The 57,671-nt window shown below is 65.3% G+C and carries 42 protein-coding genes (2 of these 42 cut by a window edge); 21 read left to right on the top strand and 21 right to left on the bottom strand.

What is annotated here, in order from left to right; genetic code table 11:
- Both QZ634_RS16605 and mgtE read left to right on the top strand, forming a co-directional pair.
- On the top strand, nt 1-39 hold the 3' portion of the coding sequence (locus QZ634_RS16605) for a hypothetical protein (protein WP_291990316.1). It extends 351 nt beyond the left edge of the window; the window shows 39 of its 390 coding nt (coding positions 352-390); the start codon falls outside the window, past its left edge; it ends in the stop codon at nt 37-39.
- 364 nt (nt 40-403) lie between these two features.
- A complete protein-coding gene (gene mgtE / locus QZ634_RS16600) occupies nt 404-1,792 on the top strand; it encodes a magnesium transporter (protein WP_291990313.1) in 1,389 nt (462 codons plus the stop codon).
- Between the two features lie 64 nt (nt 1,793-1,856).
- On the opposite strand, the gene recJ is transcribed toward mgtE, so the two are convergent.
- Together recJ and QZ634_RS16590 are read right to left on the bottom strand one after the other, a co-directional pair.
- Nucleotides 1,857-3,602, bottom strand: coding sequence for a single-stranded-DNA-specific exonuclease RecJ (gene recJ, locus QZ634_RS16595; protein ID WP_291990312.1), 1,746 nt, complete (start codon nt 3,600-3,602; stop codon nt 1,857-1,859).
- Nucleotides 3,599-4,675: a hypothetical protein gene (locus tag QZ634_RS16590; RefSeq protein WP_291990310.1), complete on the bottom strand. Its 1,077-nt coding sequence runs from the start codon at nt 4,673-4,675 to the stop codon at nt 3,599-3,601. Before QZ634_RS16590 ends, recJ begins: the two co-directional genes overlap by 4 nt.
- 207 nt (nt 4,676-4,882) lie before the next feature.
- On the opposite strand from QZ634_RS16590, the gene QZ634_RS16585 reads away from it, so the two are divergent.
- The 6 genes from QZ634_RS16585 (at nt 4,883) to QZ634_RS16560 (ending at nt 15,038) form a co-directional block, all read left to right on the top strand.
- Nucleotides 4,883-6,130 (top strand): lipoprotein-releasing ABC transporter permease subunit, encoded by a 1,248-nt coding sequence (locus QZ634_RS16585; protein WP_291990308.1) that lies wholly within the window; start codon nt 4,883-4,885, stop codon nt 6,128-6,130.
- Nucleotides 6,123-6,809: a lipoprotein-releasing ABC transporter ATP-binding protein LolD gene (gene lolD, locus QZ634_RS16580; RefSeq protein ID WP_291990306.1), complete on the top strand. Its 687-nt coding sequence runs from the start codon at nt 6,123-6,125 to the stop codon at nt 6,807-6,809. The genes QZ634_RS16585 and lolD overlap by 8 nt, the downstream gene beginning before the upstream one ends.
- A 76-nt stretch (nt 6,810-6,885) precedes the next feature.
- Nucleotides 6,886-8,907: a methyl-accepting chemotaxis protein gene (locus QZ634_RS16575; RefSeq protein ID WP_291990304.1), complete on the top strand. Its 2,022-nt coding sequence runs from the start codon at nt 6,886-6,888 to the stop codon at nt 8,905-8,907.
- Between the two features lie 6 nt (nt 8,908-8,913).
- The gene (locus tag QZ634_RS16570) at nt 8,914-9,060 is read left to right on the top strand and encodes a hypothetical protein (protein WP_291990302.1); all 147 of its coding nucleotides are present in this window, start codon (nt 8,914-8,916) and stop codon (nt 9,058-9,060) included.
- Nucleotides 9,061-9,138: 78 nt separating this feature from the next.
- Entirely contained in the window at nt 9,139-11,490 is a 2,352-nt protein-coding gene (locus tag QZ634_RS16565; protein ID WP_291990300.1) for a DNA internalization-related competence protein ComEC/Rec2, read from the top strand.
- A gap of 224 nt (nt 11,491-11,714) precedes the next feature.
- Entirely contained in the window at nt 11,715-15,038 is a 3,324-nt protein-coding gene (locus QZ634_RS16560; RefSeq protein WP_291990678.1) for a ligand-binding sensor domain-containing diguanylate cyclase, read from the top strand.
- A gap of 133 nt (nt 15,039-15,171) precedes the next feature.
- Here the strand turns inward: QZ634_RS16560 and QZ634_RS16555 are convergent, their stop codons facing one another.
- Nucleotides 15,172-15,429, bottom strand: a complete 258-nt coding sequence (locus tag QZ634_RS16555; protein ID WP_291990298.1) for a hypothetical protein — start codon at nt 15,427-15,429, stop codon at nt 15,172-15,174.
- A 591-nt stretch (nt 15,430-16,020) separates the two neighbouring features.
- Here QZ634_RS16555 and QZ634_RS16550 point away from each other — a divergent pair.
- Nucleotides 16,021-16,920, top strand: a complete 900-nt coding sequence (locus tag QZ634_RS16550; protein ID WP_291990296.1) for an alpha/beta hydrolase — start codon at nt 16,021-16,023, stop codon at nt 16,918-16,920.
- A gap of 42 nt (nt 16,921-16,962) precedes the next feature.
- On the opposite strand, the gene sodC is transcribed toward QZ634_RS16550, so the two are convergent.
- On the bottom strand, nt 16,963-17,484 hold the full coding sequence (sodC, locus tag QZ634_RS16545; protein ID WP_291990294.1) for a superoxide dismutase [Cu-Zn] SodC: 522 nt from the start codon (nt 17,482-17,484) through the stop codon (nt 16,963-16,965).
- Between the two features lie 360 nt (nt 17,485-17,844).
- Here sodC and QZ634_RS16540 point away from each other — a divergent pair, with 360 nt between their 5' ends.
- Together QZ634_RS16540 and QZ634_RS16535 are read left to right on the top strand one after the other, a co-directional pair.
- Nucleotides 17,845-19,731: a sulfatase-like hydrolase/transferase gene (locus QZ634_RS16540; protein ID WP_291990292.1), complete on the top strand. Its 1,887-nt coding sequence runs from the start codon at nt 17,845-17,847 to the stop codon at nt 19,729-19,731.
- 77 nt (nt 19,732-19,808) lie between these two features.
- The gene (locus QZ634_RS16535) at nt 19,809-20,696 is read left to right on the top strand and encodes a 2-dehydropantoate 2-reductase (RefSeq protein ID WP_291990290.1); all 888 of its coding nucleotides are present in this window, start codon (nt 19,809-19,811) and stop codon (nt 20,694-20,696) included.
- A gap of 46 nt (nt 20,697-20,742) precedes the next feature.
- On the opposite strand, the gene QZ634_RS16530 is transcribed toward QZ634_RS16535, so the two are convergent.
- Both QZ634_RS16530 and QZ634_RS16525 read right to left on the bottom strand, forming a co-directional pair.
- On the bottom strand, nt 20,743-21,531 hold the full coding sequence (locus tag QZ634_RS16530) for a M90 family metallopeptidase (RefSeq protein ID WP_291990288.1): 789 nt from the start codon (nt 21,529-21,531) through the stop codon (nt 20,743-20,745).
- On the bottom strand, nt 21,528-22,433 hold the full coding sequence (locus QZ634_RS16525) for a DMT family transporter (protein ID WP_291990286.1): 906 nt from the start codon (nt 22,431-22,433) through the stop codon (nt 21,528-21,530). The genes QZ634_RS16530 and QZ634_RS16525 overlap by 4 nt, the downstream gene beginning before the upstream one ends.
- 73 nt (nt 22,434-22,506) lie before the next feature.
- On the opposite strand from QZ634_RS16525, the gene QZ634_RS16520 reads away from it, so the two are divergent.
- Nucleotides 22,507-24,732, top strand: coding sequence for a bifunctional (p)ppGpp synthetase/guanosine-3',5'-bis(diphosphate) 3'-pyrophosphohydrolase (locus tag QZ634_RS16520; RefSeq protein WP_291990284.1), 2,226 nt, complete (start codon nt 22,507-22,509; stop codon nt 24,730-24,732).
- A gap of 57 nt (nt 24,733-24,789) precedes the next feature.
- Here QZ634_RS16520 and ppk1 read toward each other — a convergent pair whose 3' ends face one another.
- Nucleotides 24,790-26,910, bottom strand: coding sequence for a polyphosphate kinase 1 (gene ppk1 / locus QZ634_RS16515; RefSeq protein WP_291990282.1), 2,121 nt, complete (start codon nt 26,908-26,910; stop codon nt 24,790-24,792).
- 213 nt (nt 26,911-27,123) lie between these two features.
- On the opposite strand from ppk1, the gene QZ634_RS16510 reads away from it, so the two are divergent.
- The 6 genes from QZ634_RS16510 to QZ634_RS16485 are packed head-to-tail and all read left to right on the top strand — an operon-like array spanning nt 27,124 to nt 32,979.
- Nucleotides 27,124-28,635: a Ppx/GppA phosphatase family protein gene (locus tag QZ634_RS16510; RefSeq protein ID WP_291990280.1), complete on the top strand. Its 1,512-nt coding sequence runs from the start codon at nt 27,124-27,126 to the stop codon at nt 28,633-28,635.
- A 7-nt stretch (nt 28,636-28,642) separates the two neighbouring features.
- Nucleotides 28,643-29,761 carry an ABC transporter permease gene (locus tag QZ634_RS16505; protein ID WP_291990278.1) on the top strand — a complete coding sequence of 373 codons (1,119 nt, stop codon included), beginning with the start codon at nt 28,643-28,645 and terminating at the stop codon, nt 29,759-29,761.
- A gap of 32 nt (nt 29,762-29,793) precedes the next feature.
- Nucleotides 29,794-30,558, top strand: coding sequence for an ATP-binding cassette domain-containing protein (locus QZ634_RS16500; protein WP_291990276.1), 765 nt, complete (start codon nt 29,794-29,796; stop codon nt 30,556-30,558).
- A gap of 2 nt (nt 30,559-30,560) precedes the next feature.
- Nucleotides 30,561-31,505 (top strand): MlaD family protein, encoded by a 945-nt coding sequence (locus tag QZ634_RS16495; RefSeq protein ID WP_291990274.1) that lies wholly within the window; start codon nt 30,561-30,563, stop codon nt 31,503-31,505.
- Nucleotides 31,502-32,119 (top strand): ABC-type transport auxiliary lipoprotein family protein, encoded by a 618-nt coding sequence (locus QZ634_RS16490; RefSeq protein ID WP_291990271.1) that lies wholly within the window; start codon nt 31,502-31,504, stop codon nt 32,117-32,119. The genes QZ634_RS16495 and QZ634_RS16490 overlap by 4 nt, the downstream gene beginning before the upstream one ends.
- Before the next feature lie 59 nt (nt 32,120-32,178).
- A complete protein-coding gene (locus QZ634_RS16485; protein ID WP_291990269.1) occupies nt 32,179-32,979 on the top strand; it encodes an enoyl-CoA hydratase in 801 nt (266 codons plus the stop codon).
- Nucleotides 32,980-33,098: 119 nt separating this feature from the next.
- Here the strand turns inward: QZ634_RS16485 and QZ634_RS16480 are convergent, their stop codons facing one another.
- The 3 genes from QZ634_RS16480 to QZ634_RS16470 form a co-directional block, all read right to left on the bottom strand.
- Nucleotides 33,099-34,562 carry a GGDEF domain-containing protein gene (locus QZ634_RS16480; RefSeq protein WP_291990267.1) on the bottom strand — a complete coding sequence of 488 codons (1,464 nt, stop codon included), beginning with the start codon at nt 34,560-34,562 and terminating at the stop codon, nt 33,099-33,101.
- 50 nt (nt 34,563-34,612) lie between these two features.
- Nucleotides 34,613-35,254: a hypothetical protein gene (locus QZ634_RS16475; protein WP_291990265.1), complete on the bottom strand. Its 642-nt coding sequence runs from the start codon at nt 35,252-35,254 to the stop codon at nt 34,613-34,615.
- A 73-nt stretch (nt 35,255-35,327) separates the two neighbouring features.
- Entirely contained in the window at nt 35,328-35,960 is a 633-nt protein-coding gene (locus tag QZ634_RS16470; protein WP_291990676.1) for a class I SAM-dependent methyltransferase, read from the bottom strand.
- A 443-nt stretch (nt 35,961-36,403) separates the two neighbouring features.
- On the opposite strand from QZ634_RS16470, the gene QZ634_RS16465 reads away from it, so the two are divergent.
- Nucleotides 36,404-37,888 carry a CYTH and CHAD domain-containing protein gene (locus QZ634_RS16465; RefSeq protein WP_291990263.1) on the top strand — a complete coding sequence of 495 codons (1,485 nt, stop codon included), beginning with the start codon at nt 36,404-36,406 and terminating at the stop codon, nt 37,886-37,888.
- A 45-nt stretch (nt 37,889-37,933) separates the two neighbouring features.
- Here the strand turns inward: QZ634_RS16465 and QZ634_RS16460 are convergent, their stop codons facing one another.
- The 11 genes from QZ634_RS16460 to QZ634_RS16410 all read right to left on the bottom strand — a co-directional run bounded on the left by QZ634_RS16460 (nt 37,934) and on the right by QZ634_RS16410 (nt 56,941).
- Complete coding sequence (locus QZ634_RS16460) at nt 37,934-38,290, bottom strand: hypothetical protein (RefSeq protein WP_291990261.1); 357 nt, start codon at nt 38,288-38,290, stop codon at nt 37,934-37,936.
- A 575-nt stretch (nt 38,291-38,865) separates the two neighbouring features.
- Entirely contained in the window at nt 38,866-40,377 is a 1,512-nt protein-coding gene (locus QZ634_RS16455) for a bifunctional aminoglycoside phosphotransferase/ATP-binding protein (protein WP_291990259.1), read from the bottom strand.
- Between the two features lie 3 nt (nt 40,378-40,380).
- Nucleotides 40,381-43,056 carry a cation-transporting P-type ATPase gene (locus QZ634_RS16450; RefSeq protein WP_291990257.1) on the bottom strand — a complete coding sequence of 892 codons (2,676 nt, stop codon included), beginning with the start codon at nt 43,054-43,056 and terminating at the stop codon, nt 40,381-40,383.
- Nucleotides 43,057-43,322: 266 nt separating this feature from the next.
- Nucleotides 43,323-44,246 (bottom strand): fructosamine kinase family protein, encoded by a 924-nt coding sequence (locus QZ634_RS16445; protein ID WP_291990255.1) that lies wholly within the window; start codon nt 44,244-44,246, stop codon nt 43,323-43,325.
- A gap of 52 nt (nt 44,247-44,298) precedes the next feature.
- On the bottom strand, nt 44,299-45,726 hold the full coding sequence (locus tag QZ634_RS16440; protein ID WP_291990253.1) for a diguanylate cyclase: 1,428 nt from the start codon (nt 45,724-45,726) through the stop codon (nt 44,299-44,301).
- A 194-nt stretch (nt 45,727-45,920) separates the two neighbouring features.
- Nucleotides 45,921-46,976: a GGDEF domain-containing protein gene (locus tag QZ634_RS16435; protein WP_291990251.1), complete on the bottom strand. Its 1,056-nt coding sequence runs from the start codon at nt 46,974-46,976 to the stop codon at nt 45,921-45,923.
- Between the two features lie 67 nt (nt 46,977-47,043).
- On the bottom strand, nt 47,044-49,155 hold the full coding sequence (locus QZ634_RS16430) for an EAL domain-containing protein (protein WP_291990223.1): 2,112 nt from the start codon (nt 49,153-49,155) through the stop codon (nt 47,044-47,046).
- The gene (locus QZ634_RS16425) at nt 49,142-51,889 is read right to left on the bottom strand and encodes a response regulator (RefSeq protein WP_291990221.1); all 2,748 of its coding nucleotides are present in this window, start codon (nt 51,887-51,889) and stop codon (nt 49,142-49,144) included. The genes QZ634_RS16430 and QZ634_RS16425 overlap by 14 nt, the downstream gene beginning before the upstream one ends.
- Before the next feature lie 91 nt (nt 51,890-51,980).
- On the bottom strand, nt 51,981-54,839 hold the full coding sequence (locus QZ634_RS16420; RefSeq protein WP_291990219.1) for a response regulator: 2,859 nt from the start codon (nt 54,837-54,839) through the stop codon (nt 51,981-51,983).
- Nucleotides 54,840-54,873: 34 nt separating this feature from the next.
- The gene (locus tag QZ634_RS16415; RefSeq protein WP_043563082.1) at nt 54,874-55,332 is read right to left on the bottom strand and encodes a rhodanese-like domain-containing protein; all 459 of its coding nucleotides are present in this window, start codon (nt 55,330-55,332) and stop codon (nt 54,874-54,876) included.
- A gap of 274 nt (nt 55,333-55,606) precedes the next feature.
- A complete protein-coding gene (locus QZ634_RS16410) occupies nt 55,607-56,941 on the bottom strand; it encodes an MATE family efflux transporter (RefSeq protein WP_291990217.1) in 1,335 nt (444 codons plus the stop codon).
- A 151-nt stretch (nt 56,942-57,092) separates the two neighbouring features.
- Between QZ634_RS16410 and QZ634_RS16405 the strand changes: the two genes are divergently transcribed.
- Together QZ634_RS16405 and QZ634_RS16400 are read left to right on the top strand one after the other, a co-directional pair.
- Nucleotides 57,093-57,626: a septation protein A gene (locus QZ634_RS16405; RefSeq protein WP_291990215.1), complete on the top strand. Its 534-nt coding sequence runs from the start codon at nt 57,093-57,095 to the stop codon at nt 57,624-57,626.
- Nucleotides 57,626-57,671: the 5' end (the start) of a YciI family protein gene (locus tag QZ634_RS16400; RefSeq protein ID WP_291990673.1), read on the top strand. It continues 257 nt past the right edge of the window; the window shows 46 of its 303 coding nt (coding positions 1-46); its start codon is at nt 57,626-57,628; the stop codon falls past the right edge of the window. The genes QZ634_RS16405 and QZ634_RS16400 overlap by 1 nt, the downstream gene beginning before the upstream one ends.

Raw genomic sequence — 57,671 nt, 5'->3', positions numbered from 1 at the left:
GTCGAGAGGGAGCGCAGAAGAACCGTGGAGTTTGCGTAGGCGCTGCCTGCTTCTGTCTGACCGGTCGGGTCGAGGGGGCCGGCACGGCAACCGGGCTCTGGCGCTGGCTTGCCGGCTGTCCCCTCAGTCCGGCCGATTCTCGAAATGCCCGCTCATCCATTGCGCTGTCTGGCCGCCGTCGGTTTTCGGCGCGCGCTTTTCCGGGCCTTGTGTAGCGCGGCACAGGCTTGCGCCGCGACCCGGACCTTGCAGCCCGCAGCCTGCCGCCCGCAGTCGCGTGCCCGGAGCAGAAAGTGGTCGGAAAAAGGTCTGCTTCGAGCCAAGAGGATGGACCGCCCCCTCGCCTGTGGCTACACTGGCGGGCTGCAGTTTCTCGAATGCCACGTCGACGGGGGAAATGGTTATGCAAATCAACATCGAGAGCAGACCCGCGGCTTCTGCTGCCTACGAGACGAAGAAGAAGCGGCTGGTCGAGACGATCGATCGACTGTACGTTCGCGATGCACGCGCGTCGTTGCAGAAGATGCTCTCCAAGGTCCATCCCGTGGATTTGGCCTCGGTTCTCGACGATCTACCCCCGGCGCATGTAGTTGGCGTGTTCTGCGCGATTGCCGATGCCGAGGAGGCAGCCGACGTCTTCAGCCAGTTGCCGCGGGACTTGCGTCGGCAGGTGTTGAGCGAGACAAAGGTCGAGAAGCTGGCCGGCGTCCTGGAGCATGTGCCACCGGACGACCTCGCAGACCTGATCGGCGACCTGCCGGAAGATCAGCGCGAGCAACTGATGGCCCTGCTCGGGCACGAAAGCAAGGACGAAGTCGAGAGCCTGCTGCAATACGACCCGGACACGGCCGGCGGCATCATGACCACCGACATCTTCTCGCTGTCGCATGCGCTGACGGTGGAAGAGGCGATCGAGAACATCCGCAGCCACGACGACGTCGAGATGGTCTTCTATCTCTACCTGACCGACGAATCGGGACACCTGTCCGGCGTCGTCTCGCTGCGCCAACTCCTGCTGACCGCCGTCGATACGCCACTGCACAGGATCATGAATCGCCGCGTCATGAAAGTGAGCACCGATGACGATCAGACGGCCGCCGCCATGCTGGTCGACAAATACCGTCTTCTCGCCGTCCCGGTGGTCGACGAAGAGAACATCCTGGTCGGCATGATCACCGTCGATGACGTCATCGATGTCATCGAAGAAGAGACGACCCGCGACATCCTGAAAATGGCCGGGACGAACGAGTCGGAGACGCTCACGCATTCGGCGTTCAAGATCGCCAGGATACGCCTGCCCTGGCTGCTGGCCGCGTTCGTTGGTGGTCTCGCGGCGACGGCCGTGATCGGGCAATACGAGGTGATTCTCGCCGAGGTGCTGGTGCTCGGCGCCTTCCTGCCGGTGGTAATGGGCATGGCCGGAAACGTCGGTGTCCAGTCGGCAACCGTCGCCGTGCGCGGCCTGGCGACCGGTGCGATCGACGTTCGCGACACGGTGCCGCTGGTGCTCAAGGAACTGCGCGTGGGTCTCCTGCTGGGCGCTTTCTACGGGGTGATCCTGGCCGTCTACGGTTACCTGATACACGAAAGTCTCGCGCTGGGCGAGGTCGTCGGGCTGACGATTCTGGTCAACATGACCGGCGCGGCCCTGCTCGCGGTGCTCCTGCCAATGATCTTCCAGCGCTTGAAGGTCGATCCAGCCGTCGCTACCGGGCCATTCGTGACCACCGCCATCGACATCTTCGGGGTCCTCAACTACTTCGTGATCGCCAGCTGGATCTACGATCTCTGAGCGGCTGGCGAGGCGCGGTCGCCGCTGCGGCCTTGCCGTCTGGCGACATTCGGCACTCGCTTTTTTACGCCGGGTGGCGCGCGTGGCTCGGGCGGTTCTCGAAATGCTCGATCATCAACTGCGGCGTCTGCACGCCGTTGAAGTCGTTGATCGCCAGCCGGTAGGCGGCGCGGATGGTGCTGCCCGGGGCCTGGGAAAAGTTGAACTGGATCGCGTCCAGCCTTTGCTCGCCTTTGCGCAGGCGCATCTTGAGGTGTTTGTCCTTGAGGATGCGCTGGCTTTCGACGACGAACTCGTCGGCGAACAGCGGCGCCGGAAAACCCTGGCCCCAGACTTCGGCTTCAAGCAGGCGCGCGGTGGCGATCGAGTAATAGCCTGATTCGAGGCCGCCGTCGGTTTCCAGCGTGCGCGTGCGGTCGGCGGGTGCCAGCAACTCCTCGGCAACCTGCGCGAACAGTTCGCGGAAACGCGGCAGGTCGCATTCCCGGATCGTCACCCCGGCGGCCATCGCGTGCCCGCCGAAGCGAAGCAGCAGGCCCGGCGCGCGTTTGCCGACCAGATCGAGCGCGTCGCGCAGGTGCAGGCCGGCGACTGAACGACCCGAGCCCTTGATTTCGCCGCCATCACCCTCGCCGCGGGCGAAGGCAAAAACCGGCCGGTGCAGTCTTTCCTTGATGCGCGCGGCAACGATGCCGACGACGCCCTGGTGCCAGTCGGCGTCAAACAGCGAGACGCCGATGGCCGCCGGGTCAGCGGCTGCGTCGGCGCCCGCTTTTTCGATCTGCAGCAGCGCCTGTTCCTGCATGCCGGCCTCGATCTCGCGTCGCTCGCGATTGAGCGCGTCGAGTTGCTGGGCAATGTTCATCGCCCGCCCGGGGTCGTCGGTGATCAGGCATTCGATGCCCAGCGACATGTCGGCAAGGCGGCCGGCGGCGTTCAGGCGCGGGCCGATCATGAAGCCGAGGTCGGTGCTCGACGCCTGGTCCGGGTTGCGGCCGGCGGCGCGAAAAATCGCCGCTATACCGGGCGTCAGGCGACCCTGGCGGATGCGCTGCAGGCCCTGGCTGACCAGCACCCGGTTGTTGTGGTCGAGTCTGACGACGTCGGCAACGGTGCCCAGGGCGACCAGATCCAGCAGCGCCGCCAGCTTGGGTTCGCTTCTGCCGCTGGCCTCGGAAAACCAGTCCCGTCGGCGTAACTCGGCGCGCAGCGCGAGCATCACGTAGAACATCACGCCGACGCCGGCCAGCGACTTGCTCGGGAAGTCGCAGCCGGGCTGGTTGGGATTGACGATGCATTCGGCGGCGGGCAGCTCGTCACCCGGCAGATGATGGTCGGTGATCAGCGTGGCGATGCCCAGTTCGCGGGCGCGGGCGACGCCGTCGACGCTGGCGATGCCGTTATCGACGGTGACGATCAGGTCGGGGCTGCTTTTTGCCGCCAGGTCGACGATGTCCGGCGACAGGCCGTAGCCGTAGGTGAAGCGGTTGGGGACCAGGTAGTCGACGCGCGCGCCGAAGGCGCGCAGCGCCCGGATGCCGACCGCGCACGCGGTCGCCCCGTCACAGTCGTAGTCGGCGACGATAAGAATCTTCGCCTGCCGGCCAATGGCGTCGGCGAGGAGGCCCGCAGCGGTGCCAGAGTGGGCCAGGCGGTCTGGCGCCAGCAGCGACTGGAACTCGTAGTCAAGCTCGCTGCGCATGACGATGCCGCGTGCCGCATAGATGCGCGCCAGCAGGGGGTGAAGGCCCTGTTGTTCGAGTTGCCACTGGACGCGCTGCGAGACGCGACGGCTGACGATTTGCGTCATCCATCACCCTCCCGCGCCAGCGCCTGCGCGGTCGCTGCCAGCGGTCGTGGGCGACGCCACAGTTGCCACTGCTCGCCGCGGCCGCTTTCCCAGGCCAGCGTTGCGTAGGCCGTCGAGGCTTGCAGACGCAGGTGCTTGATCCTGCCGCCGGCGAGCGCTTTTTGCAGCGGCGCGAACCAGCGCACCTCGAGTCTGGCCAGTGCGTTGCGGTAGGCGTCGGCGTCCTCGTATTGCACAGGGCGCTGCAGCGCATCGAGAACGAGCAGTTGCCGGCTGTCGGCGGCTGCCTGTGCGAGCAGGGCGCCGAGGTCGTCGGGCAGCGCCCGCGTCGGGACGCCGAAAGCTTTTCCGAGGCCGCAGGTCAGCACGTCCTCGCCCCAGACGCCGGCAAAATTGCCGGCGCCGGCGTTGGTGCTGGCTGCGGGCCGCACGCCGGCGCCCCACAACCACAGGCTGTTGATCGTCGAGCGGCCAGTCGCCTCGCGCCGTTCGTTGGCCGGCTGGCCGTAGAGAACCATTTGCACCTCGTTGAGCAGTTGCCGCAGGTGGCGCGCCTGTGGCGTGGCGGGCAATTGCCGGTCGAGCCGGCGACCGGCGACGACCGACAGCGGCGGGACGTCGAAGTGGCCGAGATCGGTTTCGCCGGCGAGCTGCAGATACCAGCGATCGGCGCTGGCGACATGGAAGGTACCGATGTCGGCGAACTGACGATTGAGTTCGGCGGTGATTTCCCGCGCCTCGTCGCTGCTGATGTCGAGACTGCCGGCGTCGGCAAGAATGAGTTTTTCCTGGTGCAGGCGCAGATGTACCGGGTCGGCACAGAGCCAGCAGGGGTCGGCTCCGCTGGGCGTTGGCGCCTGCTTCTCGCCGAGGACGCGAAAAGCGGCCCAGGGGACGTTGCCGGCAAGGCCAAAGGCGTCGCCAAGCGTTGCCTCGAAGGACTGCGGCGCTCGCCGCTGCAGCCGGCTGCGCGCGATCAGCGTGTTCAGTCCGGGGCAGGCGAGGGCGTCGAAGGTCTCGCGGTCGTCGGGTTCGGGCCAGACGAGTTCGGGGACGACAAGGGTGAGCTGCATGAGGGCTGGCCGGAGGAGACGAAAGGGTGGACGACGGGGCGATGTGGCGGTGAACGAAGTAATGGCTGCGCCGGGCGGATGGCCTGCAGACGGCCGGGCATCGCGCGGGGAGGGCTGAATGGGCAGTCGCTGGCGGAAAAGTGTAGCATAGCGGCTTTGCCGTTTCGGCGCTTCGAACCACCAACCTGAGATGAGTTCCTGCCGCTGATGGCCCTTCCCTACGAGCTGCTGATTGGCCTGCGCTACACGCGCGCCAAGAAGCACAATCACTTCATTTCTTTCATCTCGCTGATTTCCATGCTTGGCATCGCGCTCGGCGTCGCCGCGCTGATCGTCGTGCTGTCGGTGATGAACGGCTTTCAGACCGAGCTTCGCTCGCGCATTCTGGCCGTCGTCTCGCACGTTCAGATCACCGGCAGCAGCGGCGAAATGGTCGGCTGGCAGTTTGTTGCCGAGCAGGCGGCCGGACATCCGCAGGTCCTCGCTGCCGCGCCCTTCGTGCAGGCGCAGGCCATGCTCTCCTACGGGCAGGCGGTGCGTGGCGCGATGGTGCGCGGCATTCTTCCCGACCAGGAAGACCGGGTCGCCGATTTCCGCCCGCACATGAAGAGCGGCAAGCTCGACGACCTGCAGCCGGACAGTTTCAACATCATCCTCGGCAGCGAGCTGGCGCGCGCGCTCGACGTCCTCGTCGGCGACCGGGTGACGCTGATCGCTCCGCAGGGCGTGGTGACGCCCGCCGGGGTGATCCCGCGCCTGAAGACGTTCAACGTCGTCGGCCTGTTCGAAGTCGGCATGTACGAGTACGACAGCGGCCTGGCGCTGATTCACCTCGCCGACGCGCAGCGCCTGTACCGCATGGACGACCGTGTTTCCGGCGTGCGCCTGAAACTCGACGATCTGTTCAAGGCGCCACAGGTGGCGCGCACTCTGGCCACTTCCCTGCCGATCAACGCCTTCATCAGCGACTGGACGCGCAGCCACGCCAATTTCTTTCGCGCCGTACAAATCGAAAAGAACATGATGTTCATCATCCTCTCGCTGATCGTCGCCGTCGCTGCCTTCAACATCGTGTCCACGCTGGTCATGGCGGTGACCGACAAACAGGCGGACATCGCCATCCTGCGCACGCTCGGCGCCAGCCCGATGAGCATCATGATGGTGTTCATCGTGCAGGGCGCGCTGATCGGCTTCATCGGCCTCGGCCTGGGCGTCGCTGGCGGGGTGGCGCTGGCGCTCAACGTCGATGTCGTGGTGCCGTTCATCGAGCGCATGCTCGGCACGCAGTTCCTCGCCAAGGAGGTCTATTACATCTCGAACCTGCCTTCCGAACTGCAGTGGAGCGACGTGACGACGATCGTCAGCGTGGCTTTCGTGCTCGCGCTGGTGGCGACAATCTATCCCAGCTGGCGGGCGAGCCGGGTCAATCCGGCGGAAGCGCTGCGCTATGAGTGAGCCGGTTCTGGCCTGTCAGGGGCTGAGCAAGATCTATCGCCAGGGCGACAGCGAAGTCGAGGTCCTGCTCGGCGTCGATCTCGAAATCGAGGTCGGCGAACGCGTGGCCATCGTTGGCGCTTCGGGTTCCGGCAAGAGCACGCTGCTGCATCTGCTCGGCGGCCTGGACGCGCCGAGTGCCGGCAACGTGCAGTTGATGGGCAAGGACTTGCAGAGCATCAGCGACGCACAGCGCGGGACGCTGCGCAATCGCCACCTGGGTTTCGTGTATCAGTTTCATCACCTGCTGGCCGAGTTCACCGCGCTCGAGAACGTCGCCATGCCGCTGATCATCCGGCGCATGCCCAAGGCCGACGCCGAAGCGCGGGCGGCGACCGTGCTCGCCGAGGTCGGTCTCGGCCACCGCTTGCAGCACACCCCGTCGGAATTGTCGGGGGGCGAGCGTCAGCGGGCGGCGATTGCCCGCGCGCTGGTCACCAAGCCGGCGTGCGTCCTTGCCGACGAGCCGACCGGCAACCTCGATCGGCAAACCGCCGCCGGCGTCTTCGAGCTGATGCTGGCGCTCAACCGCTCGCGGCAGACCAGCTTCGTCGTCGTCACCCACGACCCGGCACTTGCCGGCCGTGCCGAGCGCATCCTGATCCTGCGCGACGGTCGCCTGCAGCCGTCCGAAGGCTGAAATCCTTCCCAACGCCTAAAGTTTCGGCGCGCGCTGCCGTTAAGGTTCCTGCGGCACACATTGGAGACGGATCACCATGCAGACCCTTTTCGCCCCGGCCATTGCTTTGCTCAACCGTCTTGGTTACACGAAAAAGTTCACGGTCATCGGGATGCTGGCGCTGATCGCGATCGGTATCGTCGGGACGAACCTCTACCTGATCAAGCAGCGGGTGATCGACCGTTCGCAGCAAGAGCTGGCCAGTCTCGAAATGATCAAGCCGATGGCCACTCTGGTGCAGCATTTGCAGGTCCATCGCGGGCTCTCGTCGGGCGTTCTCAATGGCGACGAGAGGATGGAATACAGGCGCGCCGCCAGGGAGAAGGAGGTTGGCGAAGCGCTGCAAGCGGTCGCAGCGAGCCTGTCGCCACGACTGGCAGTGGCGGATCCGTGGCAAAAAGTGCTGGCCACATGGGCGACGATCCAGCAACAAGGCCTCAAGCTGGCGGCGCGCGAGAATTTCCTGCGGCACAGCGCTCTGATCGAAGAACTCGCTCGTTTCCAGCGCGTGATCGGCGATCAGAATTCCCTGACCAACGACCCCGACATCGATTCGCGCTACCTCATCGATACGCTGATCGACGAACTGCCGTTGGCGCTGGAGAGCATGGGGCAGTTGCGGGCCATCGGCACCGGTGCGCTGACCCGGAAGGAACCGCTGGCCATGGCGCAGCAGGTTGAACTGGCGGCGGCGTTGGCCGGGCTCAATACGGCGGTCACCGGGCTGCGGCAAAACCTCGACAAGACCGCGCACTACAATCCTGGCCTGCGGCCGGCACTGGAAGCGGCGAGCAATGACATCGGCACGGCGGCTGCACAGTTCACCACCATGGTGAACGACGATATCCTCGCCGAGCGCTACCAGATGCTGCCGGCGGTCTACTTCGCGGTGACCACCCGGGTGATCGAGAAGGGCTACAAGGACATGTTCGAGATCCTCTTCCCGACCCTCGAACAGCTGCTGCGGCAGCGCGTCGAGCGGGCGCAGCGGGAGCTGGGCCTGAGTATTGCCGTCGTCGTTCTCATCCTGCTGATCTACGCTTACGTGTCGGTTGGTCTCTATTTTGCGACCATCGGCAGCATCAAGCGCCTGGCAGCCAACGCGCGGACGATTGCCACCGGCGACCTTGGCGTTACCGTTGATCTCGGCACCCGTGACGAACTCAAACTCGTCGGCGACAGCCTGAACGAAATGACGCAGGGTTTTCGCACGCTGATTCACAAGGTCCAGCGCAGCGCCGGGGAAGTGCTCGCGGCGACCAAGACACTTGCCGCATCGGCGGGGAGTATCACCAGCAGCAGCACGCAGCAGAGCGATGCCGCTTCGGCGATGGCGGCGGCGGTGGAGGAAATGACGGCAGGTATCGAAAGCCTCTCGCTCAGTGCCGACGACGCCAACCGGCTGGCCGGCCGCGCCGACGAACTGTCGTCCGATGGTGGCCGCGTTGTCGGCGAGGTGGTGCAGGAGATCGAGCGCATCGCCGAGGTGGTGAACCACGCCGCGTCGGTGATCGCCGAATTGGGTGGGCGCTCGGAGAAAATCTCGGCGATCGTCAATGTGATTAAGGAAATTGCCGATCAGACCAACCTGCTGGCGCTGAACGCAGCGATCGAGGCGGCGCGTGCGGGTGAGTCGGGTCGTGGCTTCGCAGTGGTCGCCGACGAGGTGCGCAAGCTCGCCGAACGTACGACGCGCTCGACGCAGGAGATCTCGAGCATGATTGCCGCCATTCAGGAGGGGTCGCGCGATGCCGTGAGCAGCATGCAGCTCGGCGTCAGCCGTGTCAGCGCGGGCGTTGCCCTGGCCACGCAGGCGGGCGAGTCGATCGGCGAAATTGGCGGCAACGCCAGGAAAGTGGTGGACAGCGTGGCGCATATATCGAGCGCGCTGCGCGAACAGAGCGTCGCCAGCGCCGAGATCGCCCGCAACGTCGAGCGTGTCGCCCACATGGCCGAGGAGAACTGTGCGGCGGTTGCCGGAAATGCCGGCACTGCGGCGCAGCTCGAAAGCCTTTCGGAAGGGCTGGACGCCGAGATTCGCCGCTTCAAGCTCGCCTGATTGCCCTTGGCGCGCCACGGCCGACACGCGGCACGCACGCACCCCGCACGCGCGCGCCAGGCGCATCGCGATATCGTCGTCTTGCACTGGACAGCGGTATTGACGGTGGCCGGCGTCGCGCTCATGGGCATGGATCACGAAACGACGGCGTAGTCCTGGAGCAAGCGGCGGCGCACTGCTCGTGCGCGGAAGAAATGCGCGTTGGCGCCCGGATTTCCGGTTTAATGCCGCATGCGCTTCAACATTCTTGCCTTCGCCATGGGGGTCGGGCTTCTCCAGACTCGGGGAAGCCTGCCGCCTTCTGCGCTGGTCGTGGCGACGCTTCTTGGCGCATCTGCCTGGCTGCTTTGGGCGGGCTCGCGTCGACAGCCGGCGCCGCTCGTCTGGCGTGCCCTTTCGCTGCTGGCCTGCGCTCTGCTGGGCGTGGCATGGGCGGCGCTGCTTGCCGGGCAGCGCTTGCAGGAGCGCTTGCCGACAGAATGGGAAAGCCGTGATCTGCAGCTGGTCGGGGTGGTCGCCGGCTTGCCGCAGGGCTTCGAGAACGGCGAGCGCTTTGCCTTCGCCGTCGAGTCGGTCGACCCGCCGCAGGCGTTGGTGCCGCGGCGAATCATGCTCTCCTGGTACAAAGGCCAGCGCGCCGAGGAGGGGCACGAAGCGGCGACCGCAGCGCCCGCCGTAGCGCCCAATGTTCGCCCGGGCGAGCGCTGGCGGTTGACCGTTCGCCTGAAACGGCCGCACGGCAATGCCAACCCGCACGGTTTCGACTACGAGGCCTGGCTTTTCGAGCGTGGACTGAGGGCGACCGGCTACGTGCGTCCGAAAGCCGTGGCGCAACGGCTCGACGACTTCGTTCTCCGGCCTGGTTACGCGATCGAGCGCTTGCGCGAGCACATTCGCGGTTCGTTCCGCACGGTTCTGCCCGACGCGCCGTATGCCGGGATTCTCGCCGCGCTGGCCATCGGCGACCAGCAGGCGATTTCGCCAGAGCAGTGGCGCGTCTTCCGGCAGACCGGCGTCACCCACCTGATGTCGATATCCGGCCTGCACGTGACCATGGTCGCCGCGCTTTTTGCCGCGCTGGTCGGCTGGCTCTGGCGGCGTAGCGAGCGCTTGATGTTGCTGCTGCCGGCGCCGAAGGCGGCGATCGCCGCCGGCTGGCTGGCCGCTTTCGGCTATGCCTTGCTCGCCGGTTTTGCCGTGCCGACGCAGCGCACGCTCTACATGTTGAGCGTCGTCGCGCTGGCGCTGTGGTCGGGGCGCAACCTCGGCGCCAGTCGCAGCCTCCTGCTGGCGCTGTTGCTGGTCCTGCTGCTCGATCCCTGGGCCGTTCTTTCGCCAGGTTTCTGGCTCTCGTTCGCCGCTGTCGGCGTGCTCTTCTTCGTTGGCACGGCACGGGTCGGCGAGCGGCGCGGCTGGCGCGCGACGCTTGCCCACTGGGGGACGACGCAGTGGGCGGTGACGATCGGGACGCTGCCCTTGCTCTTGCTCCTCTTCCAGCAGTTTTCGCTGGTCTCGCCGCTGGGCAACGCGCTGGCGATTCCGGTGGTCAGCTTTCTGATCACCCCGCTGGCCCTACTCTTCGCGCTGACTTCCTGGCCACCGCTGCTGCAGCTCGATCACTGGCTGTTGTCCTTTCTGATGGTGTTTCTCGAATGGCTCGCGCGCTGGCCCTTGTGGCAACAGCCGGCACCACCGCTGGCGGCGACGCTGCTGGCTTTGCTCGGGGTCTTGTGCCTGCTGCTGCCACGCGGTTTTCCGGCGCGCTGGCTCGGCTTCTGTCTGCTGCTGCCGGCGCTGTTCTGGCCGGCCCCACGACCGGCGCCTGGCGACGCCTGGGTCGACGTGCTCGACGTCGGGCAGGGGCTGGCGGTGGTCGTACGCACCGCCGGGCACACGCTGCTCTACGACACCGGGCCGCTGTACAGTGCCGAGTCGGACGCCGGGCAGCGCATCGTCGTCCCCTACCTGCGCGCCACCGGCGTCGACCGCCTCGACACGCTGATCGTCACCCATCGCGACAAGGATCATTCGGGTGGCCTGGTGGCGATCCGCGAAGCCTTGCCGATCGGCCGCCTGCTCAGCTCGCTGCCCGAACTGGAGGGTGAGCTCTGCGTGGCCGGCCAGGCCTGGGAGTGGGATGGCGTGCGCTTCACGATGCTCCACCCCGACGCCACCGACTACCCGCGCAAGGGCGGCAAGACCAACAACATGAGTTGCGTGCTGCGCGTGGAAAATGCGTCGGGCAGCGTTCTCCTGACCTCGGACATCGAGGCCCGCGACGAGCAGCAACTCCTCGCGCGGGCGCCGGAACTGCTGCGCAGCGACGTCCTGCTGGTACCGCATCACGGCAGTGGCACGTCGTCGACGCCGGCGTTCATTGCCGGCGTTGGCGCCCGCGAAGTGATCATTCCCGTCGGCTATCGCAACCGCTATCAGCATCCGCGCCCGGATGTCGTCGCCCGCTACGCCGGAAGTCGCGTCTGGCGTAGCGATGCCGATGGCGCGGTACGCGTCCAACTTGTCGGCAGGCTCGATCTTTCGTCTTACCGGAGCGACTATCGTCGTTATTGGCAAGGGCAGTGAGTGGCGGACAATCGCCAGTGGGCAGCACTGGCGCGAGTAGGGTCTTGCTGGCTACAATGTCCCATGTTTTCGACCTCGCGATTGCTTGCCGTCAGCGGTTTGCCTTCCGCGCGCCGTGACTCCGTCAGATGACGGACGCTGCGCCTCGACGGTCAGTGCTGCTCGTATCCATTTGGCGAAGCGCCAGGGTCGCTGGTGCGCAGACTGGCGGCGCGTTGGGCGCAGTGCTGTGCACGGTCATCGCAAGACTCCTGCGGCTGCCGGGGATCGCGCTGTTTGCGGCAACTGCGCTGCACGCCGAGTCCCCTCCGTCGGCCTATGTCGAGAACCCGCTCCTCGAGCCGCGTTTCGCTTCGGTCGGCGTCGGGGTCATTCCGCGCTACGTCGTGCCGACGGTGGCTCAGGACCGGGCCGGCTTCCTGTGGATCGCCACGGGCGACGGCCTGGTGCGGTACGACGGCTACAGGTTCCGCGTCCAGGAACGCGACAGCCCGGACCCTGCCGCGCGTACCCTGGGATGGATCCGCGCGCTGCTGGGAGGCAGCGATGGCCGCCTGTGGATAGGCACCGAGTGGGACGGGCTGGCGGTCTATGAACCGCTGAGCGAGAGGGTCACTCCCTGCCTTGGCAACAGCGACCGCGACGGCAGCGTGAAGCCGACGATTCGTGCGCTGGCCGAGGACGGTGCCGGCGGCATCTGGGTGGGTAGCGAGGGGGGAGGGCTGGAGCACGTTGGCTCCGACTGTGCAAGTTCGGCCAACTACCGCCATTCGCAACAAGCCGGTAGCCTGCCCGACGATCGCGTGAGCGCGCTGCTGATTGACCGGCGAGGGACACTATGGGTGGGCACCTGGTCCGGCTTGAGCCGCCGGCTCCCCGGCAGCGATCGCTTCGAGGCGGTATTTTCGAACCACGATCCCGGCGCTGGCGCCAATCTCGCCGGTCGCCTGGTTCAGGCCCTGTTCGAGGCGTCGGACGGGCGCCTCTGGGTAGGCACGCAGCAAGGCGAGTTGGCGATCATCGATCCCGTCACCGGTGAGGGCCTGCTGCTCGAACAGGCAGCGGAAACGGCCGGCAGCAGCGCTGTGTCGAGTTTCGTCGAGGTTCCGGGTGGTCCGCTGTGGGTTGGCCGCTCGTCGGGCATCGAAGTTCGCGACCCACGCGACGGCCGCTTCTTGCAGCGACTGCAACACGACCCGCGCCGCCCCGCCGGTCTGTCCGGCAACGAGGTGACCAGCTTACTGCTCGACCACTCCGGGGTGATCTGGGTGGCGGGCTTCGGCCTCGGTCTGCAGCGTCACGACAGCAACAATCGTAGCCTGTGGCTGCGCAGCGCCGATCTGCAAGCGGACAGCCCGTTTTCCTCGTCCGACGTGCGCAGCCTGCTGCAAATTGATAATGGCGAAATCTGGGTCGCCACACAGCAGGGCGGGGTGACCGTGATGGACGGCCAGTTGCGCGCCATCGACGCCTTGCAAGCAGGGAGCGCCGGGGAAGCCGTGACCGCTTCGCCGGCGGCGAAGCAGGCGCCGTCACCCCTTCGGGTGACGGCGATGGTCCAGGCGGGCGATGGCACCGTCTGGCTCGGTACTGATGCCGAGTTGTATCAGTTCAGCAGTGATGGCCATCGCCGACAGCTACGCCGCCTGCCGCACGCCGGTGGCCCGACGACGCGTTTGCTGGCCGGCAGCGACGGGAGCTTGTGGGTCGGTACGGTGGATGGGCTGTTTCGCCTGCGCCCCGGCGTAGAGCAGGTCGTTCGCGTTGCTCGTCAGGGTGGGCAGCCATTGCGTGCGGAAATCAGCGCCATCGCCGAAGGACCTGACGGCGACCTATGGGTCGGCAGCGGCAAGGGCTTCTTTCGTGTCGCTGCACGTGAGCGCGAGTTGCGACGGGTCGAGGCAGAAGCGGGTGCCGAGCTCGCCAATCCCAGCGTCATCGGGCTGCTCTTCGATCGGCAACAGACACTGTGGTTGGACACCGCGGTGACCGGGCTGCATCGCATGCGCAGCTGGGACGGCCAGCGCGCGCGTTTCGAGCGCATCAGTCAACGGCACGGCGTCGTCAGCCGCCCCTTCGGCGCCAATTTGATCAGCGATGCGCGCGGCCGTATCTGGACGCACATGTACGTCTATGATCCGGCGAGCGACCGCTTGCACGAACTGACCGCGGCGGATGGCGCAGACCTGGGCACCGGCTGGTTCTATTCGTACGCCAGGACGCACGATGGTCGCTTGCTGTTCGGCGGCAGCAGGGGAATCCTGGTCGTCCGGCCGGAGCGCTTTGACGCCTCGGTGTATGCGCCACCCTTGCTGGTCTCCGAGTTGAGCATCAACGGGCAGCGCGTGTCGGCCGGCGGAATCCTCACTGGCCTCACGCTGGCGCCCGAGCAGCGCAGCTTCAGCCTGACGTTTTCGGCGCTCGACTACAGTGATCCGGGCCGCCTTCGCTATGCCTACCAGTTGCAGGGATTCGATCCCGACTGGATCGACAGCTCTGCCGATTCGCGGCTTGCCAGTTACAGCAATCTCGATCCCGGCGATTATGTCCTGCGCGTGCGCGCCAGCAAGCGCAGCGGTGCCTGGAGTCCGCACGAGCTGGCGATCAAGGTGCGCGTCATGCCTGCCTGGTGGCAAAGCTGGTGGTTCCAGCTGCTGGTGCTCTCCGTGTTGGTGGCGATGGTCAATGCGCTGGTCCGCTTGCGTACCCGTAATTTGCGCTTGCGCCAGGGCGAGCTGAAACGAATGGTGCGCGAACGCACGGCCGAACTCGAGACGCTGACACTGGCGCTGCAGCGTGAATCGGCGGCACTGGAAGAGTCGAGCCTGACCGACCCCTTGACCGGCTTGCGCAACCGTCGCTTCCTGACCCAGCACATCGACGCCGACGTCGCCCTGGCGGTGCGAGAGCACGAGAGCCACTTCAAGTACGGAGCCAAGTTGCGCGAGGACGCAGGGTTGATATTCTTCCTCTTCGACATCGACGGCTTCAAGGAGGTCAACGACCGCTATGGTCACGCCGCGGGGGACGCGGTGATCAGGCAAGTGAGCGAGCGATTGCGCCGCGTCTTCCGCGACACCGACTATCTGGTTCGCTGGGGTGGCGAAGAATTCCTCGTCGTGGCGCGTTCGACGCCGCGCTCGCACGCGGCCGACCTTGCCGAGCGGGCGCGCGCCGCCGTGGCCGAACGCCCTTTCGATCTCGGCGATGGCCGCTTCCTGTCCAGAACCTGCTCGGCCGGTTTCTGCTGCTTTCCACTGTCAACGCAGCATGCCGCCGCTCTCGACTGGCCGGCGGCAGTCAACATTGCCGATGCGGCGCTCTACGCGGTGAAGGGCGCTGGCCGCAATGGCTGGCTGGGAGCGCTCAGCGCCGCTGGCGAATCGGCCGAAGCCCTGCTTGCCCGGTCGCGCAGGCCCCTGGCTGAATGGACGCGCTCGGGTGGTCTGAAACTGGTCGGCTCTGCGCCGCACGACGGCCTGGCCGCAGCCGGGTTCCCTAACGCGGTGGCCACCGAGCAAGTGAGCTCGGCATCTGCCGAGGCGTGAGCCCGGGATTTTCGCCAGCACCCTGTTGATCGCGTCGTCCCGTTGCGGGAGAGGCAGGCGGAAGTGCTTCAGGGGGTGGGCTGCCGAACGGGTGTGCGCCGCAATGCCTTGCCTGCGTCGCAGGGGAAGGTCGTCAGTAGCCGAGATTGGCGTGCATCTGGCGTCCGCCCGTGGCAGCCTGCATTTGCCATTGCTGACGGTACTGCCTGGCGTTGGCCTCGATCCACGCCAGCGCCCGGAACTCCCTCTCGTCGACCGGAAAGTGCTCTACATAGGCTTCGATCACGGCGTATTGCTGCTGGAGAAAGTCCGCCTCGGAAAAACGCGGCTGCGAGAAATTGCGGACAAGATCGCGAAAGTACTGCAGTGCGGTGTCATCTGAGATGTTCATCCTTGTCACTCCTTGAGGAGAGTCGTGCTGGCCGCGGTGGTCCGGCTGATATCTCTGCAACGGCCTTCTTGAGGCGTTCTTGAAGCCCTTCTGATTGATGACTTTTTCGAGGTGCCGCGTCCTTGATTTGACAAGCGACTTTAAGTGTCATGGCTAAGCTTTTGTAAGCTCGGTTTATTGTTCTCCACGCCAGGGGGGTGTTGTCAACAGGGATCAGACGCTTGCACGGTTTTGTCGCGGTTAGTGGTGCAAAACTGACACACTCGCACGCTCTCGCCGGCCAGCACGGGCGCAGACGGCGCCCGCGGGGCGGCGCCGTGGGAGTGGCCGAGAGTCATTCAAGTGACGCGGCTGCGGGCTGCTTGGACCCGGGTTCGGGGCCTGTGCTAGAGTCTCGGCCTTTCCGTCCCGCCGACGCTTCCGCGTGGTGCGCAGGAGGCCAGTGGACGAGGCGGGAACAGGGGTAAACGCAGGCGGGCGCAGCCGGGTCGTTGGTCAGGATCGCCTGCTTTGGTGGCCGGCGCAGGCGGTAGTTTGCCGACCGATCGGCCGAAGGTTAAGGAAAATGAAATCTGTAGGGAGATTTGCCAGATGAGCGTTCGCGCTGACCTCTCACCTTGGCTGGCCGGACCGCCGCCAGGACTCGTCGAACGCGAGGTGCGCTGCGCCTCGGTCGCCGGGCTGCATCGCATGGCCTATACCGAATGGGGCGAGCGCGACAATCCGAACGTGCTGATCTGCGCCCATGGCCTGACCCGCAACGGGCGCGATTTCGACGAGCTGGCGCGGGTCATGTCTGCCGACTATCGCGTCATCTGCCCCGACGTCGTCGGGCGCGGACGCAGCGACTGGCTGCGCGACTCATCGCACTACGTGTTTCCGCAGTACGTGGCCGACCTGATGGTGCTGATTGCCCGCCTCGACGTCGACCGCGTGCACTGGCTGGGCACCTCGATGGGTGGCTTGATCGGCATGTGGATTGCCAGCCAGGACGATTCGCCGATTTCCCGTCTGGTGCTCAACGATGTGGGTCCGCTGATCCCGGTGGCTTCCCTGCACCTGATTGGCGAATACGTCGGTCGGGCACCGAGGTTCGCGACCTACGACGACGCCGAAAAGTATGTCCGCCTGGTCAGCGAGCCCTTTGGCCACCTGACCGACGCGCAGTGGCGGCATCTCACCGAGTGTAGTCTGCAGCGGGCCGACGATGGGTGCTTCGAGATGCGCTACGACCCCGCCATCGGTGACCCTTTCCGGCGCCAGCTGAGTGCCGGAGACGTCGACCTGTGGCCGATTTACGACGCCATTCGCTGCCCGACGCTGGTCGTTCGCGGTGCCGACTCGGCTGTGCTGACGCGTGCCAGCTTGCGTGAAATGGCCAAGCGCGGGCCGCGCCCGCAGACGGTCGAGATTCCCGCCGTCGGACACGCGCCGATGTTTCTCGACGACGTGCAGATCGGCGTCGTGCGCGATTTCCTGCAGGTCGCCTGAGCCGCCTGAATCATGGCCTTGGTCGGCGTCGGCAGTGCCTGATCAGCCGCCGATTACGCCACACGCGACGCGCGCGCCACCGCCACCCAGTGGCGCCGGGTCGTCCGAGTGATTGTCGCCGCCGGCGTGCATCATCAATGAACGGTTCTTGACGTCGGCGAGCTTGAGTCTTGGCGCCAGTACCGGGTTGCTGGCCGTGCCATCGGCGGCAACGTAGAGCGCGGGCAGGTCGCCGAGGTGCCCGTCGGCCCAGGGTTCGGCGTGCCGATTCGTTCCCTGCGGATCGAGATGCCCACCCGCCGCCAGTGCGGCGATGGCCACGCCATCCTTGTCGGCGGGGGTGCACGCCGGCTTGTCGTGCACATGGAAGCCATGCAGACCCGGCGTCAAGCCCTTGAGCGCGGGATAGAAAGCCAGGCCGTACGGGGTTTCAACGATGCGCACCGTTCCCACCGCAGAGCCGACACCCTGGCTGCTGGCCAGATTCAGGGTGACGGTGGTCTCTGCGGCGAAGGCGAGGGCAGGGCACAGCAAACAGGCGACGATGCTAAGGGAAGTTTTCATGGGATTTTCCTTGGGTGGAAGAGCCGTTCACGCGGCTGGGCGAGTACCTGTCCGCCAGCCTTGTAGAGCGCGGTGCGCCGCCATCGGCGCGCAGGGATGCGAACAAGCCACGCCGAGAGAGGCAGGCGGGACTGGTCGTGCGGCCATGATAGCGACTTGCGGAAGCCGAGAGCAAGGCCGCGCCGGCGGAATGATGGCGGGTACGCTCGGCGCAGGCGCCCGATCGAGGCCAGGAAACGAGAGCGACAGGGGGCGGCCCCCCGCCTTGGCGGCAGAACTTGCGTGCGCAGCTGCACTTCAGCATCTCTTAAGCTTGCCCCCTCAGCATTGGCGGCCAGGCTTTCTTGTCGAGGTATTCCGGTGACACAAATTCAGCGCGCACTGCGGCGCTTCTACGTGCTCATGTTCGTCTTCCTGTGCCTGCTGCTGGTGCAGTACTGGCCGTACATCGAGGCCGCCGAGGCGAGTGTTTTTCTCTTCGCTGCGCTCTCGTCTCTGGCCGACGCGACGATCTTTCTGGCGCCGGTGATGGTCATTGGCCTGCTCCTGGAACGTGTCTTTCGCGCCCGCGTTGGCCCCTGTCCGCGCTGGAAAGCGATGCTGGTCTACGGGCCGGTCTGGTTGCTCAGCCTGCTCGTCGTCTTGCTGCTGTTCATCGACCTGCAACTGTTCAAGCTTTACGAGTACCACATCAACGCCTTCGTCTGGAATCTGGTGACTACGCCTGGCGGGCTTGCCGCGCTCGGAGCGAGCGAGCAGACGATCCACACCTTGGTTGCCCTGGTCGTTGTCGCTGCGGCTGTGCTGGCGGTTCTGCTCGCTGTGCTCCACCGCTTCGCCGCCCGATCGCCTGGTGAGCCGGGACGTTTTGCGCATCGTCGGGCAGCAAGCCTGACCGCCCTTCTGATGGTGACGCTGTTCGTCACCGAAGGGGTCTATGCGTTCAGCGCGTACACCGGCAAGGAGTCGTATCTGCAGGCGGCGTCGGTGCTGCCGTTTCATCTCAATACCAGTGCCACCGCCTTGTTACGCCGACTCGGCGTGGCGCCGGCGGAAAAATCCAATACACTGAAACTCGCCAAGGGAAAGGTCAGCTATCCGCTGCAGCCGATTACCACGACGGCGAAGGAGAGATACCCGAACATCATCTGGCTGACTGCTGAATCGTTTCGTTGGGATCTGTTCAACGCCGAGGTGACGCCGAATCTCTGGGCGTTCGCCAAGAAGTCGATGAGCTTCAAACATCATTACAGCGGCGGCAACCGAACGCGCATGGGCCTGTTCTCGATGTTCTACGGCTTGCACGCGCCCTATTGGTACAGCTTCCAGGAGCAGCGGGTGCGACCGGTGTTGATCGACCTGCTGATCGACAAGGGCTACCTTTTCTCATTGCGTACGAGCCAGAGCTTTACCTATCCGGAGCTGAACGATACCGTTTTTGCCGACATGCCCGCGGGCACGCTGATGCAGGCGCTGAGCGACGGCGAGCCCTGGCGGCGCGATCAGCAGAACGTCGACAACATGCTCACCGAACTGGCGGGCGCCGACGACGCCCGGCCGCGTTTCATGTTCATGTTCTTCGAGGCGACGCACGCTCCCTACACCTTCCCGGAGTCGGCGGTCATCCGGCCCGACTATCTGCACGAGGTGAATTACGCCAAGCTGGACTTGCTGACCAACGTCGATGCCATCCACCAGCGCTACATCAATGCGGCACATTTCGTCGATGCCCAGGTCGGGCGCCTCCTGGACTACCTGCAGGCCAACCATCAACTGGACAACACCGTCGTCCTGTTCACCGGTGACCACGGCGAAGAGTTCATGGAGAACGGCCATTGGGGTCACGGGCACGGCAACTATTTTCCCGAAGAGCAGATCAGGGTGCCGTTGGTGCTGCACCTTCCCGGTTACCCGGCGAAGATCTATGAACACGTCACCTCGCACCTGCAGATTCCGCTGACGCTGATGGACTACATGGGGGTCTCGACCCCGGCGCAGGCGTATACCCTGGCCGGCGACCTCTTCCACAGCGAAGATTTCCTGGTCCTTGGCAACTACAACTACATGGGGATAAAGAACGGCGATAGCAAGCTCGTCTTTCCCTTCACGGGCAGCGAGTTCTTCCGCTACGATGTCTATGATCGGCAGGACAAGAGGCTGCCCAGAGATCAGCGCCAGCCGGTAATCGACGCCAATGGCGCCGTGCTCAAGCGAGTCATTGCCGAGAGTCGTCGCTTTGTGCAGTAAGTAAGCCATCGACAGGGGTGGGCGCCCATTGGCCGGAAAAACCAGGCCGCGGCGAGGCGTTTGCTGCGAGGAGAAAAATGAAGGTTGCAGTGATGGGGGCCGGCGCCGTAGGCTGCTACTACGGCGGCATGCTGGCCCGGGCGGGACATGCGGTGGTCCTGATCGGCAGACCGCAGCACGTGGCAGCGGTCTGCCGCGATGGTCTGTTCATGCACACGCAGTCCTTCCAGGCGCAGGTGCCGATGCAGGCCAGCACCGACGCAGGCGCCGTACGCGACGCGCAGCTGGTGCTCTGCTGCGTCAAATCGCCCGATACCGAGAGCGCCGCCATGGCCATGGCCCCGCATCTCGATCCCGCCGCTTGCCTGCTGAGCCTGCAGAACGGCGTAGACAACGCCGAGCGCTGGCAAGCCGTGCTGCGCCGGGAAGTCGCCCCGGCGGTGGTCTACGTGGCCACCGAAATGGCCGGGCCTGGCTTTGTCAAGCACCATGGGCGAGGAGAGCTGGTCATCGGACCGTCGCCATTCAGCGACGAGCTGCTTGAGCTGTTCGCCGCTGCCGCGATTCCGGTCACCATTTCCGACAACGTGGTCGGGGCGCTATGGGCCAAGCTGATCGTCAATTGTGTCTACAACGCCGTGTCGGCAATTACGCAACTACCCTACGGTCATCTGGTGCAAGGGGACGGTGTGCACGGCGTGATGCGTGACGTGATGGCAGAGTGCCTCGCCGTTGCGCAGGCGGCAGGGGTCGTGGTTGCCGGTGACATGTGGCAGGCCGTGCAGCAGATCGCGCACACCATGCCCGGCCAGTTTTCGTCAACGGCCCAGGACCTGGCGCGCCACAAGCCGAGCGAGATTGATCATCTCAACGGTTATGTGCTGCGCAAAGGCGAGGCTCTCGCCATCCCGACGCCGGTCAACCGGGTCCTGTACGCTCTCGTCAAGCTGCTCGAATCACGATAGTCGATGCTTCCGGGCCGCACTGGCCGCAGGGTATGCTGGCGCACGCCTACTGCAGGCCACTCGCCGGTCGCATGCGGGCCGCCGGGTCCTGACGGTAGAACGCCGCGAGCTGTTCATAGAAAGCCGGATATTGCGCGCGCAAGGCGTCCGGCGTCTCGAAAAACGCTTCGCTCATGACGGCAAAAAACTCGCTCGGATTCTCTGCCGCGTAGGGGTCGAAAAGGGTGTCCCGGGCGCTGCCCTCCGCTTCGTCGACCTGCGCGCAGAAGTCTTCGTAACTGGCGAGCAGCGTCTGTTGCCAGTCGGCGCGCGACATCTCCGCCGGCAGCGCCGGGACACCGTTTGCTTCGCCGCTGAGCATGTCGAGCTTGTGCGCGAACTCGTGAATGACCACGTTGTAGCCGGCGCCGGCCATTTGCGCATCGCGCCAGGAGATAAGCAGTGGCCCACCTTCCCAGGCCTCGCCCGAGGCCAGTTCCTGGTATTCGTGGACGACGCCGAATTCATCCTCGACGCTGCGCGGGATGACGAATTCATCGGGATAAACGACCATGCCGATCCAGCCGCGGTAATAGTCGAGGCCGAGTTCGAGGATCGGCAGGCAGCCCTGGGCAGCAATCGAGACGCAGATTTCGTCGCTGAGTTGCAGACCGCCGGCGACGGTGAATTCCTTTTCGGCCAGAAATTCCTGGGCCAATGCGCGCAGCCGGCGCTGCTCGTCGACTTCGAGGGCGGCGAGAAAAGGCAGGGTCGAAACAATTCCCTGCCACAGGGCGTCGGGGATCTCTGCGGTTGCGGGCTGTTTTCGGAACCAGCCGATCAGCTTGCCGATCACGACGCTTTCGCCGTTCCCGGTGCGGCGGTGGTCAGGTAGATTCCGCTGAAGATCAGCGCAATGCCGAGGTAGTGGAAGGGGCGTGGTATTTCGGCGAGGAAAATTGCCGCCAGGAGTGTGCCGAAGACCGGCATCAGGTGGATGAACAGGCTGGCCTTGCTGGCGCCGACTTCGCTGACTGCGCGGTTGTAGAAGACGTAACCAAGAAAACCCGGGAAGACTCCCGTGTAGGCGATGCCGGCCAGCGAGCTGGCCGAGAGGTGAATCGTCTTCCCCTGCGAAATCTCCCAGGCGTAAGCCGGGGCGAGGGCGAGCAGGCCGACGACGATGAATGCGGCGAGGAGCAGCATCGGGTCGACGCCGACTGGCCGCCATTGCAGTCCGATGGTGTACAGCGCCCAGGCGAATACAGCCGCCAGCATCCACAGGTCACCGATGTTGAGGCTGAGATGGGCCAGCGTCTGCACGTCGCCACGGCAGACAATGATCGTCACGCCGAGCAGCGAGAGCAGCACGCCAAGCCCCTCGATCCTCCGCAGGCGCTTCTTGAGAAAGGCCCATGAGAGGGCGATGGTGGCGATCGGGATGAACGAGTTGAGCAATACGGCGTTGGTCGCCGCCGTGTAGTTCAGGGCGGTGTAAGCCAGTGTGTTGTAGACGCCGACGCCCAGCAGGCCGAGGATGACGACCGCCTTCCAGCTGCCGCGCAGCAGCGGCCATTGTGTGCGTAGATGCGGCAGGGCGAGGGGCAGGACCAGCGCCAGCGCAATCGCCCAGCGCCAGAAGGATAGCGACAGCGGCGGCACCTGGTCGCGGATGGCGCGGCCAAGAACCATGTTGCCGGACCAGAACAATACGGTCAGCACGAGCAGCAGATAGGGGTGTTGCAGGCGGGCGAACATCGGCGGCTGGGGGACAGCGGGCGGCAAAGGCGCATTATGCCTGATGCGCGAGCGAGTCCATTATAATTGCCTTATGGTTTCAGTTACCCACTCGGTCGCCGCGCAAAGCGACTTCGAACACTCCCTGCAATCCCTGGTCGACGGTCTGCCGATTACTGACGCCGAGCGGATTCGACGCGCGGTGGAATCTGCCCGGGCGCACTATGGCGATCGCCAGCTGGGTAGTGGCGAAGCCGTCTGGGGTCATGCCCTGGGAATGGCTCTGATCGTTGCCGGGCTCAAGCTCGACGTCGATTCGCGGCTGGCGGCGCTGCTTTTCGCGCTGCCTGCGCAGCAGGAGCATGGCCTGGCGCTGATCGAGAAGGAGTTCGGGCGCAGCGTCGCGCACCTGGTCGATGGCATTTCGCGGCTCAACCGGGTGCGGCCGATCACCCGCGGCTTCGTCGCGCAGTCGTCCGAAAGCGGCGAAAAGAGGCCGCAGGAGGTGAAGGCGCAGATCGAGGTGCTGCGCAAGATGCTGCTGGCGATGGTCGAGGATATTCGCGTCGTTCTGTTGCGCCTGGCCTCGCGCACGCAGACCCTGCGCTACTACGCCGTCGAGCCCGATCCGCTGCGCGCCGCGGTGGCGCGCGAGACGCTGGAACTCTATTCGCCGCTGGCCAACCGGCTCGGTGTCTGGGAGCTGAAGTGGGAACTCGAGGATCTGTCGTTCCGCTTCATGCATCCGGCGATCTACAAGGATATTGCGCAACATCTCGACGAGAAGCGAACCGAGCGCGAACAGTTCATCGTCGACGCGGTCGCTCGCCTGCAGCGCGAGTTGGCCGATGCCGGCGTTGGCGACGCCGAAGTCTACGGCCGGCCGAAGCACATCTTCAGTATCTGGAACAAGATGCGCAAGAAGGATGTCGCGTTCTCCGAAGTCTACGACGTGCGTGCCTTGCGTGTCATCGTCACTGACGTCAAGGACTGCTACACGGCGCTGGGCATCGTGCACCACATCTGGTCGCCGATCGCCAGCGAGTTCGACGACTACATCGCTCATCCGAAAGGCAACGACTATCGCTCGCTGCACACGGCCGTGCATTGCCCGGACGGGCGAGCGCTCGAAGTGCAGATCCGGACCCGGGAGATGCACAATCACGCCGAGTTGGGGGTCGCCGCACACTGGCGCTACAAGGAAGGTAGCAAGGCAACGCCGGAAGATCGCTACGACGAGAAGATCGCCTGGCTGCGTCAGCTGCTCACCTGGCGGGACGAGGCGGTCGATTCGTCGGACTGGGTGCGGCACTACAAGAAGGCTGCGTTCGACGAGACGATCTACATCCTGACTCCGCAGGGACGCGTCGTCGACCTGCCGCGGGGCGCGACGCCGGTCGACTTCGCCTACCGCGTGCACACCGACATCGGCCATCGCTGCCGCGGCGCCAAGGTCGACGGCGCGCTGGTCCCGCTCAATACGCAGCTGGCCACCGGGCAGCGGGTCGAGATCGTTCTTGCCAAGCACGGTGGCCCCTCGCGCGACTGGCTGAACGCCTCGCTCGGCTACCTGTTCACCCATCGTTCGCGGGCCAAGGTCAGGCAGTGGTTCGCCAGTCTGGCCCTGGAGGACATGCTCGCCGAGGGGCGGGCGGTGGTGACTCGCGAGCTGCAGCGCATGGGGCAGTCGGGCATCAGCCTCGACGAACTCTCCGACCGCCTGGGCTTTGCCCGCCCCGACGACCTGTTCATTGCCGTTGCCCGCGCCAAGCTCAACCTGCGCCAGCTGCAGTTGGCGGTGCGTGGCGGCGATGCGCTGCCCGACGAAGATGATCGCGTCGAGTTGGCGGTGTCCCGGCAGCGGCCGAGCGATGACGCCGAGAAGGGCATTCTGATCGTTGGCATGGATCGCTTGCTGACGCAGCTTGCGGGTTGCTGCAAGCCGGTACCGCCAGACCCCATCGTCGGTTTCGTCACGCGTGGCAAAGGGGTGTCGGTGCATCGCGCCGACTGCAGCAACTTCTCGAACATGCGCGCGATGAATGGCGAGCGGGTGATCGAAACGACCTGGGGGGGGGGCGAGGAAGGCATCTTCGCCGTCGATATCGTCATCGACGCCCATGATCGCCAGGGTCTGCTGCGCGACGTGTCCGACGTTCTCGCCCGCGAAAAGCTCAACGTTATCGCCGTCAATACGCAGTCTCGGCAAGGTAACGCGCTGATGCGCTTCACTGCCGAAGTCAGCAGCATCCCGCAGCTCAACCGTACGCTGGGCTTGCTGCACGGTGTCGAGGGCGTGGTTGGGGCGCGTCGCGCCTGAGTCGTGCCGGCCTGGTAGGTTTCCCAGGCCGGTGCTTACGACTTCCTCGCTAGCGCGTCAGTCCTTCAGCAGTTCGATCAGCTCGGCCTGCGACGAGTGCGGGCTGGTGCGCGAGCCGCGCCGCTGATGATAGCTGCCGTCGGGTCCCAGTTCCCAGGACAGCGTATTGTCGGTGAGATAGATCTGCAGTCCTTCGGCGATCACCCGGCGCTTCAGCTTGCGGTCGAGGATCGGGAACGCAAGTTCGATGCGGCGGAAGAAATTGCGGTCCATCCAGTCGGCGCTCGACAGATAGACCTTCTCTTCTCCGTCGGCAAAGAAATAGAACACCCGATGATGTTCGAGCTGCCGACCGATGATCGACCAGACATTGATGTTGTCCGACAAGCCTTTGACGCCGGCACGCAGGCCGCAAACGCCGCGCACGATGAGGTCGACCTTGACGCCGGCCTGTGACGCCTCGTAGAGCGCAGCGATGGTCTCCGGTTCGAGCAGCGAATTCATCTTGGCGATGATTCGTGACCGCTTGCCGGCGCGCGCGGCTTCGGCCTCGCCCCGGATCCCGGCGACGACATTCGGCTGCAGGGAGAAGGGGGCTTGCCAGAGGTGCTTCAGGGTCTGCGCACGCCCGAGGCCGGTAAGCTGCTTGAAGACTTCGTTGGTATCGGCACCGATCTCTTCGTTGCAGGTGAGCAGACCGAAGTCGGAGTACAGGCGGGCTGTCTTGGGGTGATAGTTGCCGGTACCCAAATGCATATAGCGGCGCAGGACGCTGCCGCCCGCCTTGCCTTCCTCGCGGCGGACAATCATCAGCATCTTGGCGTGCGTCTTGTAGCCGACAACGCCGTAGATGACGTGCGCGCCAACCTCCTCGAGCTTGGTCGCCCAGCCGATGTTCGCTTCCTCGTCGAAGCGCGCCATCAGTTCAACGACGACGGTGACTTCCTTGCCGTTCTGTGCCGCGCGCAGCAGCGACTGCATGAGCACCGAATCAGTGCCGGTGCGGTAGACGGTCATCTTGATGGCCACCACCTGCGGGTCGACGGCCGATTGCTCGAGCAAATCGATGACCGGATTGAAGCTCTGGTAGGGATGGTGCAGCAGGATGTCGCCGCCACGGATGGCCTCGAAAACGTTGCTGCTTTTCTCCAGCGCCTTTGGTGTGCCGGGCTTGAAGGGCTGGAACTTGAGATGGTCGCGCATGACCCAGTCGGGGACCTGCATCAGACGGACCAGGTTGACCGGGCCGGCGACGCGAAAGAGGTCGCGTTCGGTGAGGTTGAACTGGCCGAGCAGGGATTCGGCCATCGCCTCCGAACAATTGTTGGCGACCTCGAGGCGGACGGCGTCACCAAAGTGCCGCTGCGGCAACTCGCCCTGGATCTTGGTGCGCAGATTCTTGACCGCTTCCTCGTCGACGAACAGGTTGCTGTTGCGCGTGACGCGGAACTGGTAGCAGCCGAGCACTTTCATGCCCGCGAACAGCTCGTGGACGAACTCATGCAGGATGGAAGACAGGAAGACGAAGCAGTATTCGCTGTCGCCGAGTTCGCGTGGCAGCCGGATGACGCGCGGCAGGACGCGTGGCGCCTGCACGATGGCCGCGTTCGAGCTGCGCCCGAAAGCGTCGCGGCCTTCGAGTTCGACGGCAAAGTTGAGACTCTTGTTGAGCACGCGCGGGAAGGGGTGCGAGGGATCGAGGCCGATCGGGGTGATCACCGGCATCACTTCGCGGAAAAAGAAGGCGCTGATCCATTCGCGCTGCGCCGGGCTCCAGTCGGCGCGCTTGAGGAAGCGAATACCTTCGCTGGCGAGCAGCGGCAGGATCTCGTCATTCAGCAGGGCGTACTGTTCCTTGACCAGAGCGTGTGTTTCGTCGCCAACCAGGCGGTAGACTTCGCGCGCGGTCTTGCCGTCGGTGGTGAGCGCTACCGATCCGAGTTTGAGTTGCTCCTTGATGCCGGCAACCCGGATTTCGAAGAACTCGTCGAGATTGCTGCTCACGATGCACAGAAAGCGCAAGCGTTCGAGCAATGGGGTCTTGGGGTTCTTGGCTTGCCACATCACGCGCCGATTGAAAGCAAGCAGCCCCATCTCGCGATTCTGGAAGTAGTCCGACGGAAAACCGTCAGTGGCCTTGTTGAGAGGGGCTTCGGTGGGTGTGGCGGCGGTGTTCATGGGTTCCTTCCGTGGAATTTGAGGGGTCGAGCAGGCGTGGCAAAGACAACAAACATATTACAGCTATCGCTCTGGCGCTGGTCGCCGAAGAGCCCATTTTCTCGACAAAGTGGCACTGTTCGACGAGTTGCGGCTCTCTGGCCAGGCTGTTGGCGGTGGTAACATGGCCAGATCGCAAACAGCTTTCGCCGTGTGGCCGGAAGAAGAACGGGCATGAGTTACGAACTAATTGCCGGCGTCGACCTGGGGTCCAACAGTTTTCGCCTGCAGCTTGGGCGAATCGTTGGCGATCAGATTCACCCGCTTGACAGCCTGAAAGAGCCTGTTCGCCTGGCTTCGGGCCTTACCAGAGAGAAAATTCTTGATCACGCCGCGCAACAGCGTGCGCTCGACGCTCTGCGTCTTTTCGGCAAGCGGCTGTGCGGCTTCGCACCGGAGCAGGTACGCGCGGTGGCCACCGACGCGATGCGTGTCGCGCGCAATGCGGACCTCGTCCTGCCACAGGCCGAGGCTGCGCTCGGCTTTCCGATCGAGATCATCGGTGGCCGCGAAGAGGCGCGTCTGATCTTCATTGGCGCCGCCAACGCACTGCCGGCCGCGGCTTACCGGCGTCTGGTGGTTGATATTGGCGGCGGCTCGACCGAGTTGATCGTCGGCGAGGGCCTTGAGCCCTTGCTGATGGAGTCGCTGTTCATGGGGGGCGTCAACTTTCGCCAGCGCTTCTTCCCCGATGGCAAGGTAGACCACAAGCGCTTCAGTGCCGCGGAAGTGGCGGCCGCTGGCGAGATCGAAGCGGTGGTCGCCGACTATCGGCGCTGTGGGTGGCAAGAGGCCGTCGGGACATCGGGTTCGGCGCAGGAGCTTGCCGGTGTGCTTGAAATGAACGCGCTTAACCCTGACGGGTGCTGCGGCATCACTCGCCAGGGCCTGGCCCGTCTGCGCCAGTTGACCATCGCCGCCGGCTCGGCAGAACGGCTGCAACTCAAAGGTCTGCACAGCGAGCGCCTGCAGATCCTTCCCGGTGCCCTGGCCATCATGTCGGCCGTCTTTTCCTCGTTCGAAATCGAGACCATGACCTATTCCGAGGGCGCTTTGCCGATGGGTGTCCTGCACGACTTGCGTGGCCGTTTCGAGCATCACGACACGCGCGAGGTGACCGTCGGCCAGTTCATGCGCCGTTACCTGGTCGTCGAGGAACAGGTCCGGCACGTCGAGCGCACGGCCCTGGCGCTGCTCGGGCAATTGCTGCCGCTCGATTCTCCAGAGCACGAGAGCGACGTCCACTTTCTGCGCTGGGCCATCTCGCTGCACGAGATTGGCGTTTCGGTGGCGCATGGGAGTTTTCACAAGCATGGCGCGTATATCGTCAGCAACGCCGACATGCCCGGCTTTTCGAAGCGTGATCAGTCGCGTCTGGCCTTGCTGCTCCTCGGCCAGCGGGGCAGCCTCCAGAAGCTGGCCACGCTGCCTGCCGGCGATCCCAACTGGCGGCTGCTCTTCTGTCTGCGGCTGGCGCTGTTGCTGCATCGGTCACGTGCCGACCAGGCGCCGCCCGTGTTGGCCATTCGCGAGTCTCCAGCCGGCTTTCAGCTCGATGTCTCTGCTGCCTGGCTGAGCGGCAATCCGCTGGCCGTTGCCGCTTTGCGTGAAGAGTCGCTGCTTTGGGGGGCAATCGGCAGCCAGCTACAGGTCAGCCCCCGGCCAGCTGGAACAAAGCGGCCATGAGGCTGCAATGAGCGTCGCCGCGCTCGAAGTTCTTCAGCAGCCGGGGGGGCTGCAGCTGTGCCTGTCCGGCGAATGGACGCTGACCACGATGCCGCAGCCGATTGTCAACTTCGAGCGCCGCCTGCGCGAGCTGGCCGCCGGCAACCCGGTGTGGGACCTGCAGTCGATAACGCGGATGGACAGCGCCGGCGGGATTCTGCTGTGGCGCGCCTGGGGCCGGCAATGGCCGGCGTCGCTGCTCATATCGACCCGGCATCGGGCGCTGATCGCCCGTATCGAGGCGATGGTGGTCGACGCTTTGCCGGCGAGCCGCGCCAACGAGCGCCTGCTTGCGCTGTTCGCTGTCGGTCGATTGCTTCTCGCAGCGGCCAGTCATCTTACCGGGATGGTCGCCCTGATCGGCCAGCTCGTTCTCGACGTCTTCTACCTCTGCCGGCATCCAGGCGACATACCCTGGCGAGAGTTTTCGGCAAACCTCTTCAAGAGCGGTGCGCAGGCGCTGCCGGTGACGGCGTTGATCGGTTTCCTGATTGGGGTCGTTCTTTCCTACCTTTCGGCGTTGCAGTTGGCGAACTTTGGTGCCGACGTGTTCATCGTCAATCTGCTCGGCATCAGTATCGTCCGCGAGCTGGGGCCGGTGCTGGTCGCTGTTCTCGTCGCCGGTCGCTCGGGGTCGGCGATGACTGCCCAGATCGGCGTCATGCGCGTCACCGACGAGATCGATGCCCTGGCCACGATGGGCGTTTCGCAAAGCCTGCGCCTGGTCCTGCCCAAGGTCGCCGCACTCTCGGTGGCCATGCCGCTGCTGGTTCTCTGGTGTTCGGCGGCGGGGATCATCGGGGGCATGGTTTCGGCCAATCTGCAGATGGACCTGTCGTACGGTTTTTTCATCGACACCCTGCCCAAGGTGGTGCCGGTCGCCAATCTGTGGATCGGCATGACCAAGGGCCTGATTTTCGGCTTTCTGATTGCGCTGATTGCCTGTCACTTCGGCCTCAGGGTCAAGCCGAACACCGAAAGCCTGTCGTCGCAGACCACCGCTTCGGTGGTCACGGCGATCACCATGGCGATTCTCGTCGATGCCGTCGCTGCCATCCTGACGCGCAGTGTCGGTCTGCCGCTGTGAAGGTCGCCTTGGCGGAGGGGGGGCGAGCTACGATGCCGGCCATCGAAATCCGCGGCCTGTGTACGCGCTTCGGCGATGTGGTGATTCATCAAGACATCGATCTCGACGTCGAAGCGGGGCAGATGCTGGGCCTGGTCGGTGGCTCGGGCAGTGGCAAGACGACGCTGCTGCGCGAGATCGTCGGCCTGTTGCGGCCGAGCGCGGGGACGCTTAAACTCTTCGGCCAGACGCTTTTCGATGGCGATCACGAGCAGGGCCGAGCGCTCCGCCGCCGCTTTGGAATGCTCTTTCAGCAGGGCGCACTCTTTTCGGCGTTTTCGGTCTTTGACAACATCGCCTTTCCGCTGCGCGAACTGCGCAGTCTCGACGAAGCAATGATCCGTGACCTGGTTCTGCTCAAGCTGGCCATGGTCGAGCTCGAGCCGCGCCACGGTTGTCTCATGCCGGCCGAGTTGTCCGGCGGCATGATCAAGCGGGTGGCCCTGGCGCGCGCCTTGTCCCTGGAGCCGGAGCTCCTGGTCCTCGACGAACCGACAGCCGGTCTCGACCCCGACCGCAGCGAGAACTTCATCAAGTTGCTCAAGTTGCTGCAGCAGGAGCTTGGCTTTACGGTGGTCATGGTGACCCACGATCTCGATACGCTGCTCGGCTTGGCGACGCGTCTGGCGGTGCTCGCCGACCAGCAAATCGTGGCCTGCGGCACGGCGGCAGAAGTGCTGGCCGTCGATCACCCCTTCGTTCAGAACTTCTTCGCTTCCAAGCGCGCTGCGGCAGCGATCCGACAGGAGGCAGTTTAGCCATGGAGAACCGTTCGCACGCCCTGATAGCCGGCCTGTTCACCCTGTTTCTGGGCGTTGCATTGGTGCTCTCGGTGTGGTGGATCGGCGGCAAGCACGAAACGACCCGCGACTACATCGTGGTCACGCGGCAGAACGTCACCGGCCTCAGCCTGCAGGGACAGGTCCGTTACCGAGGCATTCGCGTCGGCAAGGTCCAGGCGATCGATCTGGATCCCGCGGATGTGCGCAACATCCTCATTCGCATCAGCGTCAGTGACTCGGTACCGGTCACTCGTGGGACGGTCGCCAAGATGGGCTATCAGGGAGTCACCGGAATTGCCCACATCCTGCTCGAAGAATCCGGCGACGATCCACAGCCACTGCCTGGCGACGCCGGCGAGGCTTCGCGAATTGCCATGCAGCCATCGTTGATCGAGGAACTGTCCGACGCCGGCGGGGCCACCTTGCGCGCGGCGGGAGCGTTTCTGAGCAATGCCAACCAGTTGCTCGACAGCGAAAATCGGCAGAACTTTGCCAGGATTCTGGTCAACCTCGAAGCGACCACCGCCAACGCCAACGACGCCATTGGTCAGTTTCGTCAATTGCTGACGCAGACTCCCGAGAGTCTTCGTTTGCTCAACGCCACGCTGGCTCGCGCCGAGCACGCGGCCGGCCAGGCGACGCCGCTGCTGGTTGAAGCCCGCGAACTGGTCGTGGGCCTGCAGGCGGTCAGCAAGCGAGTCGATCGCCTGCTCGGTGATCCGTCGCCGAGCGGAGTGGCCGCGCTGGCGCCGCGTCTCAACGAGCTGGGTAGCGAGCTGTCGGCAAACTCGCGGCAACTGCAGCGCGTGTTGCAGCTGTTGGAGGAGTCACCACAAAGCCTCGTTTTCGGCTCGCCAAAGCATTCTCCCGGCCCCGGCGAAGCCGGTTTTACAGCACCGCCAAGACGTGAGGGTTCCCGATGAAGAAGCTGTCGATCTGCCTTGCGGCGTGCGCCTTGCTTGCCGCGTGCGCAGGCGGCGTCCGCAACACGCCATCCGCCGGGACCTATGACTTCGGTTTGCCGGCGGCGCGCCTGGCGACAGGCGCCAGCTGGTCGAAGCTGGCCCTGGAGATTCGCGCACCGTTCTGGTTTGACTCGCTAAGTATCGAATACCGCCTGCTTTACGACGATCCTTTGCAGCTGCGTAGCTACGCCGCCAGCCGCTGGGCAGGAGCGCCCGGACTGCTGCTCGCGCAGCGGCTGCGCCAGCAACTCGGCGTGCTCAGCGGTGGCGGGCGTACGGCCGTCAGCTGCCTGTTGCGCCTCGAACTGCAGGAGTTCTCGCAGGTTTTCGATACGCCCCTGCTCAGTCGTGGCGTGCTGCAGGGAACGGCCAGTGTGCTCGACGCCAGGCAGCAGATCGTCGCCGAGCGCTGGCTCAGCATCGAGCAGCCGGCGGCCAGTGCTGATGCCAGCGGCGGTGTTCGCGCCCTGGTTTCGGCCAGCGACGAACTCGGACGGCAGCTGGCTGGCTGGTTGCAGGAGCTCGAGGAACTTGGCCGACTGAAGCAGTGCCCGGCAGCAATGGCTGGCTGAGGAGCAATGCCCGGGCCAGCGTCAAAGCGGTTTTTCGTGGATATCGCAAGGAGGCAAGGATGAGTACCGAGACGGCAATTCTGGATGACCCCTACGTTGTGCGCAGCGATCGACGAGGCGTTGCCACGCTGACCCTGAACCGACCGCAGCAGTTCAACTCGCTGTCGCAGGCCATGATCGCCGCGCTGCAGGCGCAGATCGACGCCATCGCGCCTGATCCCGCAGTGCGCGTGCTGGTCATTGCCGGGGCCGGCAAGGCGTTCTGTGCCGGACACGACCTCAAGGAGATGCGCGCCAATCGCGACAAGGCTTTCATGCAGGACCTGTTCAGGCGTTGCGGCCGGATGATGATGGCCCTGACCCAGATGCCGCAGCCGGTGATCGCACGCGTGCATGGCATCGCCACTGCTGCCGGCTGCCAGTTGGTGTCGATGTGCGACCTGGCGGTGGCTGCGGACAACGCGCGCTTTGCCACCTCTGGAATCAATGTCGGCCTGTTCTGCGCGACACCGGGCGTCGGGTTGTCGCGCAACCTGGGTCGCAAGCAGGCGCTGGAGATGCTGCTCACCGGTGATTTCATTGATGCCCAGGCGGCGCTGCAGCAGGGCCTGGTCAATCGCGTGGTCGCTGGCGACGCGCTTGACAGCGAGATCGACAAGCTTGCCGGGTCGATTATCGACAAGTCGTCGGTGGCCATCGGCATGGGCAAGCAGATGTTCTACAAACAGCTCGAAATGGGGCTCGAAGGCGCCTACCAGTACGCCTCCGAAGTCATGGCCTGCAACATGATGAGCGAAGACGCCGGCGAGGGCATCGACGCCTTCATCGGCAAACGCAGGGCCGAGTGGAAGGGCCGGTAGGCGCGGCCTTGCGTCATATGGCGTTCGTGCCTAGGTTGAGCGCTGCCTGACGCGCGCCCGGTGGCAGTGGCGCCGGTCAGGCGCGCCTGCGGCCGCACAGGGGCGCTTGCTGTCCGGCGTCAGACGACGGCCAGCTGGTCGGGTCCGCCGATCCGGGCAGTTTGCAGCGCCTCGACGGAGCGCTTCAGCAGGTCGTCAAACGACTGGTCAGTGGCGCAGGCCTGGCTCGCCCCGATGCTGACCGTGAACTGGACGGTGCCGTTGTCGGTAGGGATCGAGATGCCGGCGGTCGCCGTGCGGATCCTTTCCGCAACCACGATTGCGGCGCTGATATCGGTGTCGAGCAAGAGCATGGCAAACTCCCCGGCACCGAGCCGCCCAATCATGTCCGCGCCGCGCAGACAGGCGGTCGCCGCCTCAGCGAACGAGACCAGTGCCAGGTCGCCAATGGCGTGCCCGTAACCATCGTTGATGCGCGTGAAGAAATCGATATCGACCAGCAGAACGGATAGCGGCCCCTGGTCACCGTTCGCGCCCTGCAGTTGCTCCTCGACGGCTGCGACGAAGTGCTGGCGGCTGCTGACGCCGGTCAAGCGATCAGTGGTCGCCAGGTAGTGCAGCTCGGCGTCCTGGTTGGCCAGTGCGCGCAGCAGGCGCAAGGAGCGCAAGGCCACCACGGCCAGCGGGAGGGTGACCCCGATGGCCAGCACGATAACCCACAGGGTCAGTTTCAGCCACGGCGCGAGCGCCGCGTCGTAGTCTGCGGAGACCATCACCGACAAGGGGAAGTCGGGGAGCGTCGAATAGCTGGTGAACTGTCGCCGCTGGCCGGCAGTGGTTTCTTCGAAGACCAATGGCTGCACCGGCGGCATGAGTTGTGCGCCGGGAAGCGTCACGCCGGTAATCGGCTGGCCGAGCAGCTGCGGGTTGTCAGGCGCGGTCGCCAGAACCGTGCCGTCGGAGCGGAGGAGGGTGATCACGCCGCCCGGCTTCGGGCGCTGCTTCTCGTAAACCGTCGTCAGTTTGCCCAGGTCGATCACCGCAACCAGCATCGGGAACGCCTGTGCGAGCACACGGCGGGCGATCGGCAGTTCGAAATGATCGTCCGCCTGCCTGCGCGTGGGCGCGCCGATGAACAGGCCGTGTCTACCCGGCGTGTCCCGGAAGTAGTCGCTGTCGGCGACGTTTTCCAGCCGCGCGGAGGGTTCGCTGAGGACGTCGATCTCCGTGCCGTCGGCAGTCACCAGACGGACATCGATGGCGGCGGTGTGATCGCGAAAATCTACGAGTAGGCGCCGAAAACCGGGGTCGCTGAGTGGGTCGCGGTCGGGGTTTGCTTCCAGCCAGCCGGCACACACGGCGAGAATGACGTTGGCCAGGCGAAACTGGCGTCGTGTCTGGTCTTCGACGGCGTGATTCATCTGTTGCAAGGATTCGCGGGTCGTGGCTATGCGTTCATCGCGGGCCACGACGATCCAGAAACTGACGGCAGCCCACAGGGCCACCACGAACAGCAGCGAGAACACGATGACCGTGCGCGGGCTTGCCCATTCCTCAAGGTGTTTGCTGGTGGCTTTGACCATAGTGTCTGCCCCTGTCGCACAAGGGGAGTCATTTTAGCAGCCCGGCGGCGTCAGCGCCGGCTGTCGCCGCCGGGCTGCTCTGCCTCTTCGGCGTGCACGTCGATGACGCCGGCGAAGAATTCGATCGCCGTGTCGGAAACCTGCGACGTGTCGTAGTAAGCGTACGCGCCCGCGCCGAGCGCGCCGAAGACCGGAATCCAGCGCGAAATCCCCTTGCCGATCAACCTTTGGGCGATGTGCATGCCGATCTTCAGAACGACCGCCTGGACCTGCGGCCGCGAGGCCCGCTGAACGACAAAACGCTGACCAATCTGAGCGACCAGGTCGCGAACCGCCTGTGCGTCGGTATGCCGAAAAAGGCAATAGATCATTTCCTCGCGGCCCAGTTCGGCTGTTTTTCCATAGCAGGCGGCAATGTCGGCGACGAGCTGGGTTTGCAGTTGCCACAGCGAGCGCAGCTCGGGCAGCAGCGTCAGCCAGCCGAGCGGGCCGGGCGGCAGACTCAGTCCGCTGGTGGTCAGCGCAGCACGTCGCGCGGCGGTGGCGGCCAGCGCGCGGGCGCGACGTTCCGGGTTGGCGGCTGCCAGTTCCGTGCTGAACGGTGCCTGCCCGACGAAGTCGAGAATCGCTTCGGCGATGCGGGGTCCGGCCTTGAGCTGCGTGCTGCGTTTCGAGAAGCGTTTGTCTTGCATCGTCAGTGTCGTCAGCTGCGTTGAAAGGAAGGGGGCCCGCCTACCGCCTGGCGGCCGAAAGGGCGATTCTGCTTCATGCGCCGGTCCGCCGCCAGACGCTGGCCAGCCAGGGCTGCTGTGCTCTCGGCAGGCCGGCCGGACGATAATAGTGTTCGATCTCCCTATAGCCGGCATTGACCATGTGGCCGCGCCAGGCGGCGAGGTCGTGGTAGCTGGCGTAGCGGCCATTGCTCCAGCCCTCCGCGTTATCGCCGCGCGGGTTCGAGCAGAACAGGACGCCGGCCGGCTTGAGTGCGGCGCACAATTGCCGCAGCACGCGTGGCAGTTCCTGGCTCGGGATATGGAACAGCGAGGCGTTGGCGAAGACGCCGTCAAAGTGTTCCGCAGGCAGATCGAGCTTGAGGAAGTCCTGCTGCCATACGGTGCAGCCGCTGTCGCTGCGCGCCATGGCGACGAATTTCCGGGCTCCGTCGAGTCCGATCGCGATATGACCTAGCTGCGCAAAGGCCTTGAGGTCGCGGCCCGGGCCACAGCCGAAGTCGAGAATCGTGAACGGTGCCTGGCCCTGGATATGGCGCAAAAGCGAGGTGATGTTCTGGCTCACGTCGTGATCGCGAGTACCGTCGCGGAAGTCCTCGGCGCGCTGGTCGTAGTGGGCCAGGGTCTGGGCGGTAATCGATTCGAGATCTTCGGAACGTAGGGGCATGGCGGGTGTTGGCGACCGGTAGACGAGCTGCGGGCAGAACGGCGGAACGGCAATGGCGTGCCAGTCCATGGTAAACCATAGGCCCGCGCTTCGGGTCGCTGGCGGGTTATTTTACGCAGGCAAGAGGCCGGCGCGGCGCGCTGGCGTGGTGGCCGCGTGACCGTCTCGCGGATCAGAAACCAGGGCCCGGATCGTTCTCGCACACTGCGTCCGGCGCTCGTCAGGCGCGCGCGTCCAGTCGCTGCCACGCTGATTATGGGTGTTCTGGCCGCGGGCCGCCGTTAACTGCCAGAAACAGGAAATGAAATGTTCCTGTGCTAATCTACGTTACGGCGCACAGCCTTGCAGGGCTGGCTGCAGAAGGGCCGATGACAGGCTGGCGTCAGGGAGAAGGAAGAATATGACCCGGGGAACGCATGCTTTCCTCACCAGGAGGGTTCACCATGGCCATTGAAACCGAAATCAAGCTATCGCTGTCAGCGCACACGGCCAGTCAGTTGGGTAGCCACGCCTTGCTCGCTGGCGTGCCGTCGCAGCGCCAATTGCTGATCAACACCTACTACGACACGCCGGACAACCGTCTGCGTGGCGAGCGGCTGGTTGTACGCTATCGTCAGAAAGGCGGCGAGTGGCTGCTGGGCGTCAAGACTGCCGTTCAACTCAGCGGTGGGCTGGCCGAGCGCAAGGAGTGGGAGCGCAGCGGCCGGCCCGGCGACTTCGACTTCGCGCATGTCGACCAGAGTGCGGTCCGCGATTTCCTGGAGCCTTTGCGAGATCAATTGCAGCCGGCGTTCGTCACGCACTTTCAGCGCCGCTCCTGGCTGCTTGAACCGCGCGACGGCGTGCGCATCGAACTGGCGCTCGACCGCGGGACGATCGAGGCCGGTGGTCGCCGCCAGCCAATCTGCGAGGTCGAATTGGAACTCGTGTCCGGAGCCGTTGGCGACCTCTTTGATCTGGCTCTTGCGCTGCAAGCGACCCTGCCCCTGCATCCGGAGGCCAGGAGCAAGTCCGATCGCGCCTATCGCCTCCTGGCCGATCTGCCGATGATCGCGGCGAAAGCATTGCCGGTTCCCGTCGATGCCGGCATGTCGAGCGTCAGCGCATTTCGCAGGATTGCCCTGTCCTGCGTCAGCCAACTGCAGAGTAACGAGAAAGGCATTCTCACCACCGACGCGCCCGAGTTCGTGCACCAGGCGCGAGTTGCCATCCGCCGCCTGCGCTCGGCGATGCGCGTCTGGCAGCGCCACCTCCCGGTGCCGTTCATGGAACGTTTCGATCCGCTCTGGCAAGAACTCGCCAAGCGTCTGGGTGACGCGCGCAACTGGGACGTATTCCTGGCCGATACCGCACCACTGCTGAGTGAGGCCTTTGCCGATCGGGCAGAAATCGGGTTGCTGCTCCGCTACGCACGCCGGCGCAGCACAAGCAATCGCAAGGCCGCCCGAGCCGTCTTGAAATCGGCCGCGTATTCCCGCCTGCTGCTCGACTTCAGTGCAGCACTTCAGGCACTGCCGGAAGGCAAGGTTCGTTTGCTGGGGGACTCTGTTCCCGCCTGGCTCGACAAGTGCGCCAGGCGCGTCAACCAGCGGGCCGCCGAGGCGCAGGGTGGCAGCGACGAGGCACGTCATCGTCTACGCCTGGCGTTCAAGCAATTGCGCTACGCGCTTGAATTCCTTTCGCCGATCCTCTCCGGTCCCGTGTTGGAGAACTATCATCAGTCGCTTACTGCACTGCAGGAACAGTTGGGGCGTCAGAACGACCTGGCGGTCGCCCTGCAACTGACCACGGAGGCGTTGCCCGGCCGCAAGGCCGAGGTCGTGCAAGACTGGCTGGCGGCGCAAAGCGATGCCCTGCTGCCGGAACTGGAAGCGCTGCTGGAAGATTTTCGGCGTCAGGACGCGCCGTGGTCGGTGCCGTTGCCGTGATAGGGCTGGGCTTGTGGGGGTGCTACAGGCGACACCGAAGGCGCTTCAGCTTTCCTTCGCTGCGTGTTCCTTGTGCAGGTCGACGTAGCCAGTGAGCTGTGTATCGATCTCGTTGAACGCTGAAGGCGGTTTCTGACCCAGGCGCGACATTCGCCGTATCAGACGCTGCTGCGCAAAGGTCTCCGAAGGGTCGGGCTTGCCAAGTCCATACTCAGACCCGCGTTTGGTCATCACGACCATCCCGTCTTTGTCCAGTCTGTAGCCAGTGAGTGGCGACGTTCTGATGTGCGACGACGAGGGAAAGCGTGGATTCTTGCCGAGCACGCGCCCTTCGATGCACACCAGTGTCTCACCCTCACGGGTGATCAGCTCCAGTGTTTTCCAACCATTGAGGATATTCATAGTGCTCCCCGACCCTGTTCACGACGCAAAGTGCCGAAGCAAGTCGCCATTCTACCCGACAAATCAACGCCGCACCGTTTTTCAGAAGCAGGTCCGATGCCCTGGCCCGGTTCGCCGATAAGTGTGATCGTGGACTTGATCATGAGTCCTTTCAGAGACTTGCAAGCCAAGAGAAAGCCCTGTCAAACACACTTCCCGAAGGCGGGAAGTGATCTACCGCTGCCACCGCGAAGGCAGGTCAGTTGTTTGCGGCGGAGCAAGCAAAGTTGCGCACCGTTCGTGTTTCGAAAGTGGCTTGATGCGCCGCCAGCACGAGGTGGTCGTCGCGTGCGGCTGAGTTCCTGCCGACCGGCCAGGAAACCCGGGCATCTGCCGCATCAAGCACGCGCACTTAACCAGTAGCAAGACTCTTGCCAGTTTTGTCGGTGATAACTATGGGCTATTAAAGCAATGGCTTGGGTGTTTCGTCGCTAGGTGGCAAGAAATGGGCTGTAAAATTTTTCGACACTCGCGGCGGGTGGGCGGTCTTCAACACTGCGATTGTCGGCCTGGCTGCGCAGTGTCCGAGGCAGCTCTCAAGCGTACACCGCCTCTCGCAACAGGCAGTCGCGTTCGTCGGCGCGCAGCGGCTGCGTCCTGGCAAGTTGTTGCGCCAGTACTGCCAGCGTCGCTTCGGAGGCGTCGTGGCCTTTGTGCAGGCGACCGCGGATGCGTGCGCGCAATACCGCCGGGGTGGCCTGCGGGGCGATGATGAAGAAAGCGGCGTTGGCGTGCGCGGCCAGGGCTCGGAAGCGATCGCGCCGGTCGCCTTCGAGAAAGGCGGCGTCGACGATCACCGACCAGTTGGCCACGAGGAGTTCCCTGGCCAGCGTGTACAGGCGGGCGTAGGTCAGTTCGCTGGCGTTTCTGGCGTAGATGCCGCCGTCTACGGGCGAGTCACTTCGCGCCGCGGCGTCGAGGTCGAACAGCCGCTTGCGTTCGACGTCGGAGCGCACGCGCAAGGTCGCCGCTGCCGGATCGTGCAGCAGGATTCTTCGCGCCGCGCGACTCTTGCCACAACCGGCGACGCCGTGGGTGATGATCAGGCGTGCCGGCGGCGGTTTGGCAAGGCGTTCGGCGAGCGCCAGATAATGGCGGGCCTGGCCGCTATCGCCGTTCGTTTGCCTGGCCCGCAGCGCCGCGACCTTGGCGCGCACCAGCGCGCGATAGACAGCGTAGAAGCGCAGGACCGGCACGGCGTCGTAATCGCCACTGCAAGACAGCCACTCGTTGACCAGCCAGCCGGCCAGGCCCGGCTGATCGTGGTCAACGAGGTCGATGAAGGTGAACGCCATCTCGCTGGCGACATCGATCCAGCGCAGGTCTTCGCTGAATTCGATGCAGTCGAACAGGCGTATCTGGTCGTCGATCAAGACCAGGTTCCCCAGATGCAGGTCGCCGTGACACTCGCGTACCCGGCCGGCCGCCCTGCGGGCCGCGAAACGAGGTGCCAGGCGGTCGAATTCGCTGCGCGTCCACTCGCAGAGCCACGTCAGCGGCGTCTGCTCTTCGCTGCCCGGCAGCAGCGTTGCCAGCTCGGCAAAATTTGCGAGAGCGGGTGCCAGCACCTGCTCGGGGTCGCCGAAGCGCGTGCCTGGCGGTGCTGTTGCGGCCTGCGCGTGGAATTCGGCAATCGTTGCGGCCAGCGCTGACATCTGCTTTGCATGCAGTTGTCCACGCGCGCAAAGGCGGTCCAGACGGCCGACCTCGGCAAAGCGGCGCATCTTGACGGCGAACTCGATGGCCGTGCCGGTGCCGCCGATGCGCGGGTCTGACGTCGTGCCGACGATGGGGACGACCTGCAGGTAGAGGTCGGCTGCGAAGCGGCGGTTCAGGCGCAGCTCGGCTTCGCAGCAGTCTCGCCGCTTGGCGAGCGTGCCGTAGTCGAGGAAGGGGAGGACCAGCGGCTTCTTGATCTTGTACGCGAAGGCACCGGCCAGCAGCAGCCATGAGGCGTGCGTTTCGACGAGTTCGACGCAGGTCGCCGGGTCGGGGTAGCGGTCCGCTTCGAGCAGGGCAGCGATCAACGGCGGCAGAGCTTGGGGCATCGTTCAGTCCTTGCCTGCGCGGCGCAGGAAAGCTTTGCGCAGTTCTTCGAGCGACCACATCAGCAGCGCGCAGCCAATGGCCAGCAACCAGGTCGTGCTGCTGATCGGCGCGCTGCCGAAGAGCCAGTTGCCGGCCGGTGTGTAGAGTATGAACGCGATCAGCGCCAGCTCCGAGGCGATGCCGATGCGGAGCAGGCGGTTGCCGCCGAATTTTCTGTCCAGCGTCGAGCGCAGGGGGTGCCGACAGAGAAAGACGTTGCTGATCTGCATCACCACGATCGTCATCAGGCAGGCCGAGGTGGCCTGCAGGTAGAGCGGGTCGGTTGGCGCCAGGGCCTGCCCATAGTGCCAGCCGGCGCTGCCGAGAACGAAGAAGAAGACGGTCATCGCCGCCGCCGCTTCGAGGACGCCGAGAAACAGATAGGCGCGGGCAACCAGGCCCCACGATAGCAGCCGCTCGCCGCGGGCGCGTGGCGCGCGCTGCATCACCGCCGGGTCGGGCTTCTCGGCGCCAAGCGCCAGCGCCGGCAGCATGTCGGTACCGAGATCGACGGCCAGGATCTGGAGGATGGTCAGCGGCAGCGGAATGCGGAACAGAACGAAAGCCAGATAGGGAACTATCTCCGGGATGTTCGAGCTGAGGATGTAGGTCAGGAATTTGCGGATATTGTCGTACACCGCGCGTCCCTCCTCGATTGCTGCGACGATGCTCGCGAAATTGTCGTCGAGCAGGATCACGTCGGCGGCCGCCTTGGCCACGTCGGTGCCGGCGATCCCCATGGCGATGCCGATGTGCGCGCTCTTCAAGGCCGGCGCGTCGTTCACCCCGTCTCCGGTGACGGCGACGATCTCGCCTTTCTGCTTCAGCGCTTCGACGATACGCATCTTCTGTTCGGCGGCGACGCGGGCGAAGAGAATCTCCGCAGCATCGAGCGCCAGCTGCAGTTGCGTCGGCGACATCTGGCGCAACTGCTCGCCGCTGATCAGCAGGGGCTCTTCGCTCCTGACCAGGCCGATCTGGCGGGCGATGGCCAGCGCCGTGCGCGGGTGGTCGCCGGTGACCATGATGATCCGGATGCCGGCCGCCGCGCAGCGCGCGATGGCCTCGGGAACTTCGGCGCGCGGCGGGTCTTCGAGGCCGATCAGCCCGGCGAGGATCATTTCCTGCTCGTCGCCCGGCAGCCCTTCGTCGACGGCGCGATGGGCGAAGGCGAGGACGCGCAGGCCGCGGCCGGCCATCTCGTCCTGGGCAGCCAGCAGGCGGGTACGGCTAGCCGGGTCGAGCGGCGCCAGGCCGGCGTCGAACTGGATGAAGCGGCAGCAGTCGAGGACCGTTTCGAGGGCGCCCTTGCAGTACAGCATGCGTCCCTGCGGCGTCTGGCAGAGGACCGACATGCGCTTGCGGTCGGTGTCGAAGGGAATCTCGTCGACGACGCCATAGCCGCTCAGGTCGCCGGCCGCCTGGCGGCCGATGTCGACCAGTGCGATCTCCATGGGGTCGCCGCGCAGCTCCCGTTTGCCGTGTTCGTCGATCTCCCTGACGTTATGGCAAAGCGCCGCATTGGCGAAGAGCTGCCGGTGCTCGTCGACCGGTTGCGTGCGCGTCGCCAGGTCGGCACGGGCGATGAATGCGCCACCGATCCACAGTCCCTGCACCGACATCCGGTTCTCGGTCAGCGTGCCGGTCTTGTCGCTGCAGATCACCGTCGTCGAACCGAGCGCTTCGACGGCTGGCAGGTGGCGGACCAGCGCCTGTCGTCGGGCCATGCGCTGGGTGGCCATGGCCAGCGACAGGGTGACCGTCGGCAGCAGGCCTTCCGGGACGTTGGCGACGATGATGCCGATGGCGAAGAGCATGTTTTCCCAGGGCGGCAGGCCCATCGCCTGGCCGACCAGAAAGAGGAGCACGCCCATTCCGGTTGCCAGGCTGGCGACCAGGCGCGACAGACGGGCGATCTCGCGCTGCAGCGGCGAGCTGGGCTCGCCGGCGGTCTGCGTCAGCTGCGCGATGCGGCCGAATTCGGTATGCCGACCGGTCGCGTACACCACCGCGCGTCCCTGTCCGGAGACGACCGAGGTGCCGGCGAGGACGATGTTCCTGGCGTGCAGTGGCGATTCCTCGACGCTGGGCGCGCTGTCGCGTGCCTTGGCCAGCGCTTCGCCAGTGACTGTCGACAGGTTGACGCGCAAGCGGGAGACTTCGATCAGCCGGCAGTCGGCGGGAACGAAATCGCCTTCCTCGAGCAGAATGACGTCGCCGGGCACCAGCTCGCTGGCGACAAGCTCGACGATCTGCGTGGAGCGCAAGACCTTCACTTTCTGGGGCAGCAACTGGCGCAATGCGGCGACCGCGCGCTCGGCCTTGTATTCCTGCCAGAACGAGAAGACACCGTTGATCAGGATGACGCCAACGATGGCCAGGCCGAGGCGCACCATTCCCTGGCCGGGATCGAAATGCTCGGCAAGGAACGAAAGTCCTGCGCCGATCCAGAGAATGATCGCGAAGAAGTGCGTGAACTCCTTGCCGAAGCGCAGCAGCAGGTGCTGTTGCTGGACGACCTCGAAATGGTTGGGTCCGTACTCGGCGAGCCGGCGCCCCGCCTCGCTGGCGCTGAGACCGGTGGCTGCCGTCTTGAGGCTGGCCAGAGACTGTTCGACAGTGACGGTGTGGATACGCACGCGACGAGCTTCCTGACGCCGGATTGCTTGCTGGGGCACGTCTCGGCGTCTGCCCGTCAGCGGGTGCTGCCCACTGGCCGGCGCGCGAGTCGCTTAACCGAGTCGATGACCGCTGTGGCCGTGACCAACGACAATGTACTCCCTTGCCGGCAGGAAGGCATCTGCTGGCGCGCGCGGCAACACGGGTCGACCGCGGGGTGCCCGCTGTGGCGGTCATCTCGGCAATCGCCGCCCGTGCACTGCCTGCGACTGCGCGCCGGTGCCGATCAGTGGCCCGTTTCGGCCAGCAGCGCAGCGAGCATTGCTTCGGCTTGTCGCCGGTAGCCGCCGCCGAACAGATTCAGGTGGTTGAGTATGTGGTACAGCTGGTACAGCGTTCGCCGTTGTCGGTAGCCGCCGGGTACCGGCCAGGCCTCGCGGTAGGCGGCGTGGAAGCGCTCCGGGAAGCCGCCGAAAAGTTCGCTCATCGCTAGGTCGCATTCGCGGTCGCCGAAATGGACGGCCGGGTCGAAGAGCGCCAGAGTGCCCGCCTCGTCGATGGCCGCGTTGCCGGACCACAGGTCACCATGCAGCAGGCTGGCGGGTGGCTGATGATCGACGAACAGCACGCCGAGAGTGTCGGCCAGCCGCTCGCCGTCGGCGATCAGTCGGCCGCCGTAGCCCTGAGTTCGCGCCAGGTCGAGCTGTGGCCGCAGCCGCTGCTCGGCAAAGAACGCCGGCCAGTCTGCATGCCCGGTGTTGACCTGCGGCGTGCTGCCGATGAAGTTGTCGCGCGGCCAGCCGAACTGCCGGCCGCTGATGCGGTGCAGTTCGGCCAGCGAACGGCCTGCCGCCGCCACCTCCTCTGCTTCGCGCAGGCCGTGCATGCGCAGGTGCTCGAGGACCAGGTAGGCCTGTTCGCCGGCGATGCCGTGGCCGACGACACGCGGCACGCGCAGCGCCGGGCAGGCGGCCAGTGCCTGCAGGCCGTCGGCTTCGGCGACGAACATGCCGAGGAGACTGGCGTCATTCAGCTTGACGAAGCAGCGCCGCCTGCCGCTCACCAGCAACAGCGTGCGCGAGATCGAACCGCCGCCAATCGGCGTGATGGCGTCGATGCCGGCTGGCGGCCGTTCGCTCCCACTGTCGCTGGCAATCAGCTCGCGCAGCGCGGCGCCCAGCGCTGCATCGATGGCCAAGCTCGATTTCATGTCGATCCCTTTGCCATCGGCGCGCGACCTGCCCGCAGCGCCGTTGCCAGCGTCAGCCGGCGAATGTCGCCTTGCGCTGCAGGTGGTCGAAAAACTTGCGGTCGGCACCGAGCAGGTGTTTGGTGACCACATCGTGGGCGAGGAACTGAAAGATCTCACCAAGGCCCTGCTTTCCGGCGCGGTAGCTTTCGCCCATGCTGAGCGACTGCGCGATCAGCTGCCGATGCATGGCGACGTGCGCCGCGGCGCCAGGAAAGCCGGCGGCGACGAAAACGGCCTCCTCTTCGGCGAAGTGCTGCCGGACGTTGGCCAGCAAGCGATCGACCAGCGCATTGACCTCGTCAGCGCTACGCTCGGAAAGAATCGCCGCGAGCAGGTCGTTGGCGTTGGAGAACAGTTGCCGATGGCCGCCATCGATTGTTTCGTTGCCGCATTCGTACGCCGAACGCCAGATCAGTTGTACGAAATTGGTGGCGGCGCCTTCTCCGGTGCCCAGGGGCTTTTCCGCTTCAGGCGCCAGCTGGACCTGATTGCGACCTTGTGCCTTGGCCCGGTAGAGCGCTTCGTCGGCACGCTGGAACCACTCGCCCCAGCTCTCCCCGGCGTCGCATTCGGCGACGCCGACGCTGACGGTCAGCTGCCCGACCTGCGGGAAACTCGTTTTGCCCACCTGCGCACGCAAGCGTTCGGCCAGCCGTCTCGCGGTCGCCCGGTTGGTGTCGGGACAGAGGATGACGAATTCCTCGCCGCCCCAGCGGGCCAGCGAGTCGGCGCCGCGAAGTCCGCCTTGCAGCAGGGCGGTCACTCGCTGCAGCACCTCGTCGCCGGTGGCGTGACCGTAGCGATCATTGATCGCCTTGAAACAGTCGATGTCGAAGAGCAGCAGGCTCAGCGGGTGCTGGTAGCGTTCGAAGCGCTCCATTTCACGGCGTACGCAGTCTTCCAGCCGGCGCCGGTTCCACAGGCCGGTCAGTTTGTCAGTGCTGGCCAGCTGTTCGAGCTCGGCGACCGTCTGCTGCAATTCCTGGTTGGCCTGTTGCAGGCGATCGAGAGTTTGCAGCAGGCTGTCGGGCGCTTGCTGCGGCGAGCACGCATAAACCAGCGAAGCAATCGCCTGCAGCATCCGGGCTTGGTCGAGGACCGGCAGTTCGAGCCAGAGATAGCGAGCGCGCCGAGCGTCGACCGCCAGCTCGACCTCCTCGGCAGCGGCTGTCGCCCCGGCGAGGATGCGCTGATCGGCGCGCGCCAGTGCGGTCAGTACGTCGACGGGCAGAAGCTCGCTGTCCGACTTTCCGAGCACTGCCCTGCTGCCCTGGGAAAGCAGTTGTTCCAGCGTCTGGTTGGCGGCCCGGTACGATCCATCCAGCGCTTTGACGCCGAAACCGACGGCGCACCCGGTATTCATCAGCACAGCCAGCAGCCCGGCCATCGGGACGACGCCGTCCCTGGTCGCGTCGTGCAGCATGTCGTCTTCGATCATCGCTGGCTCATCCCCCGGTGGCTTGGCGCCTGCGCGAGAGGACCGCGGTGCGACGCCAGTTTCGTTGCTTGCTGGCGCGCGAGTATACGAGCTTCGCCGCTGCTAACCAAGGGTCGCGCAACGCACAGTGACCGAGCGCCGCCGATGCCTGGAGTGAGTGCCGTTGGCGCGGGCGGCGAAGACGTGCCGGGAGCTCACTTGCTGACCGCTTCAGGCTGCGGGCGCGGTGCCAGATTGACGCGATTGCGACCCTGCGCCTTGGCGGCGTAGAGCGCCTGATCGGCGCGGGCAATGAGGTCGGCGGCCGACTCGCCGGCGACGTAGTCGGCAATACCGATGGACACGGTGATGTTGCCGATGAAGGTCTGGTTGTTGCTGCCATTCTTGATCCGGCTGGCAGCGACCAGCGCGCGCAAGGCCTCGGCGAGCCCGACCGCGCCACCGCGCGGCGTGTGTGGCAGGATGACGGCGAACTCCTCGCCGCCATAGCGGGCGGCAGTGTCCTTGCCTTTCACGTTGGCGCGCAGCATTTCGCCGACACCGGCGAGCACCTTGTCGCCGAACAGGTGACCGTGCGCGTCATTGAGGCGCTTGAAGCGGTCCAGATCGATCATCAGCAGACACGGCCCGGGGCCAGCGGGGGCATCCTGTTGCAGGCAGGCACTCAGGGCCAGATCGAATCCCTTGCGGTTGGCCAGTCCGGTCAAGCCGTCGACCAGGGCCTCTTCGCGGGCGCGCGCGACCTCCCGGCGAAGTTCCTGCCCTTCGCGCCTGCTCTCCTCCAGGCGCTCGTGCAGGTCACTGATCGCCTTCTGCATTTCGCGTGTGCCGCGCAGGATGTCGGCGAGACCGGGTGGCGGCTCCCCCTTGGCCGTTGCCGGGCGCTGCAGAGTCTCTCCCCAGCGTTCGAGCGAGTCGCCGTAGTGCGAGGCCTGATCGCCGGCGTGGGTCGCCGAGTCGGCAACCTGGTCGACCAGATGACCGACGCTGGCACCGATGCGTAGCGCCGTTTTCGCGTCCAGGTCGGCGACGTGCTTGTAATACAGCGCGCAGGTGGCGGCGTCATCGAGCTTGCCTTCACTCTTGATCCGCGCGTCGAGCGCGATCTGCAGGTCGCGATTGATTCCCGACACGTATTCGTACCAGATCGCGTAGCTGAACGGATGCAGTCCGGCGTCCTGCTGACCCATGCGCTTCACCACCTGGCGCAGGAACTCGGCGCTTTGCGCGAAAGTGTGCTCGTATCTCATTATTGGTCTCTCTTGTCCTGGTGGTCTGCAAGCCGTTCCTGCCCAGTCGTTTGCCTGCCGGGGCTACTCATGGCGGCAGCCTTATGCTGCCGTGCCGCAGCAGTTGCTCGACCTCGTCGGGCGGCCGCGGTCGGCTGAACAGATAGCCCTGGATTTTCTGACAGTTGGCCCGGCGCAGAAAGTCGAGCTGGGCGCGTGTTTCGACGCCTTCGGCGATCACTTCCAGCCCGAGGCTGTGGGCCATGGCGATGATCGCGGTGGTGATGCCCGCATCGTCGGCGTTGCCGGGCAGGCCACGGACGAAGCTCTGGTCGATCTTCAACATGCCGATCGGAAAGCGCTTGACGTAAGACAGCGACGAGTAGCCGGTGCCGAAATCGTCGATCGAGAAATGCACGCCGAGTGCGCGCAGACGATGGAAGCCGTCGATGCGCCGGGCCTCCGGTTCCATCAGGATGCTCTCGGTGAGTTCCAGTTCGACCTGCCCGGGTTCAATTCCCGTCTCGGCGATGATCGCCGCGACCGAGCCCAGGAAATCGTGCGCGCGCAATTGACGGGCCGAAACGTTCACCGCCACGCGCGGCGTCGCCAGACCCGTCGCCTGCCAGTTGCACAACTGCCGGCAGGCAGTGCGCAACACCCAGTCCCCGATGGCGACGATCAGGCCGCTGTCCTCGGCGACGGGAATGAACTGGGCCGGTGAGACGACGCCGTGCTCCGGGTGCTGCCAGCGAATCAGCGCCTCGAGACCGACGATAGTGCCGTCGTCGGCGCGTACCTGCGGCTGGTAGAGGAGGTGGAACTCGTCGCGCTCCAGGCCCTTGCGCAGGTCGTTCTCGAGCCGGATGCGGGCCATCGTTTCGGCGGTCAGCGACTTGTTGTACAGCTGCCAGTTGTTGCGACCCTGGTCCTTGGCGTGATACATCGCCGTATCGGCGTGTTTGAGCAGTGCCGCAGCGTCGTCGCCGTCTTCGGGGAAAATGGCGATGCCGATGCTGGCGGTGACGGTAATTTCCTGCCCGCCGATCCTGAAAGGCCGGCCGAGCAGCGCCTGCAGGCGCTCGGCAACCATGCTCACCGTTTGCGTGCCGTCGAGGTCGGGGAGGACGACCGTAAACTCGTCGCCGCCCAGCCGCGCGAGGTGCAGGCCGGCTTCTTCCAGTGCCGGCCGGGTGACCAGGTCGCCGGCGCGCAGCTTCTCCTTCAGGCGTGCGGCGACCGCCTGCAGGAGATAGTCGCCGGCGCTGTGCCCGAGGGTGTCGTTGACCCGTTTGAAGCCATCGAGATCCAGGAACAGCAAGGCCACCTGGCGCTTGGCGCGGCTCGCCCGCAGCAGCTCCAGGTCGAGCTTTTCGAGAAAACTCTCGCGGTTCGGCATGCCGGTCAGCGTGTCGAAGTACGCCAGACGCCGTATCTTCTCCTCGTTGAGCTTCTGCAGCGTAATGTCACGCACCACCATGACCACTGTTTCCGGACCACTCGGTGCGATGCGCCCTTCATAGTGATGGATGCCGTCGGGCATCGACAGCTTGTACACCACCGATTGCAGATCGCCATACTCGCTGGCGCGCTCGACGCCACGCAGAATGATCTCGGCCACGTCGCCCGGCAGGACCTCCGACACCTTGCGGCCGAGGAAGTCGTTCGCCGGGACGTAGGGCTCGGCGCCGAAACCCGCCTTGTAGTCGAGGTGGACGCCGTCGCGATCCATCAGGAAGATCATGTCCGGCATGGCACGCACGATCGCCGCCTGTTTCTCCTCCAGCTCGCGCAACTGCCGGGCTTCCTGCGCCGAGCGCAGCACGTAGCGCGCACGGTGGCCGAGAATCGGCCAGTTGATCGGCTTGGAGATGAAGTCGCTGGCGCCCGACTCGTAAGCCTGGTTGATCGACTCGATATCGTCCATTCCGGTGACCATGATGACCGGCACTTCGCTCATGTCCCAGCGTTGGCGAATGTGTCGGCAAACGGCGAAGCCGTTCACTCCGGGCATGTCGACGTCGAGCAGGATCAGGTCGGGAGGCTGTCCGGTCAGCAGTGCCAGCGCCTCTTCGCCGTCGGCCGCGACGCTCACCTCGAAGTCGAACTGGGTCAGCGTTTCCTGCTCGAGCATGCGCATCACGTGGTCGTCGTCGACGATCAGCGCCGTCGGTCGTCTGGGCTCCTCAGGCGGGGTCATGGTCTGTCCTCTTGCCAATGATCGTCGCCAGCGAGGCGAGTACGCGTGGAGCCTCGAATTCTACCTCCTGCAGGAGTGGTTTTGCGCTGAGCAGGGTTTCTTGGCGAGTGACTGCTTCGAGTTGCCTGCACAGCGTTGTCAGATACTCGGCGCCGACATTGGCGCTGCTTGATTTCAGCGCGTGCGCGGCCTTGCGCAAGGCTTGGGCGTCGCAGGCTGCGGCGGCCGCCTGCATCTGGGCAAGACGGGGTGGCGTATCGGCCAGGTAGGCATCGATCACCTTGCCGAGCAGCATGGCGCCATGGGGTCCCGGCAGGCTGCGGATGGCATCGAGCGCTCGCCCGTTGATCCGACATGGAGTGTCGGTGGCTGTCGACGACGCGGCAGGGGGGCTCGGCGGGCTCGGCAGCGAAGGCTTGGCTGCGGCGGTGGCCGTTTTTCCCGGCAGCCAGCGCCGCAAGGCGGTGGCCAGGTGCGCATGCGTGAACGGCTTGCTCAGGTAATCGTCCATCCCCGCCGCCAGGCAGCGTTCGCGGTCACCTTCGACGGCGTTGGCGGTCAGCGCGACGATCGGGAGATGGTCGCGCAGCAGGCCCTCGCGCTGGCGAACGCGGATTTGCGCCGTCGCTTCGAAGCCGTCCATTTCGGGCATCTGGCAATCCATGAGGACGAGATCGAAAGCTTCGTTGATCAGGCGATCGAGCGCGATCTGGCCGTTGTCGGCCAGGCTGTAGGCGACGCCGAGCGATTCGAGCATGGCGCCTGCCACCGCCTGGTTGACCGGGTTATCCTCGGCGACCAGTACCCGCCCGCTCAGCTGCAGCGGCGCGATCCTGGCGGCCGGTGGCGGCGATAGCGGCCGCGCGGCAGCGGGAGGCTGCGCCTGGCGCGCGAGGGCGGTGGCCAGCGCAGCGTGGAGATCGGACTGGCGCACGGGCTTGCTCAGGGTGTGGTCGATGCGCGCGCGGTACCGATCCGGATGATCGGTGGCGACGCTGACCGAAGAGAGCATGAGCACTGGCAGGCTTGCCCAGCGCGCATCGCTGCGGATCGCGCGCGCCAGCTCGAAGCCGTCCATGCCGGGCATGTGCTGATCGAGGATCAGCAGATCGAAAGGCTGCCCGGCGGCCTGAGCGAGTTTCCGTAGCGCTTGCTGCCCATCGGCGACAGCGGTGTGGTGCATCGACCAGCCAGCTAGGTGGTGGGCGAGGATCTCGCGGCTGATCGCGTTGTCATCGACGACCAGCACGCTGCGGCCGGCGAGGTGATCGGTCCTGTTCGAGATCGCCTGCGCGGCGAGCTCCTGCTTGCGCAGCGGAATCTCGAACCAGAACAGCGTGCCGTGGCCGGCTTCGCTGAGCAGCCCGATCTGCCCGCTCATCAGCTCGACCAGGTGTTTGGCGATGGCCAGCCCGAGGCCGCTGCCGCCAAACTGCCGGGTCGTCGAGCTGTCAGCCTGGACGAAGGCGTTGAACAGCCGGGCTTGTATTTCCTCGCTGATACCGACGCCGTTATCCTGGACTTCGAACCGGAAACGCGCCTGCTGCGGGGTTTCGTTGACGACCTTGACGCTGATGACAACGTCGCCGCGGCTGGAGAACTTGACGGCATTGCTCATCAGATTGGTCAGAATCTGGCGCAAGCGACCGGGATCGCCGCTGACTGCCACTGGCAGCTCGTGGGGCACGCTGCAGACCAGTTCGAGGCCCTTGGCCTCGGCGGGTCGGGCGAACAGGCAGCCGATGTCCTCGATCAGGTGGCGGAGGTTGAAGTCAATGCTTTCGAGTTCGAGCTTGCCAGCTTCGATCTTCGAGAAATCGAGAATGTCGTTGATGATCGCCAGCAGGTGCTCGCCGGACTGATAAACGGCGTCGGCGAAGCGCTGTTGCTGCGCGTCGAGCTTGGTTCGGCGCAGTAGTTCGGTCATCCCGAGAACGCCGTTCATCGGCGTGCGAATCTCGTGGCTCATGGTCGCCAGAAACTCGCTCTTCGCCCGGCTGCCGGCTTCGGCCGCACTGCGGCCGGCAGCGGCTTCTGCCAGTGCGTCGGCGCGCTCGATCTCGCCAACGATGATCTTCCGGGTCGTCACATGTGCCGTGTAGGCGGTCAGGCCGAGGGCGACGACGGCGCCCCATACCGCAAGGCCGACGAGTGACTCCAACTGCTCGCCAGCGGCAAACAGGAGCGTGCCGATCGGAGCGAGTGCCGTGAAGATGAAGGCGAGGACCGAAGGAAGATGGGAGGCCAGCGAATTGCTGGCCACAGCGGTCACGGCAATCACCCACACGACGAGAAAGGCGGTCTGCAAGCCGTTCGCGCCCTGGTGCAGGAAGAGGATGCTGAACGACCAGGTCGCCGCCGCTGCCACTGCACCCATGAAGAAGCGCCGTGTCCACACCGGTGTGGCCTCGTCTGGCGGATTCGCGTACCGGTGCCCGTACCAGAGCGCCAATCGACAAAGGTTGACGCCCACGATCAACAGCGTGATCAGCAGCAGGCTGGCGGCCGGGAAGTAGGGAACCAGCAGGCCGCCGAAGGCAAGGGTCACGACAATCGACAGCAGCGCCGAAACCCTCATTCGCGAGTAGCCGACACGCAGCAGCTGTGCCTGGACGCGCTGGTCGCGATTCCCCGGGATCCGGTCTTCCGCGATGCTCGATGCGGGGCGTGGTCGCCCGGCCGGATCGGACGCTGTCGTCGCTTGCACGGATGACGCTGTCGGGAGTCGGGTCATGGTCTTGAGTCCACCGGTAAACGAATGGCGTAGCCCCGAGGAGGGCGCTGCCGCTGCGCGCGCGCAACTTTCTTGAGAACGCGCACGGCGATCACAATTCCTGCTCAGCGAGTACATGTTCGGCGGGCCGCGTCCGCTCGTTCCTCAGCGCCGCCAGGGTCCGTGCCAGTTCCTCTTCCGCCGCCGAGAGCAGCGTTTCCACGCCGGCGGTGCTGCCTTTTTGGCCGATTGCTTCGAGTTCCCTGCACAGCCCTGCGAGCTGCTCGGCGCCGACGTTGGCGCTGCTGGATTTCAGCGCGTGCGCGGCCTTGCGCAAGGCTTCGGCATCGCCCGCGTCGGCGGCGGCCCGCAGGTGCTCGAAACGTGGCGGGGTGTCTGCCAGATAGGCGGCGATCACTTTCTGGACCAGCAAGGCGCCGTTTGGTCCCGGCAGTCGGCGGATGGCGTCGAGCGCGCGCGGGTTGAGCGGCCCGTCGCTGCTCCCGGCCGCGTCCTCGTTGGGGGGGGCGGGCGGTCTCTGGGCCGCCGCCGCCGGCGCGGTGGTCGCGGCGTCGGCGCTTGCCGGCGGCAGCCAGCGCTGCAAGGTTGCGAGCAGGCGCTCGCGCGAGAACGGCTTGCTCAGGTAATCGTCCATCCCCGCCGCCAGGCAGCGCTCGCGGTCACCGTCGACGGCGTTGGCGGTCAGGGCGATGATCGGCAAGTCGCCGCGCAGGCGGCCGTCACCCTGCCGGGAGCGGATTTCGGCCGTGGCCTCGAAACCGTCCATTTCGGGCATCTGGCAATCCATCAGCACGAGGTCGAAAGTGTCCTGCTGCAGTCGTTCGATCGCCCGGCGGCCGTTGTCGGCCAGGCTGCAATGCAGCCCCAGCGACTCGAGCATGGCCGCCGCCACCTGCTGATTGACCGGGTTGTCTTCGGCCACCAGAACCCGACCGCACAGCTTCGCGGGCAGTTCGTCGGCGCGCGCCTGCGCTGAAGGCAGGGACAGGGACTGCGCCGACGTGCCGGTCGGCGTCTGTTGCGACATCGCCGTGGCGATCGCGTCGTAGAGATCCGACTGGCGCACCGGCTTGGTCAGGTAGTAGTCGATCGGTGCCTGCCGCCGGCGCACCTGATCGCTGCCGACGCTGACCGACGACAGCATCACCAGCGGCAAGCCTTGCCAGCGGGCTTCTGCCTTGATCGCCTGGGCGAGCGTGAAACCGTCCATCTCGGGCATGTGCAGATCGAGGATGGCGAGGTCGAAAGGCTCGGCGCTCGCTTGCTGCAGGGTCTGCAGCGCCTCGCGTCCGCTGCCCGCGTCGGCCGCGTGCATCGACCAGCCGGCGAGCTGGTGGGCGAGGATCTCGCGATTGGTGGCGTTGTCATCGACGACCAGCACGCGCAAGCCGCTCAGGCGTTCGGCCCTATCGACCACGGCGCGCGCCTGCGCATCCTGCTTGAGCAGCGGGATCTCGAACCAGAAAAGCGTGCCGTGCCCGGGCTCGCTGTGCAGGCCTATTTCGCCCTCCATCGTCTCGACCAGGCGCCTGGCGATGGCCAGGCCCAGGCCGCTGCCGCCGTACTGGCGGGTGGTCGAACTATCGGCCTGGATGAAGGCGCTGAACACGCGCTCCTGCGCCTGCGCGTCGATGCCGATGCCGCTATCCTCGACTTCGAAGCGGAAGCGGGCCTGCGCGGGGGTCTCTGCCAGCAGGGTGAGGCGAACGACGACCTCGCCCTCGGCGGTGAACTTGATCGCGTTGCTGACCAGGTTGGTCATGATCTGGCGGATACGCACCGGGTCGCCGCGCACCGCCACCGGCAGGTCGTGCGGCACGCTGCAGACCATCTCCAGACCCTTGGCCTCGGCCGCCTGGGCGAACAGGCAGCCGACGTCCTCGATCAGCTGGCGGAGGTTAAAGTCGATGCTTTCGATCTCCAGCCGACCGGCTTCGATCTTCGAGAAATCGAGGATGTCGTTGATGATGTTCAGCAGATGCTCGCCGGACTGGTAGACGGCGTCGGTGAAGCGGCGTTGCTGGGCGCTGAGCGTCGTGCTGCGCAGCAGTTCGGTCATCCCGAGAATGCCGTTCATCGGCGTGCGGATCTCGTGGCTCATGGTGGCCAGGAATTCGCTCTTGGCGCGGCTGCCGGCTTCGGCCAGGTCCTTGGCGTGACGCAGTTCGGCGGTGCGCAACTCGACTTCGTTTTCGAGGACGTCACGGTGCGCGGCCAGGCGCTGGCCGCGATCCTCGATCTGTTCGAGCATGACGTTGAACCCCCTGGCCAGGGCGCCGATCTCGTCGTTTGACGCGACCGCCGCGCGGGCGCCGTAGTTGCCGCCCTGCGACACCTCGCTCATGGCTCCGACGAGGCTCGAGATCGGCCGCATGATGCCGCGGTAAGCCCAGACGAAGGTCGCCAGCAGAGCGATGGCCATGAACACCACACCGGCGGTTGCGAGACCCCTCAGGCGGTCTGCCTCGGCCACAGCCGACGCCCTGGCCGAGACGCGCAGCTCGTCGAGCTCGGCGCTCAACCGCTGGGCCTGGGTGATCAATCTGCCAAAGGCGATCATCGCTTCGTCGTTATCGGGGCCCGGCAGTCGAATCGCCAGAAAGCTGTCGACGCCATCGCTGAATTCTCGCCAACGGGGCTGCAGGACACTTTTCAGTTGCGCCTGCTGCGCGGGGTCATCGCTTTGCGCGATCAATGTCGGCCATGTTCTGGCGACCCTGTGCATGCTCTCGGCAACCAGCCGCCGGGCGGCAGCGGTGCCTTCGGTGAGGACCGTCTCGTCGAGCCCGCGCAAGGCCAGCTGCAGGCTGATGAACTGCTCGGCAGCGGTATCGGCCATTGCCGATTTGTTCTCGATGCTTCCGTAGCCGTGCACCACTGCCGCGATCAGAAAGCTGACCAAGGCCAGTGAAAGCAGGACGATACTGAGCAGCCGGGCGCGTAGTGTCATGGGTGCCTTCGCCATTGACGGCGTGTCGCGCCGGCTATTCGACCGCCAGACCCAGCGCCGTCCAGCCGGCGAAACCCTCGCGCATCCAGAGCACGTTCCGGTATCCCGCCCTGGCCGACAATACGGCCGCCTTGTACGACTTCCAGCCTTGCGGGCCATGGCTGTAAATGACGATCGTGGCGTTCTTGTCGGCGGGCAGCTTGCTGAGGTCGAAGGAGTCCTGCGACGCGTCGAAATCGGCTGCGAACTCGCTTTTTTCCTTGTAGGCGAGAAGGGTCGCGCCAGGGACGTGGCCCTTGCCGAAGTTGAGCGCGTTGCGGGTATCGAAGACGCGGGCTGCTTTCGTCTCGAGCAAGATCCTGGCCTCGTCGACGGAGATGATCTTTGCGTGACTGATGGTGGTCGGCGTTTCCGGCCTCGAGTCGACCGCAGCGCTCGGCGTGCTGGCGAGGGTCAGGGCAACGACGAGGCTCAGTAACAGTCTGGTGAACATCGGGATTTCTCCTGCAAGGGGTCAAGAAAGCATTGCGCGGCCATGGTCTTGCCGCGATTCAGGTCATGAAACGGCAATCCGAGCGGAAACTTTATGGCTCGACCCAGTGTTCCGCCCCTTCGCTGCCGGATTGGCCCGCGGCAGTGCATCGCGCGGACTCGGACGATCCCCACTCCTTGCCGCAGGAAGATGCTCGCTCGGCGAGACCGTCGAGCTCGCCGTACAGGGACTCGACGACTGCCGTCGCTTCGCCCGCGCCGAACGCGGCCGCAGGCTACTCCTCCACCCACTGCAGCGCGCGCCGCAGCAGGGTGCTGAGCAGGATCGATGCCAGTACCAGGCCCAGCAGGGAGGCCAGCCAGAAGCCGGCTGCCCCGAGCGGTCGACTGCCCGTGAAGGCCAGCACCCAGCCGCCGCCGAGGCCGACGCCCCAGAAGCAGACGATGTGCACCAGCATGGGAATGAAGGTAATCCGGTAGCCGCGCAGCGCGTGCGCGGCGATCGTCTGCACGGCGTCGAAAAGCTGGTAGAAGGCGACGTAGCCGAGCAGGCCCAGGGCCACGGACTGTACCGCGGGGTCGTCGCTGTAAGCGGCGGTCAGCGGCACGGCGAGCAGCCAGAGCAGCCCGCCGAGCAGCGTCGACAGGACGCCGGCGAGCAACAGGCCGGCCGTTGCCGAAGCCTGCGCGCGTGGCCAGTCGCGTGCGCCGGCGTTGTAGCCGACCTGCGCCAGAGTGGCAATGGCCAGCGCCAGCGGCAACATGTAGCAGAGAGCGGCGAGGTTGGCGACGATGCGGTGACCGGCGACCACCGTCGCCCCGAGTTGGGCGATGAACAGCGCCATCAGCGTGAATGAGGAAATTTCGACAAAGTTCGAGAAGCCCATCGGCACGCCGAGGCGCAGCAGTTCAGTCAGCGGGCGGCGGCGCGGCGCCTGCCAGTTGGCGAGTGGCTGGTAGGGCTGCAGTGCCTTGGCGAACATCAGGTAGCCGGCCGCGGCGAGCATCGAGAACCAGCCGACGACGGCGTTCGAGATGCCGCAGCCGAGGACGCCGAGCGCTTCGCCACCCCAGCGCCCGGTGACCAGAAGCCATGCCAGCAGCGCGTGCAGCAGCGTGCTGGCGATGCTGATGACCAGCAGCGGGCGGGGCTTGCCAAGCGCGTTGCAGAAGGCGTGGAAAGTCCGGTAGATGAGCGCCGCCGGCAGTCCCACGGCGAGCAGGCTCAGGTAGGCGCGTGCTTTCTTCTCGACGCCCGGGTCGATTCGCGAGAGCGCGAACAGCGGCTCGGGGTGGAGCAGAACGAGAATGCCCGGGACGGTCAGCAGCAGCGCCAGCCAGAACGCCTGTTGCAGGGCGCCGGCGATCTCGTTCTCCCGGCCGGCGCCACGCCGGTGGGCGACGCATGGCGCGACGGCCTGCAGGATGCCGGCGAAGGCAAACAGCACCGAGATGTAGATGCCGCCGCCGACGGCCACCGCCGCCAGGTCTTCGGTCCCGTAGTGGCCGAGCAGGGCGGTGTCGATGACCATCATGCCCATCGACGTCAGCTGCGCGATCAGCATTGGTGTCGCGTGCGCGACAATCAGGCGGGATTGTTGGGCGAGCATCGGTGGTCAATACGACGGGGCCACCAAGGCTACCCGATTTTCCTGGCGTGCGCGTCGGGCGCTGCCGTGAACGGCCGCACGGCATTCTCGAAAATGGACAGCAGCGCGGCAAATCGGCCATAATCAGCGGATATTTTTGCGGCTCGTCCTGATGAAGTTCCTCTTCGACCTCTTCCCCGTCATCCTTTTTTTCGTTGCTTACAAGGTCGCCGACCTCTATGTCGCCACCGGAGTGGCAATCGTCGCCACTTTTGCGCAGATCGCCTGGTTGCTGTTCAGGGGCCGCAAGATCGACACCATGCTCTGGGTCAGCCTGGCGGTGATCACCGTCTTTGGCGGCATGACCCTGCTCCTGCATGATGAAGCGTTCATCAAGTGGAAACCGACCATCCTCTACTGGGCGTTTGCCTTGACCTTGCTCGGCGGCGTGCTCTTTCGCCGCAAGAACCTGATTCGCATGCTGATGGCCGGACAGATGGATCTGCCCGACGCTGCCTGGGACAAGCTGAACTGGGCGTGGATGGGATTCTTCGTTTTCATGGGAATCGTCAATCTCCTGGTCGCCTTCAACTTTTCGACTGACGACTGGGTCAACTTCAAGCTCTTCGGCGCCACTGGCCTGACGCTGGTCTTTGTGCTCGCACAGGGCTTGCTGTTGTCGAAACATATCGAGGAAAAGGAATGATGCTTTACGCCATCGTCGGCGAAGACCGCCCGGATTCGCTGGCCG

The organism is Candidatus Accumulibacter sp. ACC007, from assembly GCF_907163205.1.
GTDB classification, from domain to species: Bacteria; Pseudomonadota; Gammaproteobacteria; order Burkholderiales; family Rhodocyclaceae; genus Accumulibacter; species Accumulibacter regalis.
Note: the sequence above shows the minus strand (reverse complement) of the source record. Positions and strands in the feature narration are given on the sequence as shown.

Bases quoted from the DNA above. Each gene is read 5' to 3' on its own strand.
- QZ634_RS16520 (WP_291990284.1), top strand. From the start codon at position 22,507: ATGGTTTCAGTTACCCACTCGGTCGCCGCGCAAAGCGACTTCGAACAC.
- QZ634_RS16460 (WP_291990261.1), bottom strand. From the start codon at position 38,290: ATGAATATCCTCAATGGTTGGAAAACACTGGAGCTGATCACCCGTGAG.
- QZ634_RS16555 (WP_291990298.1), bottom strand. From the start codon at position 15,429: ATGAACATCTCAGATGACACCGCACTGCAGTACTTTCGCGATCTTGTC.
- QZ634_RS16435 (WP_291990251.1), bottom strand. From the start codon at position 46,976: ATGAGATACGAGCACACTTTCGCGCAAAGCGCCGAGTTCCTGCGCCAG.
- QZ634_RS16495 (WP_291990274.1), top strand. From the start codon at position 30,561: ATGGAGAACCGTTCGCACGCCCTGATAGCCGGCCTGTTCACCCTGTTT.
- QZ634_RS16445 (WP_291990255.1), bottom strand. From the start codon at position 44,246: ATGAAATCGAGCTTGGCCATCGATGCAGCGCTGGGCGCCGCGCTGCGC.
- QZ634_RS16590 (WP_291990310.1), bottom strand. From the start codon at position 4,675: ATGCAGCTCACCCTTGTCGTCCCCGAACTCGTCTGGCCCGAACCCGAC.
- QZ634_RS16470 (WP_291990676.1), bottom strand. From the start codon at position 35,960: ATGCCCCTACGTTCCGAAGATCTCGAATCGATTACCGCCCAGACCCTG.
- QZ634_RS16425 (WP_291990221.1), bottom strand. From the start codon at position 51,889: ATGACCCGACTCCCGACAGCGTCATCCGTGCAAGCGACGACAGCGTCC.
- QZ634_RS16510 (WP_291990280.1), top strand. From the start codon at position 27,124: ATGAGTTACGAACTAATTGCCGGCGTCGACCTGGGGTCCAACAGTTTT.
- QZ634_RS16585 (WP_291990308.1), top strand. From the start codon at position 4,883: ATGGCCCTTCCCTACGAGCTGCTGATTGGCCTGCGCTACACGCGCGCC.
- QZ634_RS16550 (WP_291990296.1), top strand. From the start codon at position 16,021: ATGAGCGTTCGCGCTGACCTCTCACCTTGGCTGGCCGGACCGCCGCCA.
- QZ634_RS16565 (WP_291990300.1), top strand. From the start codon at position 9,139: ATGCGCTTCAACATTCTTGCCTTCGCCATGGGGGTCGGGCTTCTCCAG.
- QZ634_RS16455 (WP_291990259.1), bottom strand. From the start codon at position 40,377: ATGCCCCAAGCTCTGCCGCCGTTGATCGCTGCCCTGCTCGAAGCGGAC.
- sodC (WP_291990294.1), bottom strand. From the start codon at position 17,484: ATGAAAACTTCCCTTAGCATCGTCGCCTGTTTGCTGTGCCCTGCCCTC.
- lolD (WP_291990306.1), top strand. From the start codon at position 6,123: ATGAGTGAGCCGGTTCTGGCCTGTCAGGGGCTGAGCAAGATCTATCGC.
- QZ634_RS16475 (WP_291990265.1), bottom strand. From the start codon at position 35,254: ATGCAAGACAAACGCTTCTCGAAACGCAGCACGCAGCTCAAGGCCGGA.
- QZ634_RS16490 (WP_291990271.1), top strand. From the start codon at position 31,502: ATGAAGAAGCTGTCGATCTGCCTTGCGGCGTGCGCCTTGCTTGCCGCG.
- QZ634_RS16480 (WP_291990267.1), bottom strand. From the start codon at position 34,562: ATGGTCAAAGCCACCAGCAAACACCTTGAGGAATGGGCAAGCCCGCGC.
- mgtE (WP_291990313.1), top strand. From the start codon at position 404: ATGCAAATCAACATCGAGAGCAGACCCGCGGCTTCTGCTGCCTACGAG.
- QZ634_RS16500 (WP_291990276.1), top strand. From the start codon at position 29,794: ATGCCGGCCATCGAAATCCGCGGCCTGTGTACGCGCTTCGGCGATGTG.
- QZ634_RS16415 (WP_043563082.1), bottom strand. From the start codon at position 55,332: ATGTTCACCAGACTGTTACTGAGCCTCGTCGTTGCCCTGACCCTCGCC.
- QZ634_RS16505 (WP_291990278.1), top strand. From the start codon at position 28,643: ATGAGCGTCGCCGCGCTCGAAGTTCTTCAGCAGCCGGGGGGGCTGCAG.
- QZ634_RS16440 (WP_291990253.1), bottom strand. From the start codon at position 45,726: ATGATCGAAGACGACATGCTGCACGACGCGACCAGGGACGGCGTCGTC.
- QZ634_RS16420 (WP_291990219.1), bottom strand. From the start codon at position 54,839: ATGACACTACGCGCCCGGCTGCTCAGTATCGTCCTGCTTTCACTGGCC.
- QZ634_RS16485 (WP_291990269.1), top strand. From the start codon at position 32,179: ATGAGTACCGAGACGGCAATTCTGGATGACCCCTACGTTGTGCGCAGC.
- QZ634_RS16575 (WP_291990304.1), top strand. From the start codon at position 6,886: ATGCAGACCCTTTTCGCCCCGGCCATTGCTTTGCTCAACCGTCTTGGT.
- recJ (WP_291990312.1), bottom strand. From the start codon at position 3,602: ATGACGCAAATCGTCAGCCGTCGCGTCTCGCAGCGCGTCCAGTGGCAA.
- QZ634_RS16535 (WP_291990290.1), top strand. From the start codon at position 19,809: ATGAAGGTTGCAGTGATGGGGGCCGGCGCCGTAGGCTGCTACTACGGC.
- QZ634_RS16410 (WP_291990217.1), bottom strand. From the start codon at position 56,941: ATGCTCGCCCAACAATCCCGCCTGATTGTCGCGCACGCGACACCAATG.
- QZ634_RS16525 (WP_291990286.1), bottom strand. From the start codon at position 22,433: ATGTTCGCCCGCCTGCAACACCCCTATCTGCTGCTCGTGCTGACCGTA.
- ppk1 (WP_291990282.1), bottom strand. From the start codon at position 26,910: ATGAACACCGCCGCCACACCCACCGAAGCCCCTCTCAACAAGGCCACT.
- QZ634_RS16405 (WP_291990215.1), top strand. From the start codon at position 57,093: ATGAAGTTCCTCTTCGACCTCTTCCCCGTCATCCTTTTTTTCGTTGCT.
- QZ634_RS16430 (WP_291990223.1), bottom strand. From the start codon at position 49,155: ATGACCCCGCCTGAGGAGCCCAGACGACCGACGGCGCTGATCGTCGAC.
- QZ634_RS16465 (WP_291990263.1), top strand. From the start codon at position 36,404: ATGGCCATTGAAACCGAAATCAAGCTATCGCTGTCAGCGCACACGGCC.